This is a genomic window from Nocardioides allogilvus (genome assembly GCF_003047285.1).
In the GTDB taxonomy this organism is placed as follows: Bacteria; Actinomycetota; Actinomycetes; order Propionibacteriales; family Nocardioidaceae; genus Nocardioides; species Nocardioides allogilvus.
Genome location: NZ_PZYX01000018.1, coordinates 1 through 45,062, shown reverse-complemented (window position 1 = coordinate 45,062; position 45,062 = coordinate 1). Strand labels below are relative to the sequence as shown.

The window sequence follows — 45,062 nt, the reverse complement described above, 5'->3', positions numbered from 1 at the left end:
GACTCGAAGGATCGCGCGGTGGCCGCGTCTGCGTTTGGCGTACACGCCGGTGACGAACTCAGCGACCGCGCTACACCACTATCGGGGACTCAACTCTCACCTTGCGCTCGCGAAGCTGGGCGACCCGCTCCCCCGGCGTGATGTCCGGCGTGATGTCAGCCAGACGAACGACCCGCACTTCACGCACCGGGTCCTCAGCGAGAGTTCCCCCCTGCCAGCGGATCGCCAGCATGCCGCAGGAGAGGCCGGCGGTGTCGAGCCAGTTCCACACGCCGGGGTCGTCAGGGCTGATGATCCAGGTGATCGAGCCATCGGCATTCGCGCGGGCCTGGCTGGAGCTGAGGCTGCCGGTGCGCTCGACGTACTCCCGCGCGACGCCCCAGGGATCCGTGACCTCGAAGCCGATGTAGCGGGCTCCGGCCTGGTCCACGGTGACCAGCAGCCCCTCCCCCTCGTCGAGGGCGAAGTGGCCGGCCACCGACATCCCGAACGGGCGCGGACGCGGCTGCACGAGCTCGTTGACCGGCCTGATGAAGATGAACTCGTTGTCATACGTGACCCAGTAGCGCCCCAGCTCGGCGAGCAGGGCGGCCGCGTGCTCTGCCGATTCCCTGCTCGCCGGGGTGGAGGGAGCGCCGGAGACCCGCTCGATGCTCAGGCGCGTCGGCAGCTGGCAGGTCCAGTCAGAGAGCAGGTCACGCACCAGCAGGTGGGTGGCGCCCTCCCGTGTCTGGATGTGGTTGGGCCGCCCGTCGGCCTCCGACGGGCCCACCGTCACCTCGAACGTCCCGTCGGCATTGGTCACCATGGCGTCGCTGACCAGGACGCCCAGGATGTCGGCGCCCTCACGGGTCACCGGCTCGCCCGGTGCGGGCTCGGCGTAGACGATGAACGACTGCTGCTCGGGCCGCTGGCCGGTCGGCGATGAGCCGCGGACGACGTATTCCGAGACACCGTCGATCGCGGCTCGGCGGTGCACGTTGTCGGGGTTGTCGATGCCATAACCGGAGCCGGGGACGCTGAGCGCCGCCCACTCGTGCGCGGCGTTGGCCAGCCACAGGAGCTCGGGGTTCGCCGGGTCGTCGATCACGGCATACAGCGCGGCGACGAAGGCGATCGCCTCGGCAGCAGAGTCCACCGAGGCCAGACCGCTGGGGGTCGCAGCCTGCGTGTCGGCGCGATAGAGCTCCCGGACTCCGTCGGCCGCGCGTCGCACCGGCTCGGAGCGCCACAGCTCGAGCGCACGCGCCTCGAGAGCGAGCTGCTGCGGGGTGTCGAGCGCCCCCTGTTGATCGGTTGGACGAAGCACTCCGAAGTCCCCTCTATCGATCCTGATCTCGAACTTCCTGCGCACGATGCGCCACCCACCGGGGCCGGGGACCCAGGAGTCGTCGTAGTCCCCCAGGCACTCGTAGGACGATCCTGCCTTCGGGCCGGCGCCGACGTGGTGGACGCGTGCAGAGCTGAGCGACCGGGCCGTGTCGCCATCGATGGTGACGCGGTGGTTGCCCAGCAGGTGCTGGGTCGGGCCGCACCCACCGAGGTGGGCCTGCATCTGCGCCACGATGGCGTCGGGCCCGGAGCTGCTGTAGGCGAACGCGTCCGGCGCCAGCAACGAGCGGATCGTCGCCCAGTCGCGTTGATCGGTCGCAGTCGCGAACGCAGCCAGCGCCTCGACGATCTCGTCGCGGGCGCTCACGAGCCCGCCGCCGTACGCCCTGCTCGACGGCCGAAGAAGGTGCCGTCGCCCAGCGAGGTCCCGCTGATGTAGCCCTCGCCGTGCATCCCGGACGAGGCTCGGCCGGCGGCGAAGAGCCCCGGGATCGGGTCCCCCGCGAGCGACAGCACCGAGCCGTCCGGCGTCGTGTGCAGCCCACCCAGGGTCAAGCCGGAGAACCCGGTCCCGGAGACCGTGCTCTCGGTGGCGTTGAACCCGAGCCGGGGGTCGACCGCAGCCAGGCCGCCGGTGAGCGGGCGCAGCCAGCGGGAGTCCTTGTGGAACACGGGATCCTGGCCGTTGGCCGCGTCCCGGTTGTAGGCCGCGACGGTCGCCTCGAGCGCCCCGTTCGGCAGACCCAGCTCGGCGCCGAGCTCCTCGGCCGTCTCGGCTGCGAAGGAGGGGCGCACGCCCCACGGGTCGGCGATCGCGTCGTAGCCGGCCTCGTCGATGATCACCCAGCAGGGGCCGGGCTGGTGAAGGGCGGCGTGGCTGTAGAGGCCCGGATAGACGTCCTCGTTGATGAACCGCTGCCCCCGCGCGTTGACCAGCATCCCGCGACAGACCATCTCTGGCAGGGCGGTGTAGGCCGCCTCCACCATCGACATCCGGCGGGTGGCCGCACCGACGGCCTGCGCCATCAGGATCCCGCTGCCGTCGTCGAGCCCGTCACTGACCTTGCCGTGACCGAGGAGGTACGGCGCATGGTCGGCCAGCATCTGGTCGTTGTCGACGAAGCCGCCGGTCGTGAGGACCACGGCGTCCGCCTCGAACGAGACGTCCGCGCCGTAGCGACGCGCCCTCACGCCCACGACCCGGCCGTCCTCGACGACGAGCGACGTGGCGCGGGTGTCGACCTCGACCTGGACCCCCAGGGACGTCGCGTGCGCGATCAGCGCGTCCATCACGACCTGCCCGGCGAAGTAGGGCGCCCTGCCGCGGTGGCCACGAGGCGCCGGCTTGGCGATCTCGTTGTAGGGCCAGGCGTCCTCGCCCAGCCACATCAGTCCGTCGGTGGTCGGCGGCATCCAGGTCGGCCCCTCGAAGAGGCTGTGCTGGAAGTCGATGCCGCACGCGACGAGCCAGTCGAAGTGCTCGACGGAGCCGTCGCAGTAGAGCCGGAGCTTCTCGGTGTCCGCGTGCGGGCCCAGAGCGGCGGACAGGAAGGCGAACATGTCGTCAGGGGTGTCGCTGACTCCGCAGGCGCGCTGCACCGCCGTGCCGCCACCGAGGTAGATCTCGCCACCCGACAGCGCTGACGACCCTCCCGGACCACTCGCCCGCTCCAGCACGCGGACGGAGGCTCCCGAGGAGGCGGCAGCGATCGCGGCCGCGGCACCGGCGGCACCGAAGCCGACGACCAGGACGTCGTTCACGAGAACGCGGCGAGCGGCTCGGATCCCGACCAGTCGTGGCCCCAGTAGGAGTCCGCGGTGATCTCCTCGGCCGTGTAGTAGGTCTCGTCGACGGTCATGCCCTCGACGCCGTACTCCAGGTCCCAGCCGCCGGGGGCGCGGACGTAGAACGAGACCATGTGGTCGTTGGTGTGGCGCCCGAGGGTGGACGAGATCGAGAAGCCGGCGCGGTTCACGTTGTCGAGGGCACGCCCGACGGCGTCGAGCGAGTCGACCTCCACCATCAGGTGCACCAGCCCGGGCGGGTCACCGTGCGGGGCGGGCACGACGGCCAGGCTGTGGTGGCGCGCGTTCACGCCCATGAAGCGCACGCGCCTCGGCGTACCAACCGCGGCGGCGCCCTTCTCCCCCAGCCGGATCGCTCCGCGGGGCAGGAAGCCGAGCACCTCGGTGTAGAACTCGACCGTCTCCTCCATCGCGGTCGTCGGCAGCACGACGTGGCCCAGGCCCTGGTCGCCGGTGACGAACTTCTGCGCGAGTCCGGTCAGCACCGGGCTGTGGTCGAGCCGCGGTCCGAAGAACACCTCGACAGGCGTACCTGCGGGGTCGTCGAACGCGATCGCCGCTTCGACGCCGCGCTCGTCGCACTCGGCCTGGCCGAGCTCCTTGACCACGTAGCCGGCGGCCTCGACCGAACGGCCGATCTCCGCGAGGCCGAACTGGTCGCGGACCTCCCAGCCGACGGCGAGCACGCGGTCGGACGCGCCGGGCAGCACGACGAGGCGCGACTCGCGCTCGTCCATGCGCAGGTAGAGACCGCCCTCCACGGGGCCGGTCGTCTCCTGGAAGCCGAGCGCGTCCACGGTCAGCTCGCGCCAGCGCGCGACGTCCTGGGACTGCACCTTGAGGTAGCCGAGGCCACGGATCTGCGTCATCGCACGTCTCCTTAGATCATCGAGAGCATCGGGCCGGGCGGCGGCACGACGTCGAGGTCGGTCAGCGCCGTCGCGTGGAACACCGAGCCGGGCACGTGGATCGCGTGCGCCAGGCCCATGTGGCCGTCACGCCAGAAGCGCTGCATCGGGTTGTCCATCCGCAGGCCGTTGCCGCCGGAGCGAGCGACGATCTCGTCCATCGCGCGGACGGCACGCCAGGCGGCGGCGACCTGCGTACGGCGAGAGGCGGCGCGCTCGTTGAACGTGATCTGCTCCCCCGCGGCGACCTTGTCGTAGATCGAGGTCACGTTGGACAGCAGGGCGGTCCGCGAGGCCTTGATCTCCTCGGCGGCGGCGGAGATCGCGAACAGCACGTAGGGGTCGTCGGTCACCTGGGTGCCGGTCACCTGCACGCGGGTGCGCTGGTAGGCCATGTGGTGCGCCAGCGCGCCCTCGGCGATGCCGATCACGGCGCTGGTGATGCCGAGCGGGAAGATCGTCGTGAAGGGCACGGCGTAGGTCGGGTTGGTGCGGCCCGAGGCCGCCAGCGCGGAGCCGTCCATCATCGTGCTGAACGCGACGGCACGCTCGGTCGGGATGAACGCGTCCTTGACGATGATGTCCTTGGAGCCGGTGCCGCGCAGGCCGACGACGTCCCACGAGTCCTCGACGATCGTGTAGTCCGACCGCGGCAGGATCACGTGGTAGTTCTGCGGCGGCATCAGCCGGTCGCCGTTCTCGTCACCGAGGAAGGCGCCGAGGAAGATCCACTGGCAGTGGTCGGTGCCGGACGAGAACTGCCAGCGACCGTTGAAGAGGTAGCCGCCGTCGACCGGCTTCAGGATGCCCATCGGCGCGTACGGCGACGCGATCCAGGTCTCGTCGTCGGCGCCCCAGATCTGCTCCTGGACGCCGGCGTCGCACATCGCCATCTCCCACGGGTGCACGCCGACGATGCCGGCCACCCAGCCGGTCGCACCGTCGAGGGAGGCGATCCGCATGACGGTCTCCGCGAAGTCGCGCGGGTGCGCCTCGGCGCCGCCGTGCTCAGCGGGCTGCAGCATCTTGATGACGCCGGTGTCGCGCAGGATCTTGGCCGTCGAGTCGTCGAGCCGGCCCAGCTTCTCGTTGGACTCGCCGAGGGCGGCGAGCTCGTCGGCTCGTTCCTCGACGGCGTTCAGGGCGGTGTTCATGACCTGACGTTCGCAGCGATCCTCACTCCACGCGGCTGACCTCCCGTTGAGCGGGACGTGCCCTCAGGCGTCGTAGGTGACCTTCAGGCGCGCGCTGCGGGCGGTCGCCTGGCAGGCCAGGATCAGGCCGTCCGTGAGGTCGGCCGCGTCCAGCACCTCGTTGTGCGCCAGGTCGACCTCGCCCTCGAGCAGGATGCACGCGCACGCGCTGCAGGCGCCTTCGCGGCACGAGTACGGCGCCTCGATGCCGGCCGCCAGGAGCACGTCGAGCAGCCGGTTGCCGTCGGGCCACGGGACGCTGCTGGTGTCCCCGTCGAGGGTCACCTCGACCGTGCTGGACGCGGCCGCCTCGTCGAGCACGACGGCGGCCTCGTGGAACGGGTCGTTGTGCAGGGAGGTGAAGCGCTCGACGTGCACGTGGTCGCCGGGAACACCGGCGGCGCGCAGGGCCTCCGAGACGAGGTCCATGAACGGCCCCGGTCCGCAGATGAAGGACTGGCGGCCCGGGTGCGCGGCCACGACCTCTGCAACACCCGCGGCCGATGGCAGGCCCTCTTCCGACTCCAGCCAGTGGAGGACGGACAGCCGTTCGCCGTACGCACCGCACAGGGCGGCCAGCTCGTGACGGAAGATCACCGAGTCGGGATCGCGGTTCGCGTAGACCAGCGCCACCGATCCCGTCCCGGAGTGCAGTGCGGTCTTGAGGATGGAGAGCACCGGCGTGATCCCGGACCCGCCGGCGAACAGCAGGAAGTCGTCGTCGAGGTGCTTCGGCGTGAACGTGCCCGCCGGCTTGAGCACGTCGAGGACGGTGCCGGCGACGACGTGGTCGCAGATCCAGTTGGAGGCGTAGCCGTCGACCGTCCGCTTGACGGTGACCTTGGCCTTCTCGTCGAGGGCCGGCGAGCTGCACAGCGAGTAGCAGCGCGCCGCTCCCCCGTCGCGATCGGTCGGGATGCTGAGGGTGAGGAACTGGCCGGGCCGGTAGCTCAGCGTGCTGCCGTCCACCGGCTCGAGCACCAGCGAGTGGGCCTCCGCGGTCTCGCGGACCACCTCGACCACCCGCACCTGGAGGGTCATGGCAGGGCACCTGCCGCGTGCTTGACGGCGACGTAGCCGAAGACGATCGACGGGCCGATGGTGGCGCCCGGACCGGCGTACTCCGTGCCCATCACGGACGACGACGCGTTGCCGGTGACGTAGAGACCGTCGATGACCGATCCGTCCTCGCGCAGCACCCGGGCGTGCTCGTCGCAGACCAGGCCGCCCTTGGTGCCGAGGTCGCCGACGTCGAGGCGGACCGCGTAGAAGGGCCCGGTGTCGATGGTGTCGAGGTTGGGGTTCTTCAGTGTCGGGTCACCGTAGTAGCGGTCGTAGGCGCTGTGGCCGCGGCCGAACTCGAGGTCGATGCCGGTGCGGGCATAGTCGTTGAACGTGGAGACGGTCTGCGCCAGCGCGTCCTCGGGAAGACCGACCTTCGTCGACAGCTCCTCCAGGCTCTCCGCCCGCACCACCAGACCCGCGTCGTAGAACGACTTCGGGAACGGCTGCCCCGGCAGGATCTGCGCGAACGGGTAGCGACGACGCGCCTTCGCGTCCATCACGAACCACGCCGGCACGTGCTTGCCGTCGAGCTGGTCGTGGACGAAGTTCGTGTACGGCGACGACTCGTTCGTGAAGCGCCTGCCGTCCGACGAGACGATGACCGAGCCGGGGATGCAGCGCTCGGAGACCAGCGGGATGCTGGCGCCGCTGGGGTGCGTCACCGACGGCATCCACCACGCGTCGTCCATCAGGTCGACCGCGGCACCGAGGCCGAGTCCGGCGGTGATTCCGTCGCCGACGTTCTCGCGGGCGCCGAGGCTCAGGTCCTCACGGCCACCCTCGGGCAGCCACTCGTTGCGCATCTGCTGGTTGTGGTCGAAGCCGCCGCTGGCGATGAGGACGCCCTTGCGGGCGTGGATCCGCTGTGTCTCACCGTCCCTCGTCACGGAGAGGCCGACGACGCGGCCGTCCTCGACGACCAGCGACGTCATCGGGGTCTCCAGCCACAGCGGGATGTCGGCGTCCTTGAGCGCCATCCGGAGACGCGCCACCAGGGCCCGGCCGCCGGTCGACATGTGCCTCCTGCGGATCACATTGGACGCCACGCGCCAGGCGGCGACGAGGCTGGCGCGACGGCCACCCCACGTGCGCTTGACCATGGCCAGGTTCTTGTAGTCCTTCGCCGTGATCCACAGGCCCAGCGGGCCCTTCATGGAGTTGGGGCGCTGGAACTTCTCGTCCTGCTTGAGCTTGCGGGTGTCGAACGGGACGGCCTCGATCGACCGGCCGAGCGGCTTTCCGCCGGGGAGCTCGGGGTGGTAGTCGGAGTAGCCCTTGGTCCAGAAGAACTTCACCCATCGGCTCTGCTCGAGCAGGGCCATCGCGGCGGGTCCGTGGTCGACGTACGCATCGAGGCGCTTGGGCTCGGCGCGCTCACCGATCAGCTCGTCGAGGTAGGTCCGGATCGACTCACGGCTGTCGTCGTGACCGGCCCGGCGCAGCGTCGGGTTGTTGGGCACCCAGATGCCGCCACCGGAGATGCCGGTGGTGCCGCCGTAGAGCTTCGCCTTCTCGAGCACGACACAGCTGATGCCGAGGTCGTGCGCGGTGAGGGCCGCGGTCATGCCGCCGCCGCCGCTGCCGACGATGACGACGTCGAACTCGTCGTCCCAGCTCATGCCACACCTCGCAGCAGGAACGCCAGCACGGTCGCTTCCCAGGCTTCCTTCTGCTCGATCATCACCCAGTGTCCGCAGTTGGGGAACACGTGCACCTCCACGTCAGGGATCGTCCGCATCGGCAACAACGCCATGTCGACAGGACTGACCCGGTCGTCCCGGCCCCACGTGATGAGGGTCCGGGCCTTGATCTTGTGCAACAGCGCCCAGTACGGCGCCGCGTCGCTCTCCGCAGCGGACGCGGCGCGCGCAGCCATGGCCGCACTGCCGTACATCCGGCGCGAGAAGTCGAGGGTCTCGGGCTGGGTGGCCTGCTCCCAGCGGGTCTCGACCAGCTCGTCGGTGACCAGCTCCTGGTCGAAGACCATCGAGCGGAGCCACTGGACGAGGCGCTCGCGCGTCGGGTCGTCGGTGAACTCCATCAGCAGGTTGATCCCCTCGCCGGGGAACGGGCTGAAGATGTTCTTGCCCATGCCGCCGATGGTGACCAGGCTGCGCACCCGGTCCGGGTGCTTGATCGCGAGCTGGGTCGCGACGATGCCGCCCATCGAGTTGCCGATGACGTCGACCCGGTCGAGGCCGAGCCCGTCGAGGAAGTCGATGACGGACGCCGGCGCCGCCATCATCGGGTGCTGGTCGGTCGGGTCGCTCACACCGAAGCCGGGGAACTCGAGCACCAGGCAGCGGAAGTGCTGCGAGAGCGCGGGCAGGTTGCCCTCGTAGTTGCGCCAACCCGTCACCCCCGGGCCGGAGCCGTGGAGCAGCAGGAGAGGTGGGCCTTCGCCCACGTCGTAGTACCTCAGCACACCGCGCTCGGTGGCCAGCTCCTTCAGCATCAGCGTCCTCTTCCTGGTCGGTCCACGGACCGTAGACAGCGACGTCTCTCGTCGGCCCCGAGGCTCCCGGTCACCGAGACCTCGACAGGGGCGTTCGCCGTACGGACCTAACGTCGTTGCATGAGCACTCAAGACGTGGTCGAAGGCCCGACGCCCGACGAGCTCCGTCGCGCGATGGGGGCCTTCGCCTCCGGGGTGACGGTCGTGACCGGACTCGAGTCGGACGAGCCGATCGGCTTCGCCTGCCAGTCCTTCGCGTCGGTGTCGCTCGACCCGCCGCTGATCCTCTTCTGTGCGGACCACCGCGGCCGTGCCTGGCCGCGCATCCGCACCGCCGGCCGGTTCACCGTCAACGTGCTCGCCGAGGAGCAGCAGGACCTGTGTGCCCGCTTCGGCTCGAGCCGCGGCGTGAAGTTCGACGGACTCGACTGGGACGTCTCCCGCTGGGGCACGCCGTCACTGCGTGACGTGCTGCTGCGTGTCCATGCCGAGGTCCACGAGGTGCACGTCGCGGGCGACCACGACGTGGTGCTCGGCCGGGTGCTCGAGGTGGAGCTGCTCGAGCAGGAGCCGCCGATGATCTTCTACCGCGGCGGGTTCGGCGTGCAGTCCGAGTCGACGACGGCCCTCGACGAGCCGGCCCTGTGGGGCTGGGGCGACCACTGGGGCTGAACGGCTCTCAGAACCAGCTGCCGGTCTGACCGGCAACGACCAGGCGCTCCATCGTGGCGGCGGAGTAGTTCTGCTCCCCCGACGTCGACGCCGACATGCGGCGAGCCGTGCGCGGCTCGCTGGTCCGGGGGAAGAGCTCGAGCGAGACGCGGTGGGCGGCATCGGCGACCAGCGGGGCCACCTTCTCCATCGGCGCGCGGGTGTCGCCCACGAGCGAGATCGCAGCGATCGGTCCCTCCGGACTGCGGATCGCGGCGGCCACGCAGGAGATCTGCGAGAAGCACTCGCCCTTCTCGAAGGCGACGCCGCGGCGGGCGCGGATGCGGTTCAGCTCCTGGTGGAGCAGGCCGACCTCGCCGATGGTGAGGTGCGTCTGGCGCTCGAGGTCGGCGGCGAAGCGCTCCTCGACCTCCTCCGGCTGCAGCCAGGCGAGCATCGCCTTGCCGAGCGCGGTGCAGTGGGCGGGGGCACGACCACCGACCCGCGAGGGGACGGTGGCGGCGAACCGGCCGCCGACCTTGTCGAGGTAGAGCACCTCGGCCTCGTCGAGGACGGCCAGGTGGACGACGAGACCGGTCTGCACGCTGAGCTGGTGCAGGAGCGGCGCGGCGGCCTGGCGCACCTCGGCGTGGTCGTCGCCGCCTCCCCCGAGGCTGAGCGAGCGCGTGCCGAGGCAGTAGCCGAAGGACGTGTGGTCGAGCCAGCGCAGCTTCACGAGCTGGTCGAGGATCCGGTGCGCCGTGGACCGCGGCAGGTGCGTGCGCCGAGCCACCTCCTCGAGGGTGAGGCGGGTCGAGCGAGCCGTGAACTCATCGAGGATCAGCGTCATCCGCTCCACCATGCTCGGCGGCAGCGCCGGGCGGGCGTCGGGCTCCACGGTTGCCACGGACATCAGGACCTCCACTGTGCGAAACTGAAATGAATTCTTGTTTTGGACTGTAGCAACGCCCACGCCCCTGTGACAGTCAAAACTAGAAGCAATTTCAGAAATCTTTGGATGGCGTCCCTTCCCTCCCGACCACCGGGAACCGTCGGGCACGTCGGCGAGGCCGCCGGTAGACCTGTCGACACCGCGTGTCCACCCGCCAGAGAGGCCCCCATGCGCATCGGAATCGCCAGTCCAGTAGTCACCCGGGTGCCCGGCGCCCACTCCTCGTGGGAGACGACGGCCGGGATCGAGGAGCTTGCCCGCATCGCCGAGGCGGCCGACCGGCTCGGCTTCCACCACCTGACGTGCAGCGAGCACGTCGCCGTACCGGAGGAGATCGCGGAGCAGCGCGGAGCGACCTACTGGGACCCGCTCGCGACCTTCGGCTACCTGGCCGCCCGGACGCAGCAGATCCGGCTCGCGACCCAGGTGCTGGTGCTCGGCTACCACCACCCTCTCGAGATCGCCAAGCGCTACGGCACCCTCGACCAGGTGAGCGGCGGCCGACTGGTGCTCGGCCTCGGCGTCGGCAGCCTCGAGGAGGAGTTCGACCTGCTCGGCGCGGAGTTCGCTGCTCGCGGCGCCCGCGCCGACGAGGCGATCAGCGCCCTGCGCGGCTCGCTCTCCCGACGGGTGCCCTCGCACCACGGAGAGTTTTACGACTACGACGGCTTCGTCGTCGAGCCGCACGCGAAGCAGGAGCGCGTCCCGATGTGGATCGGCGGCCGCACGCTCCGCTCGCTGCGCCGGGCCACGACGTACGGCGACGGGTGGGTGCCCTTCGGCCTCAGCCTCGACCAGCTGCATGACCTGCTCGGGAAGGTGGAGCTGCCCGACGGCTTCGACGTCGTCCTCAGCGCCGGCCGCCAGCTCGACCCGATCGGTGACCCCGACCGGGCAGAGAGGGCGCTCACCGGGCTGCGCGCGGCCGGGGCGACCATCGCCGGTGCCGCGATCGCGGCCGACTCGGTGGAGCACTACTGCGACCAGCTCGCAGCCTTGGCCGTCATCGGCGACAAGGTCGGCGAATGAGCGACCTGGCCGCACTCGAGGCCCGGCTCCAGCGGCTCGAGGACCAGGCGGAGATCGCCCGGCTGATCGCGTCCTACGGTCCGCTGGTCGACGCCGGCTCGGCTGCGGGCGTCGCCGCACTGTGGGAGCCCGAGGGCGTCTACGACGTCGACGAGCTCGTGATGAACGGTCGCGACGAGATCGTGGCGATGGTCGAGTCGGCGAACCACCAGGGCTGGATCACGGGCGGGTGCGCCCACTTCGTCGGCCCGCCGGTCGTGACCGTGTCGGGCGACGAGGCGCTGGCTGTCTGCCACTCCCTGATGATCGTCAACCAGGACGGACGATTCGTCGTACGCCGCGCGACGGCCAACCACTGGCGGTTGAGGCGCGGAGAGAGTGGCTGGCAGGTCGCGGTGCGGACCAACCGGGTGCTCGACGGGAGGCCCGAGTCCCCCGCCCTGCTCAGCGAGGCAGGGTGCGAGCAAGACCGGTGACGGCGATGCCGGAGCGGGTCTTGTAGCGCCGGTTCACGGAGATGAGCACGGCCGTCAGCGGTTCGAGCTGGCGGGCCAGCCGGAGGTGGCCGGCGTCGATGCCCTGCTTGCCGGTGACCGTGGCGGCCAGCTCCATCACGACCGCCTTCGCGGTGCTGTCGTCGCCGCAGACGAGCACGTCCTCGTGGTCGAGCACGTCCGCCTCACTGATCAGCGAGGCCGCGGACAGGTGGTGGAAGGCACCGACCACGAGCGCGCCCGGCGCCAGCGCCTGGGCCTGCTCGGCAGCCGAGGTCGGCCCGAGGTCGAGCCCGAAGGGGCCGGACTTGTCGAAGCCGAGCGGGTTCACGCAGCTGACGACCACCTTGCCGTGCATCCGGTCGGCCAGCTCGGCAACGATGTCGTCGTGGCCGTCGTACGGAACGGCCAGGAGCACCAGGTCGGCCGCCTCCGCGGCCTTGGCGTTCGTCACCCCGATGACCGAGCCGGTGCCGACCAGCCGAGCCTGGAGCTCGTCGGCGGCCTCGACGGCGCGCTCTTCCGAGCGCGACCCGAGCAGCACGGCGTGACCCGCCTTGGCGAAGCGGTAGCCGAGCCCCTTGCCCTGGGGACCGGTGCCGCCGATGATCGCGATGGTGAACAAGCCTTGCTCCCGTGTGGTCGGAGGAAGCGCAGCCCCTTGTGGACCGCGCCCGTCCAACGCAGCATCCGGCCCCGACGCGGCCCTCGGCTGATCGAGTCCCGATCACCGGGCCACGGTTCAGCGCGGCCGGGCATGCTCGAACCGGTCCGGGGTACGACACGGGTCACCCGAACGAGGAGGTGCCTCCGTGGCGACTGGAACCTGGCATGACGAGGACGACGAGCAGGTCGTCGAACGCATCGCGGAGCTGGCCCTGCGCGCAGGGCGGACCATCGCCGTTGCGGAGTCGCTGACGGCCGGACACGTGTCGGCCCGCCTCGGCGCGGGGACCGACGCGGCGACGTGGTTCAAGGGCGCGGTGGTGGCCTACGACGAGGGCGTGAAGTTCAAGGTGCTCGGCGTGACCCCGGGCCCGGTGGTGACGGACTCCTGTGCGCGCCAGATGGCCGAGGGCGTACGGCACCTGCTCGGCGCCGACCTCGCGATCGGCATCACCGGCGTCGGCGGGCCGGGACCCGAGGAGGGACGTCCGGCCGGGACGGTCCACCTCGCAGAGGCCGGCCCGGACGGAACGCGGTCGCACGAGCACCACGTGCCCGGTGACCCGGGCGAGGTCATCGCCCGGGTCACCCGGCTCGCCCTCGAACGGTTCCTACACGTGCTCTCCTGACCGCAGGCCCCCGCCGGTCCCCCGGCCCAGCACCAGCCCGAGCGCGAGCATGCCGGCGCCCAGCGCCAGGTGCAGCCAGTTGTCGGCCGTGTTCAGCGGCACGAAGTTGGCCGCGGACGTCTTGTCCACCAGCAGCCCGAAGATCCACAGCACGAGGTAGATCGCACCTCCGCCGAGCAGGAACGCCCGCGCGGCCATGGATGTCCGGGCCATCAGCAGGCCGGCGACACCGAAGAGCAGGTGCACCGCGTTGTGCAGGATCGAGACCTGGAAGATCCCCAGCAGCTCGGCCCCCGACTCGTGGCCCGCCACCTCCAGGTCGTCGTAGTTGGTGGTCACCCCGGGGATGAACCCCAGGATCCCGACCAGCAGGAACACCGCCCCCACCAGCGCGGCGGACAGCTGGAGCGGAGTTCGCGTCGTCGTGCTCAAGTCATGGCTGACCATGGCCATCTCCTCATCTCGGGAACGGAACACAGGCGCGGTACCCGTTCGCGTCCGTCCCAACCGGCCGGACTGGACCGGCGGGCCGGATTCCCCGGTTTGCCCGCGAGGTCGCGGGACGGCGCCCACACTCGTGACGATGCACCGTTGAGAAGGGCCCGCCATGGATCTACGCCGCGCAGTCGCCGCGACCGTCCTCGTGTGCGCCGCGGTCGCGTACGGCGCCGGGCCGGCGAGCGCCGTACCGGAGCAGGTCGAAGGAACCGCCGAGACGCGGGATCCCTCGGAGATCGCGCTCGAACGCCAGGTGCACGAGCGGGAGCTGGCCCTGACAGCGATGTTCGACGCGGCGGAGCGGCACGCGGAGGTGGAGGGCGTCCGGGCGGACCGCCTCGCGGCACTGGGCTACACCGGCAACCTCCCGGACCTGGAGCACGTCCTGCCGATCCACGACTACCACCTGTCGGCGGGCTTCGGGCTGACCGGACCGCTCTGGGAGAGCATCCACACCGGCGCCGACTTCGGCGCCACGACCGGCACCAGCCTCGTCGCGGTGGCGGACGGCACGGTCACGGAGGTGGCCTACGCCGGGTCCTACGGCAACCGCACGATCTTCACGCTCGAGGACGGCACCGAGCTCTGGTACTGCCACCAGCTCACCCCGCTCGCCAGCGCGGGAGCGCGGCTCGAGATCGGGGAGCCGATCGGGCTCGTCGGCTCGACCGGCAACTCGACGGGCCCACACCTGCACTTCGAGGTCAGGCCGGGCGGGGGCGCGCCGATCGACCCGATCGCCTGGCTGCGCTCGCTCGGCCTCGATCCGTGAGCCACCCCCAAGGATGATTTCTCGGGCGGGTGACTGGCCTAGGTTCGGGGTATGGCACGGATCATTGCTCTACTGGTGGTCATCTGGCTGGTGATCGGCATCGTCGCTGCCTATCAACGCGACTACTTCGCCGACAGTGACACCAACTGCGCGGAAGCCGGCAACATCGCCCTCACCGTCGTGGCCGGCCCACTCAACTACGTGGGCGTGAACCCGAAGGTCGACTGCAAGGAAGCCGACCTTCCGGAGCCCTCCAACTGAGCCAGCGCGTCAGCGCTTGCGCTTCTCGCGCGGCTTCTGGGTGATCACGATCGGCGTGCCGACGAAGCCGAACTCCTCGCGCAGGCGCCGCTCGATGAAGCGCTCGTAGGCGGCGTCGAGCTTGCCGCTGGTGAAGAGCACGAACGTCGGAGGAGCGGTCGAAGGCTGCGTGCCGAACAGGATCTTGGGCTGCTTGCCGCTGCGCACGGGGTGCGGGTGCTCCCCCACCAGCCGGCCCAGGAACGTGTTCAGCGCGCCGGTGCCGATGCGCGTCTCCCAGCCCGTGAGCGCCTTGTCGAGCGCGGGCACGAGCCGGTCGACGTGCCAGCCGGTCTTGGCGGTGATGTTGATCCGCGGCGCCCACTGCACCTGGACGAGGTCGCGCTCGACCTCGCGCTCGAGGTAGTAGCGGCGCTCGTCGTCGACGAGGTCCCACTTGTTGAAGGCGATGACCATGGCCCGGCCGGCGTCACGGATCGTCTGGATGATCCGCATGTCCTGCTCGGAGACGGTCTCACCGGCATCGAGGACGAGGACGGCGACCTCGGCCCGGTCGATGGCCGTCGACGTGCGCAGGGACGCGTAGAACTCGTGGCCCGACGCCTCCTTGACGCGCTTGCGGATGCCCGCCGTGTCGATGAAGCGCCAGGTGCGATCACCCATGGTGATGAGCTCGTCGACCGGGTCGACCGTGGTGCCGGCGACGTTGTCGACGACGACACGCTCGGAGCCGGCGAGCTTGTTGAGCAGGGAGGACTTGCCCACGTTGGGCTTGCCCACCAGGGCGATGCGACGCGGTCCACCGACCTCGCCGAAGCTCTGCGGAGGCGCCTCGGGCAGCGCGGCCATGATCGCGTCGAGCATGTCGCCCGAGCCGCGGCCGTGCAGCGCCGAGACCGCGAACGGCTCGCCGAGACCGAGGTTCCACAGGCCGAACGCCTCGGCCTCGGTGCGCATGTCGTCGACCTTGTTGGCTGCCAGCACGACCGGCTTGCCGGACTTGCGCAGGATCTTGACGACGGCCGCGTCGGAGTCGGTGATGCCGACCGTGGCGTCGACGACGAAGAGCACGGCATCGGCCAGCGACACCGCGACCTCCGCCTGCAGCGCGATCCGCTCGAAGAGTCCTTGCGCGTCGGGGTCCCAGCCACCGGTGTCGACCACCGTGAAGGCGCGGCCGTTCCAGTGGGCGTCGTAGGAGACCCGGTCGCGGGTGACTCCCGGCTTGTCCTCGACGACCGCCTCGCGGCGGCCGATGATGCGGTTGACCAACGTCGACTTCCCGACATTGGGGCGGCCGACGACGGCCAACACCGGAGTGGGGCCTGTGGGCTCGTCGTACTCGGTCATGATGCTCCCTGCTGGTCGGCCGGTGTGTCGGCCTGCTGATGTGGCGTGTCTGCCACGTTGTCTGTGTGATCGACGAACCCGGTGTCGGGTTCGATCTCGCGGTCCCCGACCGGCAACGGTCCGGGGAGGCGACGCCCGGTGAGGGCGAGGGCGCGGGCCTGTTGCTCGCGCAGGTGCTCCCAGAGCAACGTCGAGGTCGCCAAGGTGTGTTCCCGGGTGCGCGGCCAGGGTGTGCGTGTCGTGCGCCACGCCTCGCCGTACGAGATGTCGATGCGGGCCCCGCGCGGCGGCAGCGAGCCCGACGCACCACCGGGCAGGCGGGTGCCGACCTGGGTGACGGGGACGACGGGTGCGCCGGTGGCGAGGGCGAGATAGCTGACGCCGTGGTGGAAGACCTCGAGCTCACCGCTGCCGCGGGTGCCCTCGGGGAAGATCCCGATGGCGCCGCCGTCCTGCAGGACTCGCAGGCAGGCCTTGATCGCGCTGGGATCGGCGCTGAAGCGGTTGAGCGGGATCTGACCGGCTCCCCTGAGGAAGCGCCCCAGCTTGCCGACGAACATCTCCTGCTTGGTGAGCGCGTGCACGGGGCGCGGCGCCATGATCGCGAGCAGCGGTCCGTCGAGCCAGCCGGCGTGGTTGGAGGCGAAGATGACGGGCCCGCCGGCGGGGACGTTGTCGATGCCGTGGACGCGCAGGTCCCAGCGGGCGCGGACGACCCTGCGGAAGACCGGCCGGAGTCCGTGCAGCAACGCCCGGCGCGGGTGGTGTGCGCTGGGCCGGGGCAGGTCGCTCACGCGTCTGCCTCGTGAACGGTCGCCTCCACCAGCGCGACGACCTGCGAGATGACCTCGTCGAGGGTGTACGGCGTGGTGTCGATGTGGACCGCGCCGTCAGCCATCGTCAGCGGCGCGGTGGCGCGGCCGGAGTCGATCCGGTCGCGGGCCAGGAGGGACTCCTGGGTCGCGGCGACGTCGCCGCCGGCCTCGGCTGCCCGGCGCATGGCGCGGGCCTCGGGGTCGGCGCTGAGGTAGAGCTTGACCGGGGCGTCGGGCGCGACGACCGAGCCGATGTCGCGGCCCTCGACGACGATGCCCTCGCCCGCGGCGATGATCTCGCGCTGCAGGTCGAGCAGGCGCGCGCGCACCGCGGGCACCGCGCTGACCGGGCTCACGGCGGCGTTGACCTCGTCGCTGCGGATGGCGACGGAGGCGTCCTGGCCGTCGACGGTGATCGTCGGGTCGAGCGGGTCGGTGCCGGACTCGATGAGGGGCTCGCCGGCGCGCGCGGCGATGGCATCGGGATCGCCCAGGTCGACGTCGTGGCTGAGCATCCACCACGTCATGGCGCGGAACATGGCGCCGGTGTCGAGGTAGCGCAGGCCGAGCCGGGCGGCGACGCCTCGAGAGGTGCTGGACTTGCCGGAGCCGGAGGGTCCATCAATGGCAACGACAAGGGAACTCACGGTAGGTGAGCCTACCGGTGAGTCGACCATCCACGAGATTCCAGAGCGCTCAACAGGTGCTCGGCGCGGCTCTCCTCGACGACGAGCTCGGTGAGGCCGACGGGCCGGCCGGGATCGTGGTCGATGTGCACGTCCTCGATGTTCACGCCGATCTCGCCCGCGTCGCCGAACAGCCGCGCCAGCTCGCCGGGGTTGTCGGGGACCGAGACGAAGATCGAGCGCATCGGCCGGACCGGGCCGCCGTGCTTGCCCGGGATGGCGCGGGTGCCGGTGACACCGGCGCTGAGGATGCGGTGCAGCACCTCGCGCTCGTCGTCGCGGACGGCGGCGATCAGGTCGTCGAGCTGGTCGCGCAGCTCGCCCAGGAGGTCGGTGACGGCGCCGGCGTTGGCCCCGAGGATCTGCTGCCACAGCGCGGGGTCGCTGGCGGCGATCCGGGTGACGTCACGCACGCCCTGCCCGGACAGCGCCAGGTGCTCGGCGGGAGCGCCCGCCAGGCGGCCGGCCACCAGGACGGCGGCGAGGTGGGGCAGGTGCGAGGTGCGCGCGACGGCCAGGTCGTGCTCGTCGGGGCTCAGGGTGGTGGCCACCGCGCCACAGAGCGCCACGAGCTCGCCCACCGCTGCGATCGCGCCCGGAGCCGAGGTCGCGTGGGGCGTGATCGCCCACGGGCGGCCGTCGAAGAGGGCGGCGCTCGCCGCGAGCGGTCCGGAGCGCTCGCTGCCGGCCATCGGGTGCGAGCCGACGTAGCGGCCCAGCTGTGCGGCATCGACGCGCTCCGTGACGTCGCGCAGCGGCCGGCTCTTGATGCTGCCCACATCGGTGACGAACGCGTCGCCGTCCTGGAGTGCGGCCACGATGGCATCGGCCAGGTGGTCAGGGGGTACGGCGACCACGACCAGCACCGGCCGGTCGTCGGCCTGTTTCGGGCGACCCGCGCCGAGCCCGCTGGCGGTGCGGACGTGCTCGGCCGAGAGGTCGCTCAGCACGACGTCGATGCCGGCGCGGCGGCAGGCCAGCGCGATCGACGTACCGACCAGACCGGTGCCGACGATCTCGACCAGGCCCAGGGGTGAGTCAGTCATCGCCGGGGACGTCGCGTGTCTTGGTCAGGTCGCGACGCAGGTTGGCCGCGCCGTGGAGGTAGACGTGGGTGATGTCGGCGCGCGGCAGGTCGGTCTCGACGTGCGCCATCATCCGCACGCAGCGAGGCATGGAGCCTTCGATCTCGAGCTCACGCGCGCAGATCAGCGGCACGTCCCCGAAGCCGAGCCGGCGGGCGGCATAGGCGGGGAACTCGCTGACCAGGTCGCTGGTTGCGGTGAAGATGACGGAGATGAAGTCGTCGACGCTCAGGCCGTTGGCCGTCATCACGTCGGTCACCATCTCGGCCACCCGCTCGAGCATGTGCTCGCGGGTGTCCGCGTCGAGTTGGGTCGCGCCCCTGATTGCCCTGGTTGCCACGGGCGCAACCCTAGTCGCGAGGTCCCGGCCCTCGCGGCCCGCCGCCACAGCGTGAGCAGATCATCCCCGTCGAGCCGGGTCCGGCATACCGGACGTCTGGGCTGCTCCGCGCCGTGAATTGCAGCGCAGACGCCCGGTATGTCCGTGATGCAGCGACGCACAGGTGCTCACGCGTGCCGGCGGAACCGATCGAAGGCCTTCAGCTTGTTGAGCGATCCCAACAGCTCGGCGATCTGTGCCGCGCACGCGGCGGGCGTGGCTCGCGTGGTGTCGACGAGGATGTCGCGATCGCCGAGCTCGTACACCGCTCCCTGCGACTGGGCCAGGCCCACCGTTCGGTCACCACGCGCGTGCTCGCGGCGTGCGAGCTCCTCGGACGAGCAGCGGACCTCGACGAGTGTCACGTCGTAGCCACCCAGCACGTCCAGCAGGTCATCGAGACGCCACCACTCGCTGAGCGGATAGTCCATGACCACGTCGTTTCCCGCAGACGCGAGGCCAGCCACCGCGCGGTGGTAGCCGAGACGGGTCCGCTTCAGGACCTCGGCCAGGTCGGCGTCGTTGAGCGCGTCGGTGTGCGAGGTGGAGCGCATGGCTCCGAAGGCATCCACGGGTACGAGGAACCACGGGCCGGGGAGCTGGGACAACAGTGCTTGACCGATGCTGGTCTTCCCGGAGCTCGAGGCGCCGTTGAGAATGACCACGCGACCCTTCGCCTCCCGCATCACACCCAGCGACCCTAGCGCTCAGGCAGCACGACGCCATCGCGCGGATGCAACTCCACGCACACGGGTGAAGTTCCAGAGCGACCCCCGCTCGGAGAGCGGCCGGCGCCCTGAAGCTCCACGCACCTGCGTGGACTTTCACGATCCCCACGACCAGTCCGGTATGTCGGCGATGCAGCGACCCTCAGAGCTCGGCGCTGTCGAGCAGCACGCCGAGCTCGTCCAGGGTCAGCTCGCGCATCTCCCCCAACGGCAGCTTGCCGAGCTCGAGCGGGCCGATGGAGGTGCGGGTCAGCCGGGTCACGGGATGCCCGACGTGCTCGAGCAGGCGGCGCACGATGCGGTTGCGCCCCTCGTGGATGACGAGCTCGACGATGGTGCGCTCACGCGACGTACGGCCGTGGCTGCCCTCGACGATCCGGGCCCGCCGGACCGCGATCGGGCCGTCGTCGAGGGTCACGCCGGCGAGCAGCTTCTTGATGATGCCCTTGTGCAGCTCGCCCTCGACCTCGGCGACGTAGGTCTTCTCGATCTCGAAGGACGGGTGCGCCAGCCGCTGGGCGAAGTCGCCGTCGTTGGTCAGGATGATCAGCCCGGAGGTGTCGGTGTCGAGCCGGCCGACGTGGAAGAGCCGCTCGGGCCGGTCGGCCACCAGCTCGCCCAGGCTGCGGCGCCCCTCGGGGTCGCTCATCGTCGAGACGACACCGCGCGGCTTGTTGAGCACGAGGTAGACCGAGGGGCTGATCGGCGGCAGCCGCTTGCCCTCCACGCGGATCACGGCGGTCCTCGGGTCGACCTTGGTGCCGAGCCGCGAGACGATCTCCCCGTCGACCTCGACGAGGCCCTCGAGCATCAGCTCCTCGCACTTGCGACGGCTCGCGACGCCGGACTGGGCGAGCAGCTTCTGCAGCCGGATCAGCCCGTCCTCGTCGGTCTCGGGGCGCTGCGACGCAGGCTGGTCGTTGTCGGGTTGGTCGTGGGGCTTCATGCGATCTCGGTCCCGCCGTCGGGTTCGGTGCCGTTGCCGCTGTGCGGCGCCGGGTGGTGGGGGTCCTCGACGGGCGGCTCGGTCGCCGGCTCCGTCGCAGGTTCAGGTGTGGGCTCGGGCGTCGGGGCGGCCATCTGGGTCAGCTCGTCCTCGAGGTCCTCCATGTCGGGGAGGTACGGCGCCAGCTCGGGCAGCTCCTCCAGCGAGGTGATCCCGATGCGGTCGAGGAAGTAGGTCGTGGTCCGGTAGAGGTTGGCGCCCGTCTCGACGTCCTGGCCGGCCTCCTCGACGAGGCCGCGCGTCAGCAGCGTGCGCATGACGCCGTCGACGCTCACGCCACGCACGGCCGAGACCCGGGCCCGCGAGACCGGCTGCTTGTAGGCGACCACGGCCAGGGTCTCCAGCGCCGCCTGCGTCAGCCGGGCCTGCTGGCCCTCCAGCACGAAGCTCTCGACGACACCGGCATAGGCGTCGCGGGTGTAGTAGCGCCAGCCCCCGGCCACGTTGCGCAGCTCGAAGCCACGACCCTGCTCGGTGTACTCGGCGGCCAGGGCATGCAGTGCCGCGTCCACGGCCTCGACCGGGTGGCCAACGACCGAGGCGAGCTGCACCTTGTCGAGCGCCTGGTCGGCGACCATCAAGATCGCCTCCAGGGCCGGGCGCAGATCGGCGATCTCGACCGCCAGCGTCTCCACGTCCACCGTCACGCTGGTGTCGGTGGAGGTGGTGTCCGTGTCCGTCGTGCTCTCACTCATCGTCGTACTCCTGGCTCGGGCGATCGTCGAGGCTCACGTCTGATTCTGCCTCGGCTGGCGCCCCGTCGAACTCGTCGGTGATCTCGATCTCTGCGTCCTCGTCGCCGGTCCAGCGCACGGTCAGCTCGCCCAGCGGCGTGACCTGGTCGAAGGCGACGACGCCCTCGCGGAACAGCTCCAGCAGCGACAGGAAGCGCGCCACGGTCGTCAGCCGGTCGGGTGAGTCGCCGCAGAGCGCGCGGAAGGTCATGGTGCCCGAGTGGCGCAGCCGGTCCATCACGATGGAGGCCTGCTCGCGCACACTCACCTTGGAGGCGTGGATGTGCTGCAGCGAGACCTCGACGACCGGCTTGGGCTCCATGGCCTTGGCCGCGAGCTGGGCGAACTGCTCGAGGCCGATGCCGATCAGGACCTCGGGCAGCAGGCTCGCGAAGCGCTCCTCCATGCCGACCTGGCGCGGGTGGCGGGTCGACTCGGCGGCGAGGCGCTGCTCGAGCACGCCGGCGACCAGCTTGAACGCGCGGTACTGCATCAGGCGGGCGAACAGCAGGTCGCGTGCCTCGAGCAGCGCGAGGTCCTCCTCGTCCTCCACGTCGCCCTGCGGCAGCAGCCGGGCAGCCTTGAGGTCGAGCAGGGTCGAGGCGACCAGCAGGAACGAGGTCGTCTGCTCGAGGTCCCAGGCCTTGCCACCCACCTTGATGTGGGCGATGAACTCGTCGGTGACCTGCGACAGCGCGACCTCGGTGATGTCGAGCTTGTGCTTGGCGATCAGGCTCAGCAGCAGGTCGAAGGGGCCCTCGAAGTTGTCGAGGCGTACGGCGAAGGCAGGCGTCTCGCCGTCGGCGGGAGTGCCGGGTGCGAGTGTCGCGCCGGAGTGTCCTGCTCTCACTCCTCGGTCAGCCGCCGGACCAGTGCGCTGTCGTCACCGTTGGCCTCGAAGTCGGCCAGCACCAGGGCGATGGCCTCACGCACGAGCCGGCCGCGATCCACGGCCAGGCCGTTGGCACGCCGCAGCATGAGCCGAGTGTGCTCGATGTCGAGCAGCTCGTCGGAGGTGACGTAGACGGTCATCTTCTCGTCGTGACGGACGCGACCGCTCGGCTTCTTGGGGCCGGAGTCGACGTCGTCGGCGGGGCGGTCGGCCACGGCGCGCACCGGGCGGGCGGCGGTCTCGGTGCCGTCCGCGGTCGCGCGGAACAGGTCGTCGGCGGTCGGCATGCTCACTCGGCGGGCCATCGGGTGAGCACCTCCCTGGCGAGCTCGCGGTAGTGGCTGGCGCCGCTCGAGGCGGATGCGTAGGCCGTGATCGGCTCGCCGGCGACGGTGGCGTCGGAGAACTTCACGGTGCGACGGATCACGGTGTGGAAGACCTTGTCGCCCCACGCCTGGACCAGCCGGTCCATGACCTCACGGCTGTGCAGGGTGCGGCCGTCGAACATCGTGCCGAGGATGCCGTCGACCTCGAGCTTGGGGTTGAGCCGCTCGCGCACCTTGTCGATCGTGGTCTTGAGCAGCGCCACCCCGCGCAGTGCGAAGTATTCGCACTCCAGCGGGACGATCACGCCGTCGGAGGCGGTCAGGGCGTTGACCGTGAGCAGGCCGAGCGAGGGCTGGCAGTCGATCAGGATGACGTCGTAGTTCTCCAGGGCCGGTCCCAGCACGCGCTGCAGGGTCTGCTCGCGGGCGACCTCGTGCACCAGCTGCACCTCGGCCGCGGACAGGTCGATGTTGGAGGGCAGGAGGTCCATGCCGGGCACGCCGGAGGGCACGACGACGTCCTCGAGCGCGACGTCGCGCTGCATGAGGAGGTTGTAGATCGTCAGGTCCATCTCGTGCGGGTTGAGGCCCAGGCCGACCGAGAGCGAGCCCTGCGGGTCGAAGTCGACCAGCAGCACCTTGCGGCCGTACTCGGCCAGCGACGCGCCCAGGTTGATGGTCGTCGTGGTCTTGCCGACGCCACCCTTCTGGTTGCACATCGACACGACGCGAGCGCGGGTTCGCTCCCCCACGGGTCCCGGCTGCGGGAACGTGGGAAGCGGACGACCGGTGGGCCCGATCGCCCGCTCGGCTTCCTGCACGGGCGTCGTCACGGGGGGCTCCTCTGGTCGGACGAAGGGAAGGGGGTCGGCGGCGGCGTGCGTCGGCGGCGCAGCGCTCGGCTGGGGCGGGCTCATCAGTGGGGGCATGTCGGCCGCACTGCTGCCGGTCTGCCAGGGGTTGGAGTTGAAACCGCCACTGTTCATCGAGAGCGCTCCTAGTTCGACTGATCCGATTGCACCACGCCCGAGGCCGCGAACTTTGTCGACACGGCGACACTTCTCACTTCAGGTTCCGGGCGAGCCTAGGACCACGCCTCGACGCCCACAACAGGTGGGGCCAGTCCCACAAGCCCGTACCCAAATCTGTGCATGAAGCCCCGGTTGAGTGCACAGGACTTCCCAGCCTGTGCACAAACCTGTGCAGAGCGGGTCTTGCAAAGGTATTACCTTTCATTCATGATGCTCAGGACCTGTGACCGTCCTCACTTCGGAGCCACCTGATGGAAAACCTCGAACCGGCCTACAGCACGCCGGTCCTCCTGCTCATTGCCGCAGCGGCCGTCGGTCTGCTGCTCCTACTGGTCATGAAGGTGCGACTGCACGCGTTCATCGCGCTCGTGCTCGTCAGCCTGCTGACGGCCCTGGCGGCCGGGATCCCGGTGGCGCTGGTGCCGACGGCGCTCCTCGCCGGGTTCGGCACCACCCTCGGATCGGTGGCGCTCCTCGTCGGCTTCGGGGTCATGCTCGGCCGCCTCCTCGAGGTGACCGGTGGCGCCCAGGTGCTGGCCGACACCCTGATCAACCGGTTCGGTGCGGCCCGGGCACCGTTCGCGCTGGGTGTGGCTGCCCTGTTCTTCGGCTTCCCGATCTTCTTCGATGCCGGCCTGGTGGTGTTCTTGCCGATCATCTTGACCGTCGCCCGGCGCTTCGGCGGCTCCGTCCTCTACTACGCCCTCCCCGCTGCCGGTGCCTTCGCGGCCATGCACGCGATCGTGCCTCCGCACCCCGGTCCTGTCGCCGCGGGTACGGCGCTCGGTGCCGACATCGGTGTCATCCTGCTCATCGGCGTGCCGGTCGCGGTCATCTCCTGGTACTTCGGCGTCTACCTCGTCTCCCGGTTCCTCGGCGCTCGCTTCGACGTACCCGTCCCGGACCTCCTGTTCGGCGAGGTCAACGGCGGCGCCGACGCCACGGACCGGCCGGTCGTCGCCCCGCCCGCCTTCACGACCGTGCTGGGCCTGCTGCTGGTGCCGCTGTTCCTGATCTCGTTCAACACGGTGCTGACCACCCTCGTCACCAACGGTGCCCTCGCCGAGGGCCAGCTGTGGGTCGAGGTCCTGCAGCTGCTGGGCAACACCCCCGTCGCGCTGCTGATCAGCCTGCTCGTCGCCATCGCCGTCCTCGGCCGGCACAACGGGACGCTGTCCGACACCATGGGTGTGCTCGACCAGGCGCTCGGCCCGATCTGCTCGATCATCCTCATCACCGGCGCGGGCGGGATGTTCGGCGGTGTCCTGCGGACCAGCGGCATCGGCGACGCCCTGACCTCATCGCTCTCCGACGTGGGCCTGCCGCTGCTGCTGCAGGCGTTCCTCATCGCCACCGCGCTGCGTGTCGCCCAGGGATCGGCCACCGTTGCGCTGACGACGACGGCGGGCCTGATCGCGACCCAGGCGAGCGGCCTCGACAACATCCACCTCACCCTGCTGGTCGTGGCCATCGCCGCGGGCTCCACCGTGCTCTCGCACGTCAACGACTCCGGCTTCTGGCTGGTGAGCAGGTTCTTCGGGATGGACGAGAAGACCACGCTCAAGACCTGGACGGTCATGGAGACCACGCTCGGGCTGTCGGCCTTCGCGCTGGCAGCAGTCCTGTGGCCGGTGGCAGGCCTGTTGTGACGTCAGTGGTCGTGGCCGAGGTCGGAGACGACCTCGGCCAGGATCGCGGTCATCGCGTGGCGGGCGACCTCCGCCTCGCCGCCGGCCACCGCCTCGGCGACGACCTGGTGCAGCCGTCGGGCTTCCCGCTTGGGTTCCGGCGGCATCAGGTCGTGGTCCGTGCGGCCGCGCAGGACCCCCTCGACGACGTCGCCCAGACCGGCGAACATGACGTTGCCCGACGCGCGAAGGAGGAGCCGGTGGAAGGCGATGTCCTGCTCGAGGAAGAGCTGCAGGTCGCCGGCTGCCCCCGAGGCCTCCATCTGCTCGGCGAGCCGGACGATCTCGGACCGCTGGTCGGCGTCGGCGTGGGAGGCCGCCAGCGCGGCCGAGGCCGGTTCGATGGCCGCGCGCAGCTCGGCGAGCTCGTGGAGGTGCCGGAGCCGCTGGTCGCCCTCCAGCCGCCAGCGGATGATCGCCGGGTCGTAGTCGTCCCACTCAGCCCGGGACAGGATCCTGATGCCCGTACGCCGACGGCTCTCGACCAGCCCCATCGAGACCAGCACCTGCACCACCTCGCGGGCCACGGTCCGCGAGACGCCGTAGGTGTCCCCGATCCAGTCCAGGGTGATGACGGTGTCCTCGGCGAGGTCACCTCGCACGATCCGTCGCCCGACCTCGGCGAGCACGGTGGTGTGGGCGGTCGGCACGAGCAGCAGACTAGTCGCGTCCCCCGCGCACGTCGGGGTGCCGACACGGCACCGCGGCCACAGCACCTCGTGGTGATGGGTGTCTCGGGGACCGGCAAGACGACCGTCGCCACCGAGCTCGCCGCTCGTCACGGCGCGCTGTTCATCGAGGGCGACAGCCTGCACCCGCCCGCCAACATCGCCAAGATGTCGGCGGGGATCCCGCTCGACGACGAGGACCGGTGGCCGTGGCTCGAGGTGCTGGCCTCGCTGCTGGCCTTCCACCACGACGAGGACATCTCCAGCGTGCTCACGTGCTCGGCGCTCAAGCGCAGCTACCGCGACGTGCTCCGTGGCGGTCTGCCGGAGGACTCGCTCTTCTTCGTGCACCTCGCCGCGCCGTTCCCGGTGCTGCAGGCGCGGATGGAGTCGCGCGACCACTTCATGCCGGCCTCCTTGCTGCAGTCGCAGTTCGATGCGCTGGAGCCGCTCGGGCCCGACGAGCTGGGTGCCGTCTTCGACGTGTCGCTGCCGGTGGAGGACGTGATCTCCCAGGTCCTGGCGGCGATCGGGGACTGACTCCCCTGTCCTACAGGCGTCGCATGGCGACCGTGGGCAGCACGAGCTCCCCGGCCTCGTCGGAGGCGTCGCAGTCCAGGAGGGCATCGATCACCCAGTCGTGGTGGCCCTCCGGGTCGTGGATGGTCTGGCGCACGTCGCGCACCCGCGCCGACGTGCCCTCCTCGGTGCCGACGGGCTCGCCTGTGCGCTCGGGACCGAGCTCCAGCAGGGACGGGCCGCGGGCGTCGCCGTCGATCAGCACGGTGTCGTGCTCGGCGTAGTAGTCCTCGATCGCCGTGTCCCACACCGACCGGCCCATGACCACGGCCCGGGGCGAGTCCGTTCGCTCGGCGGCGGCCCGCTCGAGCCGCATCAGCCCGTCGAGGTCGTCACGCGACACCAGGTCGACGCGCGCCCACATGGCGTTGCGGACCATCACCTCGAAGGTGCGGCCCTGCTTGGTGATCGGACGCGGCGGTGGCGGCGGTTCGTGGTGCGCCACCCGCCCGGGCACGTGCTCGGGGTCGCTGAGCGCCTCCCACTCGTCGAGCAGCGACGAGTCCGTCTGGCGGATCGTCTCCCCCAGCCACTCGATCAGGTCGTCGAGCTCGGGGGTGCGGTGCGCCTCCGGCACGGTCTGGCGCAGGGTGCGGTAGGCGTCGGTGAGGTAGCGCAGCACGAGCCCCTCGGACCGGGCGAGCTGGTAGCGACCGACGAAGTCGGTGAAGCTCATCCCCTGCTCCCACATCATCCGCACGATCGTCTTCGGCGACAGCGCGTCCTCGCGCAGCCACGGGTGCCGCTGGCGGTAGATCTCGTACAAGCCCTCCAGCAGCTCCGAGAGCGGCTGTGGCCACGTGATCGCGTCGAGCAGCGCCATCCGCTCGTCGTACTCGATGCCGTCGGCCTTCATCTCCTGCACGGCCTCGCCGCGCGCGGCGAACTGCTGGGCCATCAGGATCTGCCGGGGAGCCTCGAGCACCGACTCGATCACGGTCACGATGTCGAGGGTGTAGGTGTCGGACTCGGGATCGAGCACGTCGAAGGCCGCCAGTGCGAAGTGCGCCAGCGGCTGGTTCAACGCGAAGTCCGCGGGCAGGTCGACGGTCAGGAGGTAGCGGCGGCCGAACTCGTCGACCTCGTCGAGCCGGGTGAACACCCCGGTCCGCAGCAGGCTGCGCGCGAGGCGCAGCGCACGCCGGGCCAGGCGCAGCTGCTGGCGACGGTCCTCGTGGTTGTCGGTGAGCAGCCGGCGCATCACCGCGAAGGCGTCCTCCTCGCGGGTGGCGACGTTGATCAGCATCGCGTTGTCGACCTTCATCCGCGAGGTGAGCTGCTCGGGCACACCGGCCACGAGCTTGTCGAAGGTCTGCTCGGTCCACACCACCGTGCCCTCGGGCGGCTTCTTGAGCTGGGCCTTGGACTTGCGCTTGGCGTTGGCGCCGGGAGCAGCGTTCTTGGCCTCGGCCTTGGCCTTCGCACGCTCGTTGTCGATGATGTGCTCGGGAGCCTGTACGACGACGTAGCCCGCCGTGTCGTAGCCCGCACGCCCGGCGCGGCCGGCGATCTGGAGGAACTCGCGCGTCCGCAGCACCCGCTGGCGGTTGCCGTCGAACTTCGCGAGACCGGTGAACAGCACGGTGCGGATCGGCACGTTGATGCCGACGCCGAGGGTGTCGGTGCCGCAGATGACGGTGAGCAGGCCCGACTGGGCGAGCTGCTCCACGAGGCGGCGGTACTTCGGCAACATCCCCGCGTGGTGCACGCCGATGCCGTTGCGCACGAGCTTGGACAGCGTCTTGCCGAAGCCGGCACCGAAGCGGAAGCCGCCGATGCGGTCGGCCAGCGCCTCCTTGTCGACCTTGAACGTGGCCTTCGCGTTGAGCAGCGCGACGGCGTGCTCCACCGCGGCCGCCTGGGTGAAGTGCACGACGTAGACCGGAGCCTGGTTGGTGCTCACCAGCTCCTCGAGCGTCTCGCCGAGGTGGTCGAGCGACCAGGTGAAGGTCAGCGGCACCGGCCGCTCGGCGTCGTCGACGACCGCGACGTCGCGACCCGTACGGCGCTTCAGGTCCTCGACGAAGAACGAGACGTCGCCCAGCGTCGCCGACATCAGCAGGAACTGGGTGTCGAGCAGCTCGAGCAGCGGCACCTGCCACGCCCAGCCGCGCTCCGGCTCGGCGTAGAAGTGGAACTCGTCCATCACGACCAGGCCGACATCGGCGCTGCGGCCCTCGCGCAGCGCCAGGTTGGCGAGGATCTCGGCGGTGCAGCAGATGATCGGGGCGTCCGGGTTGACCGCCGCGTCACCGGTCAGCATCCCGACGTTCTCGGCACCGAAGACCTCGCACAGCGCGAAGAACTTCTCGCTCACCAGCGCCTTGATCGGCGCCGTGTAGAAGGACACCTTGTCCTGCGCGAGCGCGGCCGCATGCGCGCCGATGGCGACCAGCGACTTCCCCGAGCCGGTGGGCGTGGCGAGGATGACGTGGCTGCCCCCGACCAGCTCCATGACCGCCTCGTCCTGGTGCGGGTAGAGGTCGAGCCCCTGCTCCCCCACCCAGGTGGTGAAGGCGTCGTAGACCGCGTCCGCGTCGCCGCGCACGTTGCTGAGCTGGATGGCCATCAGTCCCTCGCTCGTGGGTGCGCGGTCGCGAAGACCTCGCGCAGGTTGTCGACGGTGACCAGGGTGTAGACCTGTGTCGTCGTCACGGAGGCGTGGCCCAGGAGCTCCTGGACCACACGGACGTCGGCGCCGCCGTCGAGCAGGTGGGTGGCGAAGGAGTGTCGCAGCGTGTGCGGTGACACGTCGCGGGTGACCCCGGCCCGCTCGGCCGCCTTCACCAGCACCGCCCAGGCGCTCTGGCGCGACAGCCGGCCGCCACGGGAGTTCAAGAACATCGCGCCGCCGGGCGTCGAGGCTGCGACGAGCTCGGGGCGGGCGCGCGTGAGGTAGGCGTCCACCGCGTCGAGGGCATAGCCGCCGATCGGGACCAGCCGCTCCTTGGAGCCCTTCCCGCGCAGCAGCACCGTCGCGTCGACGGTGTCGATGTCGTCGACGTCGAGCCCGACGGCCTCGGAGATGCGGGCGCCGGTGCCGTAGAGCACCTCCAGCAGCGCACGATCGCGGAGCGCGAGCGTGGTGTCGGAAGCGCCGGCGGCCTCGAGGATCGCCTCGACATCGGACAGCGGCAACGCCTTGGGCAACCTCTTCGCCGGCGTCGGCGGCTTGACCGCGCTGGCCGGGTCGAGGGTGGCCAGTCCGTCCGCCACGGCGAACTTGTGGAAGCCCCGGACCGCCACCACGGTGCGGGCCGCAGACGTCGAGCTCAGCGGCGGGTGCTCGGCGTCGCCCTCGCGCAGCCGCATCAGGAAGCCGGCCACGATCGCCTCGGTGACCTCGTCGAGCGTGCTCACGCCCTCCTGGGCCAGGTGGTCGGCGTACCGCCGCAGGTCGCGTCGGTAGGACGACAACGTGTTCGCCGCCAGGCCCCTCTCGACCGCCAGGTGGTCCAGATAGGTGCGGATGGCGCGCGTCAGGGCCGCCGTGTCAGTCACGCGAGGACGGTATCCAGCGCCACGGCCTCGATGCCCACCGCCTCACCCACGGGGGCGTTGGTCAGCGAGCCGTCGTGGGTGTTGAGGCCGAGCGCGAGGCTGTGGTCGTCCTTGCACGCCTGCGCCCAGCCCTTGTCGGCCAGCGCCACGGCATAGGGCAGCGTCACGTTGGTGAGGGCGTACGTCGAGGTGTGGGGCACGGCACCGGGCATGTTGGCCACGCAGTAGAAGACCGAGTCGTGCACCTTGTAGGTCGGGTCGTCGTGCGTGGTCGGACGCGAGTCCTCGAAGCAGCCGCCCTGGTCGATCGAGATGTCGACGAGCACCGAGCCCGGCTTCATCCTCGACACCAGGTCGTTGGAGATCAGCGTCGGCGCCTTCGCCCCCGGGACCAGCACGGCACCGATCACGAGGTCGGCGTCCAGGCAGGCGCGCTCGATCTCGTAGCCGTTGGACGCGATCGTCTGGAGGTGGCCCTGGTAGATGCGGTCGGCCGCGCGCAGCTTGTTGATGTCCTTGTCGAGCAGCAGCACCTCGGCATGCATGCCCAGCGCGATGGCAGCGGCGTTCATGCCCGAGACACCGGCCCCGATCACGACCACCTTGCCGTGGTAGACCCCGGAGACTCCCCCGAGCAAGACGCCGCGACCGCCGCCTGCGCGCATCAGGTGGTAGGCGCCTGCCTGCGGGGCGAGCCGACCGGCGACCTCGGACATCGGGTGCAGCAGCGGCAGCGCGCCGTCGGGCGTCTGCACGGTCTCGTAGGCGATGGCGGTGATCCGGCGCCGGATCAGCTCCTCGGTCAGCGCCTTGTCGGCGGCGAGGTGGAGGTAGGTGAACAGGACCTGCCCGGCGCGCATGCGCGGGTACTCCTCCTCGATCGGCTCCTTGACCTTGAGGACCAGGTCGGCGTGCTCCCACACGTCATCGGCGGTGGGCAGGATCCGCGCGCCGGCAGCGACGAACTCTTCGTCCGCGATCGACGACCCGAGGCCCGCGCCTTCCTGTACGGCGACGTCGTGGCCGTGCACCGTGAGCTCGTGGACGCCGGCGGGCGTGATCGCGACGCGGTACTCGTGGTTCTTGACTTCCTTCGGAACGCCGACCTTCACCTTGTCTCCTCCAGCCAGCCGTCAGCGCCACCTGGTGGTGGCCCACGTCACAGCAGAACGACACTATCGCCAGTCGGGTGTCACACCGATTCCAGCCCGCCGCGCCGCTTGAGCACGTCGTAGGCCAGCACCGCCTGCGCCAGCGGGCCCTGCTGCACCCGGCGGTCGAGCACCGCGTCGAGCAGGTCGGCCATGGGCGCCCAGAAGACCTCCATCTCCGCTTCCTCGTGCACCATCGCGAAGTCGCCGCGCGGAGCCACTGACAGCCCACGGGCCAGGAAGATCTCGTGCACCTCCTCGCTGATCCCCGCGCTGGCGAAGGTGCTCAGCAGGAGCTGCCACGACGTCGCGGCCAGCTCGGCCTCCTCGCGCAGCTCGCGCTTCGCGGTCTCGACCGAGGGCTCGTCGGCGGCGTCCCGCAGGCCCGCCGGCAGCTCCACGAACTCGCGCTGCGTGGTGTGGCGGTACTGCCGCAGGCACAGCACCCGCTCCTGGTCGTCCACGGCGAGCACCACCACGGCGCCCGGGTGCTCCAGCGAGATGCGGACGAACTCGTCCTCCGGGTGCTCGGGCCGGGTCACGACGTCCTCGCGCAGCGCGACGATCCAGCCGTCGCGGTGCAGGTCCCGACTGCGCACCACGGGCCACGCTGCGGGTCGGTCGGCGAGCGATGCGGGGTCCATGCCACGAATTTAGCGGTCGGCTCGGGTGTGAGTACCGTCTCACCCCATGACGTTGCTGAGCCTGACCCAGATCGAAGCTGCCGAGCGGTCCCGCCTCCTCGAGGTGCAGCGCTACGACATCGAGGTCGACATGACCGGCCTCCTCGAGGGTGATCTCTTCGCCTCGGTCAGCACCATCACCTTCAGCTGCTCCGAGCCCGGCACCTCGACGTTCGTCGACTGCGCCGCGGACATCTCCCGCGCGACGCTCAACGGCACGGACCTCGACCTGGGCACCGCCGCCGGCGGCCGGCTGCCGCTGCCCGGACTGGCCGCGGACAACGTGCTGGTCGTCGAGGCATCGACCACCAACACCGGGAGCGGCGAGGGCATCTTGCGCACGGTCGACCCGACCGACGGCCTCGTCTACGTCTGGACCAGCCTCGAGACCGACGAGGCCCGCCGGCTGTGGGCCTGCTTCGACCAGCCCGACCTCAAGGCGCCGCACAAGTTCACGGTGCTGGCACCGGCGTCCTGGACGGTCACCTCCAACTCGGGGCCCGACCTGGTCGAGGACGCCAAGCGGGCCGACGCCCGGGTGTGGCACTTCGGGGACACGCCCCGCCTGTCGACGTACGTCGTGGTCGTCAATGCCGGCCCCTTCCACGAGATCCGCCAGCAGCACGACGGCTACGACCTCGGCTTCTTCTGCCGCCAGTCGCTGGTCGCCCACCTCGAGCGGGACGTGGAGGAGCTGGTCACGCTCACCCGGCAGGGACTCGCCTTCTTCGGCGACAAGTTCGGCATCGCGTTCCCGCAGTCGCGCTACGACCAGGTCTTCGTGCCCAACCTCGGCGGGGCGATGGAGAACTGGGGCTGCGTGACCTACGGCGACTCCCAGCTCTTCCGCACTCCCCCGTCGCACAACCAGCGCGCCGTGCGCGCGGAGTTCGTGCTGCACGAGATGGCGCACATGTGGTTCGGCGACCTCGTGACCATGCAGTGGTGGGACGACCTGTGGCTCAACGAGGCGTTCGCGTCGTGGGCGTCCAACTGGGCGATGTCGCAGGCCACCGAGTTCTCCGACCAGTGGGCCAGCTTCCTGGCGCTCTACAAGCGCCCCGCCTACGAGATGGACATGGGCCCGGGCCGGCACCCGATCCGCGGCGCGGTCGCCGACGTCAACGGCGCCATGGCCAACTTCGACTCGATCACCTACGTCAAGGGCCAGAGCGTCCTGCACCAGCTGATGGCCTACATCGGTGAGGATGCGTTCGTCGAGGGACTGCGCGCCTACTTCCGCAAGCACGCCTTCGCCAACACGGTCCTCGACGACCTGATGGGTGCGTACGGCGAGGCCGCCGGTCGTGACCTGTCGAGCTGGACCGCGTCCTGGCTGGACCGTGCCGGCACCGACGTCCTCGCGCTCGACGGTTCGACCGTGCGGGCGGAGTCGCCCGACGACCAGGCCCCGCGACCGCACCGGATCAACATCGCCACCTACGCCGTGGCGGGCGACGAGCTGCGCCAGGTGGCCGTCACGTCGACCGAGCTGACCGGGGAGTCGACCGAGGTCGACCTGCCGACCGGCGACCTGCACCTGCTGAACGCCGAGGACCTCACCTTCGCGGCCGTCCGCCCCGACGCGGAGTCGCTGCGGCTGATGCTCGACCACCTCGGCGACTTCCCCGAGCCGCTGTCGCGCGCCCTCGTGGTGGGCACGATCACCCAGCTCCTGCTGCTGGGCGAGCTGGCTCCGGGCGCCGGTGCGGCGGCCATCGCCCGCGGCCTGCACTCCGAGCACAACCCGGCCCTGGTCGAGCCCTTCCTGTCGGTCGGCCACCACGTCGCCGACCGGTGGGCCCGTCCCGACGAGTCCCCCGCGCTCCGCTCAGCACTCGCCGATGCGGCACTCGTGCTGTCCCAGGACCCGGTCAACCGCCAGCCGGCGCTGCGCACGCTGGCAGCCAATGCCACCACCGACCAGCACTGGGCAGCGCTCGACGCGGCAGCCGCCGAGTCGGCCGACTCGGACCTGGCCTGGAGGATGATGATCCGACGTTCCGAGCTCGGCCAGCGCGACGACGACGCGGTGGCCCGCCTGCTCGAGCAGGACGCCGACCCCGACGCCGGGATCAAGCGGCTCAAGGTGCTCGCCGCCAGCCCCGACGAGGAGTCGAAGGAGGCCGTGTGGCGCGCCTTCTTCGTCGACTACGCCGTGCCTGCCAGTCGCGACACCCTCGAGCTCGGCGCGATCTTCTGGCGTCCCGCGCAGGCGGAGCTGCTGGCGCCGTACACCCACCGCTACCTCGCCGAGCTGCCCGACCTCAAGGGCGGCATGCTCAACCAGGGCGTCGTGATCCGGGCGATGTACCCCCACGCCGTCGGCGACGAGTCGTTCCTCGCGGCTGCCCTCGCCGCGACCGAGGACGAGTCGGTCAGCCTCTACGCCCGCAACCAGCTGCGCGCCCAGTCGTTCGTGCTGGGGCGCCTGCACCAGGCCCGCACCATCCGGTGAAATACGCGTCGACCCGGCACAGGACGTGCCGGGTCAACCCGCGCATGTGGTGGTGACCCGGCAGAAGACCTGCCGGGGCGACCTCAGTCGTCGGTGTCGTCGTCGGTGTCGACGCGGCGCAGGCCGTGCTCGTCGATCGGGATCCGGAGCTCGCGCTGCCGGTCGATCGCGGCACCGACCAGCCCGGCGAACAGCGGGTGCGGCCGGGTCGGGCGCGACTTCAGCTCGGGGTGGGCCTGCGTGGCGACGTAGTAGGGGTGCACGTCGGAGGGGAGCTCGACGAACTCCACCAGGCCCAGGTCCGGGTTGACCCCGGAGAAGACCAGGCCGGCGGCCTCGAGCTCGGCGCGGTAGGCGTCGTTGAACTCGTAGCGGTGGCGGTGGCGCTCCTCGACCCGCTCGGCGCCGTACGCCTTGGCGACCACGCTTCCCGGCGTCAGGTCGGCCGGCTGCAGGCCGAGCCGCATGGTGCCACCGAGGTCACCGGCGCCCTCGACGAACTGCTTCTGCTCCTCGATGGTGGAGATGACCGGGGCCTTGACGTCGGGCTCGAACTCCGTCGAGCCGGCGCCGTCGATCCCGGCGACGTTGCGGGCGTACTCGATCACCATGCACTGCAGGCCCAGGCACAGCCCCAGCGTGGGGATGCCGTGGGTGCGGGCGTAGGTCAGCGCGCCCAGCTTGCCCTCCAGGCCGCGGATGCCGAAGCCGCCGGGCACGAGGACGGCGTCGACGTCGCTCAGGTGCTTGGCCGCGCCCTGCGGGGTCTCGCACTCGTCGGAGGCGATCCAGCGGATGTGCACCTTGGCCTCGTGGGCGAACCCGCCGGCACGCAGCGCCTCGGCGACGGAGAGATAGGCGTCGGGCAGGTCGATGTACTTGCCGACCAGCGCGACGGTCACGTCCTCCTGCGGGTGGTGCACCCGGCGCAGGAGGTCGTCCCAGACGGTCCAGTCGACGTCGCGGAAGGGCAGGTCCAGGCGGCGTACGACATAGGCGTCGAGGCCCTCGCTGTGCAGCACCTTGGGGATGTCGTAGATCGACGGCGCATCGGCGGCCGTGACGACGGCCTCGTCGTCGACGTCGCACATCAGCGCGATCTTGCGCTTGATGCTCTCCGGCAGGTCACGATCGGCCCGGCACACGATCGCGTCGGGCTGGATGCCGATGGAGCGCAGCGCGGCCACCGAGTGCTGGGTCGGCTTGGTCTTCAGCTCGCCCGAGGGGCCGATGTAGGGCACCAGCGAGACGTGGATGAAGAAGCAGTTCTCCCGACCGATCTGGTGGCGGGTCTGGCGGGCCGCCTCGAGGAAGGGCAGCGACTCGATGTCACCGACGGTGCCACCGATCTCGGTGATCACGACGTCGATCTCCGGGCCGCCCATCGCGAGGATGCGGTCCTTGATCTCGTTGGTGATGTGCGGGATGACCTGCACGGTGTCACCGAGGTAGTCGCCGCGACGCTCCTTGGCGATCACCGCGGAGTAGACCTGCCCGGTCGTCACGTTGGCGATCTGGCCCAGGTCGGTGTCGAGGAATCGCTCGTAGTGGCCGATGTCCAGGTCGGTCTCGGCGCCGTCGTTGGTGACGAACACCTCGCCGTGCTGGAACGGGTTCATCGTCCCGGGGTCGACGTTGAGGTAGGGGTCCAGCTTCTGCATGGTCACGCGCAGGCCGCGCGACTTCAGAAGGCTTCCCAGGCTCGAGGCGGTGAGCCCCTTGCCGAGGGAGGAGGCGACGCCTCCGGTCACGAATACGTGCTTGGTCGGCGTCGGGTTCTTCACGGGGTTCGAGCCTACCCCAGCGGAGCGGGTCCGTCGGCACCAGACGCACCGAAGGCCCCGCCCTTGGTGCTCAGGGAGCGCGAGAGTGCGAGCACCGTGGCCACCCGTCCGGCTGCTGTGTCGATGCCGTCGACGGTGGCTACCTCGGCCGAGACCGGCTCCGCGCGCAGTCGCCCGAGCTGCCCTTCGCCACCGTCGGCGATGGTGCCGGCGACGACGACGCCGACCGCTGCCCTGCCCAGTCCTGCGGCGATTCCGGCGGTGATGGAGTCCCCACCGTCGGCGGCGGGCTCACTGCCGAGCACGAGGAGCACCAGCGGCGCACGACGTGACACGGTCCCCTCGAAGGACACCAGACCGGCACCGACGAGGCTGTCGATGACGGCGGACTCCTTGGAGCTGGGCGCGTCACCCTCCGCCGTCGTAGTGGCGATCGCCACACCGAGAAGCTGCCCGATCCGGTCGTACGTCGTCGCGTCGGCCGCGATCGCCTTGCCCTGCTGCGTCATGAGCTGGCTGCCCAACGTGTCGACGAGGGACTTCTGCTCGGGCACGACCATCGCCTCGGTCAGCGAGTAGCGACCGGTGATGGTGCCGCCGGCGCCCGTCACCTGCTCGGCCAGGGCTGTCAGCGTCTCCTCGTTCACCCCCGGCACGCTCACGACCGCGACCTCGCGGTCGGCGAGCTTGGCACTGGTGAGCAGGGGGCCGACGGCGCCGGCGAACCCAGCGGCGTACGCGCCCGCCGGGTCTGCTGCTCCCTCGGTCGCGGCAGCGGGCGCCGGTTCGGGATCGGTCACGTCGGACAGTGGCCCGCCGCCGAGGACGATGCCCACGGCCAACGCCAGGAAGACAGCCACGAGGCTGGTCAGGAAATGCCGGAAGGTGATCATCAGAACAGTCCTTGCACACGATCGATGAGGGTGGTCACGGCGTCGGTGACGACCGGGGTGGCGGTGTCCGCCCACTCCTGGCCGACGGGGGTGACGCCGATGGCGGCGGCGAGGGCGAGCAGCCCGGCCACCATGACGGCCAGCAGGTGACGTGGGCGCACCTGGCCGTCGTACAGGTGCGGGACGGCACCAGCGTCGACGAGGCGCGGCCCGACCTTCAGCCGGGTGAGGTAGGTGCTGGCGAGGCCGGTGCGTCGCCGGTCGAGGAACTCGTCCAACGTGGCGTGCATGCCGACCCCGACGATCAGGCGGGCCTGCCCGGCATCGGCCAGGATCAGGGCAGCGTCCTCGGTCGTGGCGCCGGTCTCGAACCTCAGGGGTCGCACGCCGATGCGGGCGAACCGCTCGGTGACGGCCGATGGGGCACCGCGCTCGACGAGCACCACCACGTCCTTGGCCTTCTTCAGCACCTCGACCGCGGGGAGCTCGTCGTCGGAGATGTTGGCCACCACGATGTGCGGCGTGTAGCCCGCGGCGCGCAGCGCGTCGGCGCCGGCGTCGACGCCGATCAGGACCGGGGCCTGCTCGCGGATGAACGCCTTGATGCCGGCGAGCTCGATCTCCCAGTCGTGTCCGCACACCACGACCACGACCGGCCGCCCGGCCAGGTCAGTGGCGGTGCGTGGCACCCCGCGGCCGTGCAGCAGGAGGTCCTGCTCACGGCGGAGGAACTCGGTGCTGTTGTGGGTGAAGCTCTCGAGCTGCGAGTGCAGCCCGCTGCGAGCCGACTCGAGCTCGACCCCGACGACGTCGGCATCGACGAGGCGGCCCACCGCGACACTCTCGTCGCCGTCGAAGACCTGCCCCTCGTGCACGCGCAGCCTGGTGCCGTCCTTGATCCGGCTGATGACCTCGGCACCGAAGGTGTCGAGCACCGGGACGCCGGCCTGGATCAGCACGTCGGGCCCGAGGTTGGGATAGCGCCCCGAGATCATCGGGGATGCGTTGAGGACGGCTGCGACACCGGCATCCACCAGGGCCTGGGCCGTGGCCCGGTCCATGTCCTGGTGATCGACGATCGCGATGTCGCCCGGTCGCAACCGGGCGATCAGGTGCGACGTGCGGCGATCGACACGTGCCGTGCCCTGGATGCCGGGCAGCGCGGGGGGGCGTTGACGGGTGTGACTGGGGATCTTCATGACCGAGCCATGGTGTCAGCCGCCGCAGGTCGATCCCGGCACCCGCGCCCGTGGGCGCGTCGTGACCGTGGACACCCCCGGCGCCGGGCCCGGTCGGCCCCCAGCCGGCTGCTTCAGGCCCGTGAGCGCGCAGGCGCGGCGGTGTCCATCAGCTCACGGGCGTGTGCCAGCGCGGTGTCGGACTCCTCGAGCCCTGCCAGCATCCGCGACAGCTCACGCTCGCGCTCGGTGTCGTCGAGGACCGTGAGCCCGGAGGTGGTCACCGTGCCGTCACTCGACTTGTGCACCACCACGTGCTGGTCGGCGAACGCCGCCACCTGGGGCAGGTGCGTGACGACCAGGACCTGCGCGTCGCGGGCCAGCTGCGCCAACCGGCGACCAACCTCGATCGCGGCCTTGCCGCCGACACCGGCGTCGACCTCGTCGAAGACGAAGATCGGCACCGGGCTGGTCTCGGCGAGGGCCACCTCGACGGCCAGCATGACGCGTGAGAGCTCACCACCCGAGGCGCCCTTGTGCAGCGGGCGCGCGTCGGCGCCGGTGTTGGCCGCGAGCAGGAGCTCGACCTCGTCGACCCCGCTGCTCGTCGCGCGCAGCCAGCGATCACCGACCCGCAGGACACCGGCCGTGAGCTGCTCGGGGGCGTCCACCTCCTGTGCACGCACCGCGACGGTCACCGTCGCGTGTGGCATCGCGAGCAACGAGAGCTCGTCGGTGACGACCGAGCCCAGCCGGGCAGCAGCCTTCAGCCGCGCGGCGGTCAGCTTGCCCGCCGCCGCGTCGAGCTGCTCGCGCAGGCTCGTCTGCTGGGCCGTGAGCTCGTCGATCTGCTCGTCGGTGGAGTCCAGGTCGAGCAGCCGACGAGATCCCGCCTCTGCCCAGCCGAGCACGTCGTCGATGGTCTCGCCGTACTTCCTGGTCAACGAGGTCAGCGCCGCTCGTCGCTCGCTCACCGCGGCCAGCCGTGCCGGGTCGGTGTCGAGCCGCGCGGCATAGGACGCGACGTCGGCCGCGACGTCGGAGAGCAGGTAGGTCACCTCCGCCAACCGGTCCGCGAGCTCGCCGGCCTGCGGGTCGTGGTCGCGGACGCCCTCCAGCTGGGTGCGTGCGGCGGAGGTCGTCGCCAGGGCGTCGGGACCGCCCTGCTCGCTGCTCAACGCCTCGCGCGCCTGCTCGGCCGCGGTGCGCAGGGTGTCGGCGAAGCCGAGCCGGCCCTCCTCCGCGGCCAGGGCGGTGTCCTCGCCCGGCTCGGGCGAGACGGCCTCGATCTCGCCGAGCCCGAACCTGAGCTGGTCGGCCTCCCGAGCCCGCTCCTGCGCGCTGAGCACGACCGCACGCAGGTCGCGCTCCACCTCGACCAGTCGGTCGTGGAGACGTGCGTAGGCCGCAGCGGCCTTGGCGACGCCGGGTCCACCGAACCGGTCCAGCGCGTCGCGCTGGGCGCTCTGCTTCAGCAGGCGGTGCTGGTCGGACTGTCCGTGTACGGCGACGAGCGGCTCAGCCACGGACGCGAGCGCCGACACCGGCACCGCCGCGCCGCCGACCCAGGCACGGGACCGGCCCTCGGCGGCGATGTTGCGGGCGAGCACGACCCGGCCGTCCTCGACCTCTCCCCCGGCCTCCTCCACGGCGGTGACGACCTGGGGCAGGTCGGTGACACCCACGACGCCCTCGACACGGGCGTGCTTGGCACCGGTGCGGACGGCGCCGGGATCGGCGCGGCCACCCAGCAGCAGCCCGAGGGCGGTCACGACCATGGTCTTGCCCGCGCCGGTCTCACCGGTGATCACCGTCAGGCCGGGACCGAGCTCGAGCGTGGAGGACTCGATGACCCCGAGCGAGCGGATCCGGATCTCCTCAAGCATCGGCGTTGCCCTCCTCGCGGCGCCGCCGCTCGGACGCACCGCGCCAACCCTCGACGGGCAGGTCGAACTTCGCGACCAGCCGGTCGGTGAACGGAGCCTGGTGCAGGCGGACCAATCGCACCGGCCGGGCACCGCGGCGGACCTCGATCCGCGCTCCCGGGGGCAGGTCGACCGTGCGGCGTCCGTCGCACCACAGCACGCCGGACCCCTCGGTGTTGGCCAGGACCTCGATGGCGAGCACGCTGGTGGGAGCCACGACCATCGGTCGGGCGAAGAGCGCGTGTGCGCTGATTGGCACCATCAACAGTGCCTCCACACCGGGCCACACCACGGGGCCGCCGGCGCTGAAGTTGTAGGCGGTCGAGCCGGTCGGCGTCGCGCACACGACGCCGTCACAGCCCCACCTGGACAGCGGGCGACCGTCGATCTCGACGACCACCTCGAGCATCCGCTCCCGGGCGGCCTTCTCGACGCTGGCCTCGTTCAGGGCGAAGGTCTCGTAGACGACCTCCTTGTCCTGGTGCACGGTGACGTCGACGGTCAGCCGGTCCTCGGTGACGTAGCGACGCTCGACGATCGCCTCGATGGTGATCGCCACGTCGTCCTGCTCGGCCTCGGCCAGGAACCCCACGTGGCCGAGGTTGACGCCGAGCAGCGGTGTGCCGCTCGCGTGCGTCAGCTCCGCGGCGCGCAGGATCGAACCGTCACCACCGATGACGAGCGCGAGCTCGCATCCCTCGCCGGGCCTGCCTCGGGCACCGACGGTCTCGATCCAGCCACCGTCGACCGGGTCCTCGGTGGCCTCGAGCTCGAGGTCCTTGGCCTCCAGCTCCAGGAGTCGTACGACGATGCCGTGCTCGGTCAGGGCGCGCGCGCACTCACGGGCGACCTCGCGGGCCTCCGCTCGTCCGGTGTGGGCCAGCAGCAGCACCCGGCGCTGGGCATCGGTCGGCGTCAGGGTCACGGGTCCACCCTCTCACCCGCCGCGCCCCAAGAAGCGCTGCGCTCGACCTCGGCGCGCACCTCGTCGGCGCCGATGGCAGCCGGCCCTCGGCGCAGCAGCAGGAAGAACTCGACATTGCCCGACGGGCCCGGGAGCGGACTGGTGGTCACGGCCACCGCGCCCCAGCCGCGCTTCGCGGCCGCGTCCGCGATGTGGGTGACGGCCTCTGCCCGGAGGTCGAGGCTGCGCACGACACCGCCCTTGCCGACCCGGTCCTTGCCGACCTCGAACTGCGGCTTGACCATCAGCGCGAGCTCCCCGGTCGGCGCCAGGACGGACAGCAGCGCGTCGAGCACGAGCTCGAGGGAGATGAAGGAGAGGTCACCGACCACCAGGTCGACCGGGTCGCCGACGATCTCGGGCGTCAGCTCCCGGATGTTGGTGCGGTCGTGCACGATCACGCGCTCGTCGCTCTGCAGCGACCACGCCAGCTGCCCGTAGCCGACGTCCACGGCCACGACCTCACGCGCACCCGCACGGAGCAGCACGTCGGTGAATCCCCCGGTGGACGCTCCCGCATCGAGACAGCGCTTGCCCGTCACGCTGACACCGTGGTCGGCGAAGACCGCCAGGGCGCCGGCGAGCTTGTGCCCGCCGCGCGAGACGTACTCCTCGCGATCCGGGTCCTCACGGACCACGATCGCCACGTCGGTCGTGATGCCGGTGGCGGGCTTGGTCGCGAGTGATCCGGAGACCTTGACCCGACCGTCGGCGATCAGCTCGCTCGCGTGCTCACGAGAGCGCGCCAGCCCTCGGCGGACGAGCTCGGCGTCGAGCCTAAGACGACGAGGCGGCACCGCTCAGCCGTGCCCGGGGTCGAGGGCACGGCGCAGCCGTTCGTGCGCCTGCTCGAAGGCGGCGACGTGTTCCTCGACGGGCCGGCCGTCGAGGGCCTGCACGGATGCGAGCACGTCGTCCACGACCGACATCCCCGTCGTCGGCGCCTCCCAGCCGTCGGTCGGCTCGTCGGCGTGCTCGTCGGCCGCCCGGTGGGCCTGCTCGTCGTACTCACTCATGGACGCGAGGCTACCTGCGCCCGGCCTGCACCGAGGTGACCGGTGGCTTGAGCGCGGTCGCGTCGGCCGCCGTGCCGGTCGCGTCCAGGAACGTCCAGCCTGCGGTGGCGACGACGCGCCACCAGTCGGCATCGCTGCCCTCGCCCCTGACCGCCAGGGCTCCTGCCTCCACCGTGGCCTGCCAACCACCCAGACGCGCGCCGTCCGCGACCGGCTCCGGCACCGGATGGCTCTCGAAGAGTCCCTCGAGGTCGGGCGAGATGTAGCTGGGGCGCAGCTCAGGGGTGGCCCCCACCAGCTCGCCGAGGTGCGTCACCCCCGTCATCACGAGCAGCGAGTCGACACCGACCGCGTGCGCGCCTTCGATGTCGGTGTCGAGACGGTCCCCCACCATCAACGGCCGGTCACCGCCGACACGTCGGATCGTCTCGTCCATCAGCGGCCGTGCGGGCTTGCCGGCGACGATCGGCTCGACCCCGGCGAAGTCGGTGAGGGTCTTGACCAGCACGCCATGCCCGGGCGCGAGCCCGTAGTCGGTGGGGATGGACATGTCGGTGTTGCTGGCGACGTAGGGCAACCCGTCGCGGATCAGGGTGGCCGCGCGCATGACGTCCTTCCACAGGACGTCGGGGCCGTAACCGCTGACGAGCGCCGCGGCCGTGCTCGGCTCGTCGGTCACGCCCAGTCCCTCGGCCGCGAGCGCTGCCTCCAGTCCGGCACCGCCCAGCAGGAACACGCTCGCCTCCGGACCGAAGCGGTCCTTGACCACGCGTGCGGCTGCCTGCGCCGACGTCACCACGTCGGGGGCGGTCGCCGCCACCCCGAGCTTGACCAGGTTGGCCGCGACCTTCTCGGGCGTGCGCGACGCGTTGTTGGTGACGAACGCCAGGTGCACTCCGGCGTCCCGCACGCGCTGCAGACGCTCAGCGACCCCGTCGATCGCCCGGCCACTGACGTAGACGACCCCGTCGAGGTCGAACATCGTGAGGTCATAGGTCTCGAGCAGTGGCACTTCCGATGCCTTCAGCACATTCACCCTCCCGTCGGCCGCTGGGGTGCGGCGCCTACGATGCTTCGATGGACTTCGCGGCAGTGATCACGCCTCCGTACGTCGCGAAGCCCCTGCGACTCGAGCCGTTCGAAGCCCTGCTGCTGGCTCCCAGCCGAGTCGGTGACCCGGCCTCCGCGAGAGCGTTCGCGCGACCCTATCGCGCAGTGGCGGCCCGGCTCCTCGAGTGGGAGGCCGCCGGCCGGGTCGCCCGGACCGATCAGCCGGCACTCTTCCTGCACGAGTACACCGCCGGCGGCCTGACGATCCGTGGTCTCGTCGGCGCCCTCGCCATCGACCGCCGTGCCTCCGGCCTCGACGACCGGGCGGTGTGGCCGCACGAAGGCATCCACCCGGCCCAGGTCGACGAGCTGGCCACGCGCATGTTCGAGATGGGCATGAACCCGGCGCCGATCCTGCTGGTCCACGAAGGCCCCGCCGACGTCCGGAGCATGCTGCGCGACATCGCGAAGCGCACCCCTGACCACGAGTACCTCGATCGGACGGAGCAGAAGCAACGCATCTGGGCCATCACCGATCCCGGTGAGATCGCCACGATCAACCGGTCCCTGCGCGACAGCGCCGCCTTGATCGCCGACGGACACCACCGCTACGCGGCCTACCTCCAGCTGCAGGAGGCGCATCCCGGCTCGGCCTGGGACCGGGGCCTGGCGATGCTCGTCGACCAGACGGACACTCCCCTGTTCCTCGGCGCCATCCACCGCACGCTCAGCGGAGTCAGCCTCGCGGACGTGACGCAGGCCGCGGTCAAGGCCGGCGGATCCGTGCATCCGGGAGGCCGCCAGGAGGCGCTCGCCGACCTGGCTCCGGACACCCTGGTCCTGACCGACTCGCAGGACTGGGCGGTCGTCACCCCACCCACCGAGGCAGGCATCGAGCTCGTCGAGTGGCTCCAGACCGCCCTGATCCCGTCGCTGGCCCAGGCCCCGACCGCCATCGCCTACCACCACGCCGCCGAGGACGCCCTGAGCCGCGCACAGCGCCGGACTGTCGCGGTGCTGTTGCCGGCTCCCGACTTCGCGGCCGTCCGGGATCTCGTGAACCGGGGCGGGCTGTTGCCGGAGAAGGCCACGTCGTTCCAGCCGAAGCCGAGCCTCGGAGTCCTCATGCGCTCGGTGCGCGACGAACCATCCGGCCCCCGCTGACCTCGATCTCGACGCGGGAGGCCTTCCCGACCGGGGTGGCGTAGAAGCGTCGTCGGACGGCCCCGTCCACCTCGACCAGGTCTCCCTGGCGCCAGGTCCGGACCGACCGGCGCACCCGGGCTGTCCAGGCCGTGCACTCCAGGGTGTCGACCCGCTGACCCGACTCGTGGCCGGGCGGTCGATCGATCACGACACGGAACGCCACGATGACGCTGCCACTGGGCAGCGTCTTCTCCTCGGCCACTCCGCTGATCCGGCCAACCAGGCGAACGCTGTTGACCAGCTCCACTGCAGTCTGTGCAGACATTGCACATCACCTCCATGCCGCAGGCTGCCCGCACCGTCCGACATTCCGGCCTGCGCGCTCGTGCCGGCTGTGGACGAGCCTCCCGATGAGGCCCCTGTGGACGGAATGCGACCCATCTCGGGGGCACCTGAGGGACGAAGAGCGCCGGGAAATGCAAAAGAGGGACCATCCGAAGATGGTCCCTCTTTCACAATGTATGTCCGGCGGCGTCCTAATCTCCCACAACCTCTCGGTTGCAGTACCATCGGCGCTGAAAGGCTTAACTTCCGGGTTCGGTATGGGACCGGGTGTTTCCCTTTCGCTATGGCCG

Annotated in this window: 45 protein-coding genes and 1 rRNA gene; 10 read left to right on the top strand and 36 right to left on the bottom strand. The window is 70.8% G+C overall.

The window, feature by feature from the left end; all coding sequences use genetic code 11:
• Positions 1-70 precede the first annotated feature (70 nt).
• From C9J87_RS18700 to C9J87_RS18670, 7 genes are all read right to left on the bottom strand, one after another.
• Positions 71-1,699, bottom strand: a complete 1,629-nt coding sequence (locus tag C9J87_RS18700; RefSeq protein WP_107706294.1) for a nuclear transport factor 2 family protein — start codon at positions 1,697-1,699, stop codon at positions 71-73.
• Positions 1,696-3,093, bottom strand: a complete 1,398-nt coding sequence (locus tag C9J87_RS18695; protein ID WP_198652409.1) for an FAD-dependent oxidoreductase — start codon at positions 3,091-3,093, stop codon at positions 1,696-1,698. The genes C9J87_RS18700 and C9J87_RS18695 overlap by 4 nt, the downstream gene beginning before the upstream one ends.
• Positions 3,090-4,007 (bottom strand): VOC family protein, encoded by a 918-nt coding sequence (locus C9J87_RS18690; RefSeq protein WP_107706292.1) that lies wholly within the window; start codon positions 4,005-4,007, stop codon positions 3,090-3,092. Before C9J87_RS18690 ends, C9J87_RS18695 begins: the two co-directional genes overlap by 4 nt.
• 11 nt (positions 4,008-4,018) lie before the next feature.
• Positions 4,019-5,200 (bottom strand): acyl-CoA dehydrogenase family protein, encoded by a 1,182-nt coding sequence (locus tag C9J87_RS18685; protein ID WP_107706291.1) that lies wholly within the window; start codon positions 5,198-5,200, stop codon positions 4,019-4,021.
• Between the two features lie 63 nt (positions 5,201-5,263).
• A complete protein-coding gene (locus C9J87_RS18680) occupies positions 5,264-6,280 on the bottom strand; it encodes a ferredoxin--NADP reductase (protein WP_107706290.1) in 1,017 nt (338 codons plus the stop codon).
• Positions 6,277-7,923, bottom strand: coding sequence for an FAD-binding protein (locus tag C9J87_RS18675; RefSeq protein ID WP_107706289.1), 1,647 nt, complete (start codon positions 7,921-7,923; stop codon positions 6,277-6,279). The genes C9J87_RS18680 and C9J87_RS18675 overlap by 4 nt, the downstream gene beginning before the upstream one ends.
• Positions 7,920-8,759 carry an alpha/beta fold hydrolase gene (locus tag C9J87_RS18670; RefSeq protein ID WP_107706288.1) on the bottom strand — a complete coding sequence of 280 codons (840 nt, stop codon included), beginning with the start codon at positions 8,757-8,759 and terminating at the stop codon, positions 7,920-7,922. Before C9J87_RS18670 ends, C9J87_RS18675 begins: the two co-directional genes overlap by 4 nt.
• 120 nt (positions 8,760-8,879) lie before the next feature.
• Between C9J87_RS18670 and C9J87_RS18665 the strand changes: the two genes are divergently transcribed.
• Positions 8,880-9,431 carry a flavin reductase family protein gene (locus tag C9J87_RS18665; RefSeq protein ID WP_107706287.1) on the top strand — a complete coding sequence of 184 codons (552 nt, stop codon included), beginning with the start codon at positions 8,880-8,882 and terminating at the stop codon, positions 9,429-9,431.
• Between the two features lie 7 nt (positions 9,432-9,438).
• Here C9J87_RS18665 and C9J87_RS18660 read toward each other — a convergent pair whose 3' ends face one another.
• Positions 9,439-10,323: an IclR family transcriptional regulator gene (locus C9J87_RS18660; RefSeq protein WP_198652408.1), complete on the bottom strand. Its 885-nt coding sequence runs from the start codon at positions 10,321-10,323 to the stop codon at positions 9,439-9,441.
• A 207-nt stretch (positions 10,324-10,530) separates the two neighbouring features.
• Here C9J87_RS18660 and C9J87_RS18655 point away from each other — a divergent pair, with 207 nt between their 5' ends.
• Together C9J87_RS18655 and C9J87_RS18650 are read left to right on the top strand one after the other, a co-directional pair.
• Positions 10,531-11,391: an LLM class F420-dependent oxidoreductase gene (locus C9J87_RS18655; protein ID WP_107706286.1), complete on the top strand. Its 861-nt coding sequence runs from the start codon at positions 10,531-10,533 to the stop codon at positions 11,389-11,391.
• Positions 11,388-11,867, top strand: coding sequence for a nuclear transport factor 2 family protein (locus C9J87_RS18650; protein ID WP_010832956.1), 480 nt, complete (start codon positions 11,388-11,390; stop codon positions 11,865-11,867). Before C9J87_RS18655 ends, C9J87_RS18650 begins: the two co-directional genes overlap by 4 nt.
• Here the strand turns inward: C9J87_RS18650 and npdG are convergent.
• The gene (gene npdG, locus C9J87_RS18645) at positions 11,836-12,510 is read right to left on the bottom strand and encodes an NADPH-dependent F420 reductase (RefSeq protein WP_107706285.1); all 675 of its coding nucleotides are present in this window, start codon (positions 12,508-12,510) and stop codon (positions 11,836-11,838) included. The two genes, C9J87_RS18650 and npdG, sit on opposite strands and share 32 nt — an antisense overlap.
• 187 nt (positions 12,511-12,697) lie before the next feature.
• On the opposite strand from npdG, the gene C9J87_RS18640 reads away from it, so the two are divergent.
• A complete protein-coding gene (locus C9J87_RS18640) occupies positions 12,698-13,180 on the top strand; it encodes a CinA family protein (RefSeq protein WP_010832958.1) in 483 nt (160 codons plus the stop codon).
• On the opposite strand, the gene C9J87_RS18635 is transcribed toward C9J87_RS18640, so the two are convergent.
• On the bottom strand, positions 13,163-13,627 hold the full coding sequence (locus C9J87_RS18635; RefSeq protein WP_036492765.1) for a DUF4383 domain-containing protein: 465 nt from the start codon (positions 13,625-13,627) through the stop codon (positions 13,163-13,165). The genes C9J87_RS18640 and C9J87_RS18635 overlap by 18 nt on opposite strands.
• Before the next feature lie 160 nt (positions 13,628-13,787).
• Between C9J87_RS18635 and C9J87_RS18630 the strand changes: the two genes are divergently transcribed.
• Complete coding sequence (locus tag C9J87_RS18630; RefSeq protein WP_107706284.1) at positions 13,788-14,450, top strand: M23 family metallopeptidase; 663 nt, start codon at positions 13,788-13,790, stop codon at positions 14,448-14,450.
• A gap of 51 nt (positions 14,451-14,501) precedes the next feature.
• Positions 14,502-14,711 (top strand): hypothetical protein, encoded by a 210-nt coding sequence (locus tag C9J87_RS18625; RefSeq protein WP_036490688.1) that lies wholly within the window; start codon positions 14,502-14,504, stop codon positions 14,709-14,711.
• A 9-nt stretch (positions 14,712-14,720) separates the two neighbouring features.
• Here C9J87_RS18625 and der read toward each other — a convergent pair whose 3' ends face one another.
• The 11 genes from der to C9J87_RS18570 form a co-directional block, all read right to left on the bottom strand.
• Positions 14,721-16,061 carry a ribosome biogenesis GTPase Der gene (der, locus tag C9J87_RS18620; RefSeq protein ID WP_010832961.1) on the bottom strand — a complete coding sequence of 447 codons (1,341 nt, stop codon included), beginning with the start codon at positions 16,059-16,061 and terminating at the stop codon, positions 14,721-14,723.
• Entirely contained in the window at positions 16,058-16,855 is a 798-nt protein-coding gene (locus C9J87_RS18615) for a lysophospholipid acyltransferase family protein (RefSeq protein WP_107706283.1), read from the bottom strand. Before C9J87_RS18615 ends, der begins: the two co-directional genes overlap by 4 nt.
• The gene (cmk, locus tag C9J87_RS18610) at positions 16,852-17,523 is read right to left on the bottom strand and encodes a (d)CMP kinase (protein ID WP_408635571.1); all 672 of its coding nucleotides are present in this window, start codon (positions 17,521-17,523) and stop codon (positions 16,852-16,854) included. The genes C9J87_RS18615 and cmk overlap by 4 nt, the downstream gene beginning before the upstream one ends.
• Before the next feature lie 11 nt (positions 17,524-17,534).
• Positions 17,535-18,608: a prephenate dehydrogenase gene (locus tag C9J87_RS18605; RefSeq protein WP_010832964.1), complete on the bottom strand. Its 1,074-nt coding sequence runs from the start codon at positions 18,606-18,608 to the stop codon at positions 17,535-17,537.
• Positions 18,601-18,987 (bottom strand): chorismate mutase, encoded by a 387-nt coding sequence (gene aroH, locus C9J87_RS18600; RefSeq protein ID WP_010832965.1) that lies wholly within the window; start codon positions 18,985-18,987, stop codon positions 18,601-18,603. The genes C9J87_RS18605 and aroH overlap by 8 nt, the downstream gene beginning before the upstream one ends.
• 167 nt (positions 18,988-19,154) lie before the next feature.
• Positions 19,155-19,712 (bottom strand): chloramphenicol phosphotransferase CPT family protein, encoded by a 558-nt coding sequence (locus C9J87_RS18595; protein WP_036492771.1) that lies wholly within the window; start codon positions 19,710-19,712, stop codon positions 19,155-19,157.
• A gap of 184 nt (positions 19,713-19,896) precedes the next feature.
• Positions 19,897-20,700 (bottom strand): pseudouridine synthase, encoded by an 804-nt coding sequence (locus C9J87_RS18590; RefSeq protein WP_010832967.1) that lies wholly within the window; start codon positions 20,698-20,700, stop codon positions 19,897-19,899.
• Complete coding sequence (gene scpB / locus C9J87_RS18585; protein ID WP_010832968.1) at positions 20,697-21,455, bottom strand: SMC-Scp complex subunit ScpB; 759 nt, start codon at positions 21,453-21,455, stop codon at positions 20,697-20,699. The genes C9J87_RS18590 and scpB overlap by 4 nt, the downstream gene beginning before the upstream one ends.
• Positions 21,448-22,344 (bottom strand): segregation and condensation protein A, encoded by an 897-nt coding sequence (locus C9J87_RS18580; RefSeq protein WP_010832969.1) that lies wholly within the window; start codon positions 22,342-22,344, stop codon positions 21,448-21,450. The genes scpB and C9J87_RS18580 overlap by 8 nt, the downstream gene beginning before the upstream one ends.
• Positions 22,341-22,691 carry a hypothetical protein gene (locus C9J87_RS18575; protein WP_010832970.1) on the bottom strand — a complete coding sequence of 117 codons (351 nt, stop codon included), beginning with the start codon at positions 22,689-22,691 and terminating at the stop codon, positions 22,341-22,343. Before C9J87_RS18575 ends, C9J87_RS18580 begins: the two co-directional genes overlap by 4 nt.
• The gene (locus tag C9J87_RS18570; RefSeq protein ID WP_198017022.1) at positions 22,676-23,641 is read right to left on the bottom strand and encodes a ParA family protein; all 966 of its coding nucleotides are present in this window, start codon (positions 23,639-23,641) and stop codon (positions 22,676-22,678) included. Before C9J87_RS18570 ends, C9J87_RS18575 begins: the two co-directional genes overlap by 16 nt.
• Positions 23,642-23,994: 353 nt before the next feature.
• Here C9J87_RS18570 and C9J87_RS18565 point away from each other — a divergent pair, with 353 nt between their 5' ends.
• Positions 23,995-25,392: a GntP family permease gene (locus C9J87_RS18565; RefSeq protein ID WP_107706281.1), complete on the top strand. Its 1,398-nt coding sequence runs from the start codon at positions 23,995-23,997 to the stop codon at positions 25,390-25,392.
• Positions 25,393-25,394: 2 nt separating this feature from the next.
• Here C9J87_RS18565 and C9J87_RS18560 read toward each other — a convergent pair whose 3' ends face one another.
• Complete coding sequence (locus tag C9J87_RS18560; RefSeq protein WP_198652407.1) at positions 25,395-26,081, bottom strand: FadR/GntR family transcriptional regulator; 687 nt, start codon at positions 26,079-26,081, stop codon at positions 25,395-25,397.
• Positions 26,082-26,156: 75 nt separating this feature from the next.
• Here C9J87_RS18560 and C9J87_RS18555 point away from each other — a divergent pair, with 75 nt between their 5' ends.
• Positions 26,157-26,639, top strand: a complete 483-nt coding sequence (locus C9J87_RS18555) for a gluconokinase (protein WP_107706280.1) — start codon at positions 26,157-26,159, stop codon at positions 26,637-26,639.
• A 10-nt stretch (positions 26,640-26,649) separates the two neighbouring features.
• Here the strand turns inward: C9J87_RS18555 and C9J87_RS18550 are convergent, their stop codons facing one another.
• The 4 genes from C9J87_RS18550 to C9J87_RS18535 all read right to left on the bottom strand — a co-directional run bounded on the left by C9J87_RS18550 (position 26,650) and on the right by C9J87_RS18535 (position 31,974).
• Positions 26,650-29,247, bottom strand: coding sequence for a DEAD/DEAH box helicase (locus C9J87_RS18550; protein WP_010832975.1), 2,598 nt, complete (start codon positions 29,245-29,247; stop codon positions 26,650-26,652).
• Positions 29,247-30,179: a site-specific tyrosine recombinase XerD gene (gene xerD / locus C9J87_RS18545; protein ID WP_232820116.1), complete on the bottom strand. Its 933-nt coding sequence runs from the start codon at positions 30,177-30,179 to the stop codon at positions 29,247-29,249. The genes C9J87_RS18550 and xerD overlap by 1 nt, the downstream gene beginning before the upstream one ends.
• Positions 30,176-31,291 (bottom strand): alanine dehydrogenase, encoded by a 1,116-nt coding sequence (ald, locus tag C9J87_RS18540; RefSeq protein WP_107706279.1) that lies wholly within the window; start codon positions 31,289-31,291, stop codon positions 30,176-30,178. The genes xerD and ald overlap by 4 nt, the downstream gene beginning before the upstream one ends.
• Positions 31,292-31,371: 80 nt before the next feature.
• Entirely contained in the window at positions 31,372-31,974 is a 603-nt protein-coding gene (locus C9J87_RS18535; RefSeq protein ID WP_051204186.1) for an NUDIX domain-containing protein, read from the bottom strand.
• 46 nt (positions 31,975-32,020) lie between these two features.
• Between C9J87_RS18535 and pepN the strand changes: the two genes are divergently transcribed.
• Positions 32,021-34,471 carry an aminopeptidase N gene (gene pepN / locus C9J87_RS18530; RefSeq protein ID WP_107706278.1) on the top strand — a complete coding sequence of 817 codons (2,451 nt, stop codon included), beginning with the start codon at positions 32,021-32,023 and terminating at the stop codon, positions 34,469-34,471.
• Positions 34,472-34,554: 83 nt separating this feature from the next.
• Here pepN and C9J87_RS18525 read toward each other — a convergent pair whose 3' ends face one another.
• The 8 genes from C9J87_RS18525 to C9J87_RS18490 form a co-directional block, all read right to left on the bottom strand.
• Positions 34,555-36,255 carry a CTP synthase gene (locus C9J87_RS18525; RefSeq protein ID WP_107706277.1) on the bottom strand — a complete coding sequence of 567 codons (1,701 nt, stop codon included), beginning with the start codon at positions 36,253-36,255 and terminating at the stop codon, positions 34,555-34,557.
• An 11-nt stretch (positions 36,256-36,266) separates the two neighbouring features.
• The gene (locus C9J87_RS18520; RefSeq protein WP_107706276.1) at positions 36,267-37,148 is read right to left on the bottom strand and encodes a copper transporter; all 882 of its coding nucleotides are present in this window, start codon (positions 37,146-37,148) and stop codon (positions 36,267-36,269) included.
• The gene (steA, locus tag C9J87_RS18515) at positions 37,148-38,347 is read right to left on the bottom strand and encodes a putative cytokinetic ring protein SteA (RefSeq protein WP_107706275.1); all 1,200 of its coding nucleotides are present in this window, start codon (positions 38,345-38,347) and stop codon (positions 37,148-37,150) included. The genes C9J87_RS18520 and steA overlap by 1 nt, the downstream gene beginning before the upstream one ends.
• A gap of 113 nt (positions 38,348-38,460) precedes the next feature.
• Positions 38,461-40,212, bottom strand: a complete 1,752-nt coding sequence (gene recN, locus C9J87_RS18510; protein WP_107706274.1) for a DNA repair protein RecN — start codon at positions 40,210-40,212, stop codon at positions 38,461-38,463.
• Positions 40,205-41,170, bottom strand: coding sequence for an NAD kinase (locus tag C9J87_RS18505; protein ID WP_107706295.1), 966 nt, complete (start codon positions 41,168-41,170; stop codon positions 40,205-40,207). The genes recN and C9J87_RS18505 overlap by 8 nt, the downstream gene beginning before the upstream one ends.
• Positions 41,171-41,172: 2 nt before the next feature.
• On the bottom strand, positions 41,173-42,012 hold the full coding sequence (locus C9J87_RS18500; protein ID WP_010832985.1) for a TlyA family RNA methyltransferase: 840 nt from the start codon (positions 42,010-42,012) through the stop codon (positions 41,173-41,175).
• Between the two features lie 3 nt (positions 42,013-42,015).
• Positions 42,016-42,231 (bottom strand): hypothetical protein, encoded by a 216-nt coding sequence (locus tag C9J87_RS18495; RefSeq protein ID WP_036490691.1) that lies wholly within the window; start codon positions 42,229-42,231, stop codon positions 42,016-42,018.
• Positions 42,232-42,241: 10 nt separating this feature from the next.
• The gene (locus C9J87_RS18490; RefSeq protein ID WP_232211606.1) at positions 42,242-43,243 is read right to left on the bottom strand and encodes an HAD-IIA family hydrolase; all 1,002 of its coding nucleotides are present in this window, start codon (positions 43,241-43,243) and stop codon (positions 42,242-42,244) included.
• A gap of 65 nt (positions 43,244-43,308) precedes the next feature.
• Between C9J87_RS18490 and C9J87_RS18485 the strand changes: the two genes are divergently transcribed.
• A complete protein-coding gene (locus C9J87_RS18485) occupies positions 43,309-44,445 on the top strand; it encodes a DUF1015 family protein (protein ID WP_036490692.1) in 1,137 nt (378 codons plus the stop codon).
• Here the strand turns inward: C9J87_RS18485 and C9J87_RS18480 are convergent.
• Positions 44,405-44,752, bottom strand: a complete 348-nt coding sequence (locus C9J87_RS18480; RefSeq protein WP_036490693.1) for a single-stranded DNA-binding protein — start codon at positions 44,750-44,752, stop codon at positions 44,405-44,407. The two genes, C9J87_RS18485 and C9J87_RS18480, sit on opposite strands and share 41 nt — an antisense overlap.
• Positions 44,753-44,950: 198 nt before the next feature.
• Positions 44,951-45,062: ribosomal RNA gene (gene rrf, locus C9J87_RS18475) — 5S ribosomal RNA — on the bottom strand; the annotation flags it as partial.

What these genes read in the sequence shown, in the direction of transcription:
- C9J87_RS18690 (WP_107706292.1), bottom strand. Translation starts at nt 4,007, where the DNA reads ATGACGCAGATCCGTGGCCTCGGCTACCTCAAGGTGCAGTCCCAGGAC.
- C9J87_RS18685 (WP_107706291.1), bottom strand. Translation starts at nt 5,200, where the DNA reads ATGAACACCGCCCTGAACGCCGTCGAGGAACGAGCCGACGAGCTCGCC.
- C9J87_RS18680 (WP_107706290.1), bottom strand. Translation starts at nt 6,280, where the DNA reads ATGACCCTCCAGGTGCGGGTGGTCGAGGTGGTCCGCGAGACCGCGGAG.
- C9J87_RS18675 (WP_107706289.1), bottom strand. Translation starts at nt 7,923, where the DNA reads ATGAGCTGGGACGACGAGTTCGACGTCGTCATCGTCGGCAGCGGCGGC.
- C9J87_RS18670 (WP_107706288.1), bottom strand. Translation starts at nt 8,759, where the DNA reads ATGCTGAAGGAGCTGGCCACCGAGCGCGGTGTGCTGAGGTACTACGAC.
- C9J87_RS18665 (WP_107706287.1), top strand. Translation starts at nt 8,880, where the DNA reads ATGAGCACTCAAGACGTGGTCGAAGGCCCGACGCCCGACGAGCTCCGT.
- C9J87_RS18660 (WP_198652408.1), bottom strand. Translation starts at nt 10,323, where the DNA reads ATGTCCGTGGCAACCGTGGAGCCCGACGCCCGCCCGGCGCTGCCGCCG.
- C9J87_RS18655 (WP_107706286.1), top strand. Translation starts at nt 10,531, where the DNA reads ATGCGCATCGGAATCGCCAGTCCAGTAGTCACCCGGGTGCCCGGCGCC.
- C9J87_RS18650 (WP_010832956.1), top strand. Translation starts at nt 11,388, where the DNA reads ATGAGCGACCTGGCCGCACTCGAGGCCCGGCTCCAGCGGCTCGAGGAC.
- C9J87_RS18635 (WP_036492765.1), bottom strand. Translation starts at nt 13,627, where the DNA reads ATGGTCAGCCATGACTTGAGCACGACGACGCGAACTCCGCTCCAGCTG.
- C9J87_RS18630 (WP_107706284.1), top strand. Translation starts at nt 13,788, where the DNA reads ATGGATCTACGCCGCGCAGTCGCCGCGACCGTCCTCGTGTGCGCCGCG.
- C9J87_RS18625 (WP_036490688.1), top strand. Translation starts at nt 14,502, where the DNA reads ATGGCACGGATCATTGCTCTACTGGTGGTCATCTGGCTGGTGATCGGC.
- der (WP_010832961.1), bottom strand. Translation starts at nt 16,061, where the DNA reads ATGACCGAGTACGACGAGCCCACAGGCCCCACTCCGGTGTTGGCCGTC.
- C9J87_RS18605 (WP_010832964.1), bottom strand. Translation starts at nt 18,608, where the DNA reads ATGACTGACTCACCCCTGGGCCTGGTCGAGATCGTCGGCACCGGTCTG.
- C9J87_RS18595 (WP_036492771.1), bottom strand. Translation starts at nt 19,712, where the DNA reads ATGCGGGAGGCGAAGGGTCGCGTGGTCATTCTCAACGGCGCCTCGAGC.
- C9J87_RS18590 (WP_010832967.1), bottom strand. Translation starts at nt 20,700, where the DNA reads ATGAAGCCCCACGACCAACCCGACAACGACCAGCCTGCGTCGCAGCGC.
- scpB (WP_010832968.1), bottom strand. Translation starts at nt 21,455, where the DNA reads ATGAGTGAGAGCACGACGGACACGGACACCACCTCCACCGACACCAGC.
- C9J87_RS18575 (WP_010832970.1), bottom strand. Translation starts at nt 22,691, where the DNA reads ATGGCCCGCCGAGTGAGCATGCCGACCGCCGACGACCTGTTCCGCGCG.
- C9J87_RS18570 (WP_198017022.1), bottom strand. Translation starts at nt 23,641, where the DNA reads ATGCCCCCACTGATGAGCCCGCCCCAGCCGAGCGCTGCGCCGCCGACG.
- C9J87_RS18565 (WP_107706281.1), top strand. Translation starts at nt 23,995, where the DNA reads ATGGAAAACCTCGAACCGGCCTACAGCACGCCGGTCCTCCTGCTCATT.
- C9J87_RS18555 (WP_107706280.1), top strand. Translation starts at nt 26,157, where the DNA reads ATGGGTGTCTCGGGGACCGGCAAGACGACCGTCGCCACCGAGCTCGCC.
- C9J87_RS18550 (WP_010832975.1), bottom strand. Translation starts at nt 29,247, where the DNA reads ATGGCCATCCAGCTCAGCAACGTGCGCGGCGACGCGGACGCGGTCTAC.
- C9J87_RS18535 (WP_051204186.1), bottom strand. Translation starts at nt 31,974, where the DNA reads ATGGACCCCGCATCGCTCGCCGACCGACCCGCAGCGTGGCCCGTGGTG.
- pepN (WP_107706278.1), top strand. Translation starts at nt 32,021, where the DNA reads ATGACGTTGCTGAGCCTGACCCAGATCGAAGCTGCCGAGCGGTCCCGC.
- C9J87_RS18520 (WP_107706276.1), bottom strand. Translation starts at nt 37,148, where the DNA reads ATGATCACCTTCCGGCATTTCCTGACCAGCCTCGTGGCTGTCTTCCTG.
- steA (WP_107706275.1), bottom strand. Translation starts at nt 38,347, where the DNA reads ATGAAGATCCCCAGTCACACCCGTCAACGCCCCCCCGCGCTGCCCGGC.
- recN (WP_107706274.1), bottom strand. Translation starts at nt 40,212, where the DNA reads ATGCTTGAGGAGATCCGGATCCGCTCGCTCGGGGTCATCGAGTCCTCC.
- C9J87_RS18495 (WP_036490691.1), bottom strand. Translation starts at nt 42,231, where the DNA reads ATGAGTGAGTACGACGAGCAGGCCCACCGGGCGGCCGACGAGCACGCC.
- C9J87_RS18485 (WP_036490692.1), top strand. Translation starts at nt 43,309, where the DNA reads ATGGACTTCGCGGCAGTGATCACGCCTCCGTACGTCGCGAAGCCCCTG.
- C9J87_RS18480 (WP_036490693.1), bottom strand. Translation starts at nt 44,752, where the DNA reads ATGTCTGCACAGACTGCAGTGGAGCTGGTCAACAGCGTTCGCCTGGTT.